The organism is Pseudoduganella sp. jia 12, assembly GCF_055502675.1.
This window is the reverse complement of the sequence record NZ_JBUXKP010000006.1, coordinates 397653-454400: the sequence shown is the minus strand read 5'-3', so window position 1 is coordinate 454400 and position 56748 is coordinate 397653. Positions and strand designations below refer to the sequence as shown.

Genomic DNA, 56748 nt, shown 5'->3' with positions numbered 1-56748 from the left:
GCCGCCGCCGCGAAGGAAGTGAAACAGCTGATCGAGGATTCGGTGGCCAAGGTCGATACCGGCACCGTCCTCGTCGGCGCGGCGGGTACCACGATGAAGGACGTGGTCGACGGCATCGCCCGCGTGTCGGCGATCATGCAGGACATCTCGAGCGTCACGCGGACGCAGAGCAGCGACATCGAATCGGTGGGCAAGGCCATCGGCCAGCTCGACGAGATGACCATGCGCAACGCCGCGCTGGTCGAGCAGGCCACCGTGGCCGCGCAGTCGCTGCGCCTGCAGGCCGACCACCTGGCCGGCGTCGTCGATACCTTCCAGCTCGAAGAGCCGGCAGCCGGGAAACGCGCACGACTTCCCGCTTGATACTTCGTGCCGGGCGTGGCGCCGCGACCACCGCGGTGACTTGTCGTTGTGCTATGGTGACAGGCGAAGCATAACGCGGGGAGGGATCTTGGGATCGCTTTCGTGGTTGATCGACCGGCCGGCCTCATTGCCGAAAACGGTGCCGAAAACGGTGCCTGGAACGGTATCGAAAACGGTATCGAAACCGGTACCGAAGCCACGGCGTCGACGCCGATGAACGCCGGGCTCATGGGTTCGAAGCTGCCGGTCTCGTGGCAAGCGGCAGCCCGGCGCGGCGTGCGCAGGGTGGCGCGCCTGCGCTCGCGCAGCAACGCCGCCATGCGCAGCCTGCGCGAAACCTTCACGCTGCCGGCGCCTTTCCCGAACGACATGGAGCATCGCTTCCTGGTCGACCATGGGCACCGCTTCGCGCCGTTCCGGCGTGCCGCCGCCCTCCTCGCCCTGCTGATCCTGCTGGCATTCGCCGTTTTCGATTACTTCCTTTCCCGGCAGGTGGACGGCTTTCCCCTCGCACAGGTGTGGCTGTGCCGTGCCGTCATCTGCGCCGTGCTGCTCCATTGCGTGCTGAAGTCGTTGACGGCCGCCTTCTGTAACGACCATGTGGCGCACGCCACCTTGCTGTCCGGCGTGGCGGTGGTCGTGGCCGGCGAATTGCTGATGATCGTGCTCGTTCCGCCGGCCATCGCCTTCAACGGCTACTTCGTCGCGCTGTGCATGGCCACGTTCTACCTGTTCGGTTTCCTCCATTTGCGCGCACGTCCGGTCATGCTGGCCGGCCTCGCCACGCTGGGCGCCACCATGGCCGCGCACGGGGCCCTGCTCGGCACCGAACGGGGCGGCCTGCTGCCCGAAGCCGGATACGGCATCCTGTTCCTGGCGAACATGGTGGCGATCGGGCTCGGCATGTCGATCAAGCTGGAGCGGAATGCGCGGCGCCAGTTCCAGCAGGAGTGCGAGCTGTCGCAGATGAACGCCCGGCTCGGCAGGAGGAATGCGCAGCTCGCCGACGAGAAGGAGGAAAACCACATCAAGGCGCAGGCACTGATACGGCTGAAGGATGAGCAGCGCACGCAAGCCCTGCAGGCCAGCCAGGAGACCGCCCGGTTCCTCGCCGCCGCCGCGCACGACCTGCGGCAGCCCATGTTCGGCCTGGGGCTGGCCCTCGAAGCCATGCAGCGCGCCCTCGACAGCGGCGACACCGGCGAGGCGAAGCGGCTGACGGCGCTGTCGATCCGCTCGGCGCGCACGATGGCGACGACCTTCAACGCGGTGCTCGACCTGTCGCGCCTCGAATCGGGTTTTGTCGCCCCCGATCTGTCCCATTTCGACATCAACGACCTGTTGCGCGAAGCCGTGGCCGAACTGGGGTCGTTCGCGCAGAGCCGCGGCGTGGCGCTGCACGCGCGCATGCCGGTGGCACCGTTCATCGTGGTCAGCGACCGGCAGATGTTGAGCCGCATCGTGCGCAACCTGGTCAGCAATGGCGTCAAGTATGCGCGCCACGACGGGGGCCGCAGCGCCTTCGTCCTGATCGGTGCGGTGCGGTTGCAGACACGGATCCGCGTCGACGTGGTGGACAACGGCATCGGCATCCCGGCGCAGCAATGGCACCGCGTGTTCGAACCGTTCGTCCAGCTCGACAATGCCGAGCGCGACCGCGAAAAAGGCCTGGGCCTGGGCCTGTCCATCGTCAGCGCCATGGTCGCGCTCCTGCCGGAACACCGGCTCGAGTTCAAATCCGCGGTGGGGCTCGGCACGCGCTTTTCGATCGACGTGCCGCGCAGTACCGAGATAGCGGGAGTCGAAGTGCCGCCAGCCGGCGAGCCGGCGGCGGACCTGCACGGCATGTATGTGCTGGTCGTCGAGGACGACTGCCTCGTCCGCACCGCCATGGAAGCGCTGCTGGGCCAGTGGGGCATGCTGGTGGACACGGCGGCGGGCATCGCCGAGGTGCGAACGCTCGCGGCCGGGCTCGAACGCATGCCCGACCTGATCATCACGGATTTCCGCCTGCCCGACGGGGCAACGGCCGCCGACGTGCTCGATATCCTGCTGCCGGCCTGCGGCGAAGGCGGCCGGTGCCCGCCGGTGCTGGCGGTGACCGGCGAGGTCGAGGCCGCGGTGGCAGGCCTTGCCGGCCGCACGGCTGCCGTGCTGTCCAAGCCCGTGCATCCGGAACGGCTGAAGGCCGCGATAGCGCAGGCGGCCGGCCAGGTGAAAATCAGCGAGGAGAGCGTCAGCCGCTGCGCGGAATGACGATGCCGCGGCGCGCCATTTCCACGATCAGCTCGGTGCGCCGGCGCACGCCGAATTTTTCCAGCAGCGCGCCGCTGTATTCCTTGATCGTGTTTTCCGTCAGGCCCATCTTGCGCGCGATCGACTTGTTCGACAGGCCCTGGCAGATATAGCCCAGCGTTTCGGCCAGCCTTGGCGACAGGGCCAGCCCTTCGAGGCTGGCGGCCGGGCGCGTCGTGGCGGGGCTGAATCCCCCCTTGCCCATCGCCGTGTGCGGCAGGTAGATCTGGCCGCGCAGGATGGTGTCGAGCGCCGAGCGGAACACGAGATTGCCTTCGTCGCTGCTCTTGGAAATGAAACCGCTGGCCCCGGCCTTGATGCACTCCATCACCGTGTCGCGGTCGTCCTGCCCCGACAGCATGACGGTATGCAGCGGCAGTTCGTGTTCGGCCACCCAGCGCAGCACTTCCATGCCCGAACGCCCCTTGCCGAGCTGGTAATCGAGGAACATCAAGTCATACGCTCCGCGGGCCAGCATGTCGACGCAGGTGTCCACGTCGCCGGCCTCGTCGACCGACAGCAGCGGATCGCACTGCACCAGCAGGGTCTTCAGCGCCTGCCGTGTCAGCGCCTGGTCTTCCACCAGCAGGGCATTGCGGAAAAATGCGGGTTCCATGTCTTCTGGTTCCGGTAGGGGAATATTCATCGTAGAGCAATGCCGTGAACGGCGGCACCCTGCGAAGTGGGGGCTACCTTTTCATGGCCACCTGTGGCGGGCTCCCCGCCCTGCCTCTACCGGGTAACGGGAGGCGCGACGCACCCGCACAATGATCCGGTTACCAAGCGCTCCGCCGGCGCCGGAATGGCGGCCTCTCCTGGAGGACCGAAATGAACACCACCTGCATGGCCGTGCCGGCTTTCTTCCATCACCCGCCCCGGTGCTGCGCGGCGCGGGCACGCCGCTGGGTGCTGGCGGCGGGCCTGCTGTCGGGTACCGGCGCTGCCGCGCATCCGTACGGGCCGTTTGGCCTGCCCATCTTCCTGCCACCGCCACCGCCGCCGGGCTTCCTGCGGCCGGCCCCCGTCTTCGTGCCGGCGCAGGCGCTTTCGCCGGCACGGCCCGTACGAAAGCCGCAAGCGCCGCCGCATCCATTCCGCCAGCCGGCGCGATCGACGGACGACAGCCTGTCGCACTGCACGGGGCAAGGCATGGCCGGCCAGGGCTGCCCCGGCAAGCTGCACGGCGAGCAACGCATCGCATCGGAATTCCGCACGGCGGGCACGGGGCCATGAACGGCCGCATGCAGGCTTCTACCGTCGTTCCGCCCACTCCCGCCGCAGCAAGCCATACATGACGGAATCGCAGATTTCGCCACCGACGATCCAGCGTTCGCGCAGCAAGCCTTCGCGCTGGAAACCGAGCCGCTCCAGCGCTCCCGTGGAAGCCGTGTTGCGCGGGTCGACGTCCGCTTCCAGCCGGTGCAGGTCGAGTTCCACGAAGGCGAATTCCAGCAGCGCCGCCAGCGCTTCGTTCATGTAGCCCTTGCCCCAGTGCGCGCGGTTGAGCGCGTAACCGACTTCGCCGCGCCGGTTCGGCCAGTGCAGCCGGCACAGGCCGCAATTGCCGATCTGCCGGCCCGTTTCGTTCAGCACGATCGCGAACCGGAACTCTTCGCGCGCCGCGAACGCCGCGGCATCCCTGGCGATCTGCTGCGCGGGCCGTTCGGGATCGGTCCATGCGGGCTCGCTGAAGTAGCGCATCACTTCGGGATCGCCGTGCAGGGCCAGCAGGTCGTCCTCGTCGCCGGGGCGCGGCGGGCGCAGTGTCAGGCGCGGGGTCTTCAGGGTGATGTGGTAGCTCATCCGGCAATCATAGCTGATGCCTGCCGCACCTTGCCCATCGTCACCGCGAAGGCGCCGTCCACCCTCCCCCCATCGCCCTGTACAGGTCCACGGAAGCTGCCAGCAGCCGCGCCCGCAACTGCAGCCGCGCCACGTCCGCCGCGTACAGGTTGCGCTGCGCATCGAGCTCCTCCAGGTAGGCGGCATAGCCGTTGGCATAGCGGTTGTGGGCGATGCGCAGCGTTTCGGCGGCGGTAGCGCGGCGCGCGTCGTTCTGTACCACCTGTTCGCGCAGCCGCGTGATCGCATCGAGGCCGTTTTCCGTTTCGGCGAATGCCTGCCGCACGGTGTTTTCATACGCGATCAACGCCTGGTTGCGCTGGGCGGCGGCCGAGTCGGTGGCGGCCTGCACGCGGCCACCGTCGAACAGCGGCGCCACCAGCGCGCCGGACAGGCGCCACAGCCGCGTGGGGCCGTGCAGCAGGTCGGACAGCTCGGTGGACTGGATGCCGCCGGCGGCCGTCAGGCGGAACGTGGGCAGCAGCTGGTCGCGCGTGGCGGCCAGTTGCGCGCTGGCGGCGGCGATGGCCTGTCCTGCGCGCGCGATGTCCGGCCGGCGGCGCAGCAGGTCGGAGGGCAACCCGGCCGGCACGGGCGGCGGCATCAGCTCGGCCAGCGGCTTGCCGCGCAGGATGGTGCCGCGCGCGCCGGGCGACTCGCCTGTCAGCAGCGACAGGGCGTTTTCCTGCTCGAAGATCTGCCGCTGCAGTTGCGGAACCTGTTCGGCCGCCGTGTCGTATTCGGCCTGTGCCTGCAGCCATTCGAGGCGCGAGCTGTAGCCCACCTCGAACTGGCGCCGTGCCAGGTCGCGCGAACGCGCGCGCAGTTGCAGGGTTGCCTGCGCCAGCTCCAGTTGCGCATCGAGGCCGCGCAGGTTCAGGTAGCCGGAAGCGGCATTGGCTGCGATCGACAGCGCCGCCGCATCGAGGCTGGCCTGTTCGCCGCGCAGCGTTGCGGCGGCGACTTCGGTGGCATTGGCAAGCCGGCCCCACACGTCGATCTCGTAGGCTGCCTGGAATTCGGCCTGGAACGCGTTGGCCACGTAGGGCTGGCCGGTCGCGGCGGACAGCGTGCGGGTACGGGTTGGCGAGGTGTCGAACGACAGCGTGGGCCGCTGCGCCGCCGCTGCGGCGCGCACGCGGGCACGGTAATCCTCGATCCGCTCGCGCGCCACGCGCAGGTCGCCGTTGTTCGCCAGCGCCTGCGTGACCAGCGCCGTCAGGGCCGGGTCGTCGAAGCCCTGCCACCACTGCGCATCGACCGGCAGCGTGGAAGCACCTTCCGGCAGCGGCGCACGCCACTGTGCCGGCACGTGCAGCCGGGATGCCGGCGGCTCCGCCACTTTCGCGGTGCAGCCGGCCAGCGCCGCCGCAATCACCAGCACCAGCACATGCCCCCGCGCGGGCATCGGCACCGCAGCCCTCATTGCCGCGCCTCCGCGTCGTTGAGCTCCGCCGAGGTGTCGATGCTGACGATGACGGACATGCCGGGCCGCAGCCGGTCGGCCAGCTTCTGGCCCGGATCGATGCGGATCCGCACCGGAATGCGCTGGGCGATCTTCACGTAGTTGCCGGTGGCGTTATCGGCGGGCAGCACGGAGAATTCGGAACCGGTTGCCGGCGAGATGCGCTCGACCTGGCCGGTCAGCAAGGCGCCGTCGAGCGCATCGACCTTGAAGGTGGCGCTCTGCCCCACCCGCACGCCATTCATCTGGGTTTCCTTCAGGTTGGCGATGACCCACATCTGCCGCGGCACCAGGGCCATCAGCTGCGCCCCGGAATTGACGAAGGCGCCGCGCCGCACGCCCACCTGGCCCAGCTGGCCGTCGGCCGGCGCGACGATGCGCGTGTTGTCCAGGTCCACCTTTGCCGCCTTCCGTGCCGCCTGCGCGTTGGCAACCGCCGCTTCCAGCGCGGCGCGGTTGACGGTGACCGATTGCGACTGCTGCCGCGAGATCTCGACATTGGCCTGTGCCTGCGCCACCGCTGCCTGGGCCTGGGCATGCGCGGCGCGCTGGGCATCGCGTTCGCGCTGCGACAGCGAACCATCCTGCACCAGCTGCTCGACGCGTTCCAGGTCGGCGCTGGCCCGCTTCGCCTGTGCGCGCGCGTTGGCCAGCGCCGCCTCTTGCAGCGCGATGGTGGCGGCGGCGCTGCGCCGCGACTGGCCCCAGTTTTCCAGCGCCGCCTTTTGCGCCGCCAGTTGCGCCTCGGCCTGCTCGTAGCGCTGCTCGTAGACCCGGCGGTCGATCTCCACGAGCAGGTCGCCCGCCTTCACGTACTGGAAATCCTGCACGTGCACCTGCGTGACATAGCCGGACAGCTGGGTGCCGATCACCGTCACCTGCCCGCGCACGAGCGCGTTCTCGGTCGACACGATCGGGCTGGTGAACGGCGGCAGCCGCCATGCGTACAGCACGACGAGCACGCCGATCAGCGCGATCAGCGAAAAGCCGACGGTCGCCAGCCAGCGGTGCGGCCGGTCGGGCTGGCCCGGTGCCGGGGCTGGCGCTGCTGCCGGTGCGGGTGCGGGTGCGGGTGCGGTGGCTGGGGGTGGAGTGGTGTCGTTTGCGCTCATTTCGATCCGGAGTTGTCGAGGGATACCTTGGCCATGCCCGTCTGGGCATCCTGGGCCTGCACGGCGGGGCGGCACGCGGTGCACGCCTGCCACAGGTAATGCAGCAGCATCCACGCCAGCGTGGCGATGGCGACGATGCTGATCAGCAGGAAGACATCGTTGTAGGCGAGGATATTGGCCTCGCGCGTGGCCGCCGCGCCGAGCGAAGCGACGCCCTGCGCGCTGCGCAGCGCCGGGTCGGCCAGCGTGCCGGCCAGCGCGGCGCCGCTGCCCTGCACGCGGCTGGCCACCAGCGGATCGATCAGCGTGAGGTGCTCGACCAGCTGGCTGGAATGGTATTTTTCACGCATCACCTGCACGGTGCCCACCAGCGCGGAACCCAGCAGGCCACCCAGGTTCTGCGTCATCGAGAACATCAGCGAAAAGCTGATCAGGTTGCTCGGCTGGGCGATGATCGCGCCGAAGCCGGACACGAACACCGGGCCGATGAAGAACACGCCGGCAAACGCCAGCAATGCCTGGCTGACGAACATCTGGTCCGGCCGCGTGAGGTTGGTGGCGTGCGAATCCATGTATGCGCCGATCGCCATCAGCAGCAGCGCGAACATCAGCGAGCCCTGGATGCGGCTGGGCGCGATCGTCAGCGCGCTGGCCACCATGCCGGCGATGCTGGCCACCAGCGTGACCAGCCACAAGTCGCGCATCTGGTCGTTCTGCAGGCCGAGCGCCTGCAGGAAGCCGACGGTGCCCGTGGCTTCCGACTGCACGATGCGGATCAGCAGCACGGACAGCGCGAGGCGCACCATGTTCGAGGTCGTCAGCCAGCGGATATTGAGCAGGGGCCGGGCGCGATTATGCTCGATCGCCACGGCCGCCGTGATCAGCACGATCGAACCGGCCAGGCACCAGCCCAGCCATGGCGCCTCGAACCACCACACGGTGCGCCCCAGGCCCAGCACGGCGCACAGCAGCGCCACGCCCGGCGCGAACAGGGCGAAGGTCACGGCGTCGAGCTTTTCAAATACCCGGATGCGGTCCCCGGGCGGCAGCTTCAGCAGCAGCACGCAGCCCAGCGATACCAGGCACATGCCCAGCTCGAACCAGTACAGGCCGCGCCATTCGGCGATTTCCAGCAGCTCGGTGGAAAACAGCCGCGCGATCGGCAGCGCCAGCTGCGAAAAGCCGATGCCCAGCACCACGCCCTTCAGCCTGTGCTGGGCCGGGAAACCCTGCAGCGTGTAGTACAGCCCCAGCGTGGTGAGCGCGGCGCCCGACATGCCGCTGACCGCGCGCACGGCGATCGCCGAGCCAAGGCCGTGCACGAACAGGTGGGCCAGCGTGGCCAGCGCATACAGCACGAGGAACAATTCGGTGAACAGCCGCAAGCCGAACTGCTGGCGGAACTTCACCAGCAGCAGGTTCATGGACACGCTGGCCATCACGTACACGGTGGGCAGCCACTGGATCTCGGCCGAATAGACGCCCAGCGAACCCTGCGCATACACGAGATTGACGGATACGAGCGCATTGCCCAGCCCACCCGTGAGGGCCACGATGAAGCCCACCAGCAGATAGGCGATGCGCCGGCGCGTGGAGTGCAGCGGCGACGACGGCGACCCCGGCAGCATCGGCCGCTCATGGGGCTTCCAGGTCTGGGGGGCGTAGACGTCCATGCAAATCGTAAAAAAGTTGCGGGAAAACCGGTGACAGACACCAATTTCCAGGAAAGATTTCCAAAAAACCGGTCGGTCGGCCGCAGCGGTCTGTCACCGGTTTTGACGAAACTCGGGGGCTCGACGGATGATAAAGCCCGGCTGCCGCGCGTGGCGCATGCAACCGGGCCGGGCACCACCTATGGCAGAGCTGTCGCCCTGCCGGGGTGGCGGATTGGCTTACACCACAGGCGGATCGCTCTCGCGCGCCCACACGCGGTGCTGCGCCAGCGCTTCCTTGAACGCGGCCAGCGCGGCGGTGGCGTCGACCGGCTGGGCGCCGATGATGCCCGGGTCCGGCGAGCCGTCGCGCAGCGTGGCGGGAACGCCGGCGCTGGCCAGCAGTTGCGCGCCGGCGTCCACCACCATGATCGGCTTGCAGTGGCGGTATTGCAACCGCACGAAATCCTGCGCGTTCGCGTCGGCCGCCAGCGTTTGCGCGGATTTTTCGCCGGCCGGCACCACCACGGCGTCGTAGATCACGGACGGCCCGGCTTCGAGCGAGATTTCGACATCCAGCGTGTCGCCATCGGCCCCGGTGACTTGCCCCAGGCGCGAAGCGACCACGCGCGGTACGGCGCCATCGGCCAGTAGCGATTCGTAGATGGCGCGCACGCCGGCCACTTCGACGCCGTCGGCAACGAGGATCGCGACACGGCGCGTGTGGATGCCCACCTGCCCCGGCCGCGCGAGCAGCGACAGCCCCGGCGACGTACGGTACGTGGGCAACGGCCGCGTGGTGGCCAGCGGCTGCGGATCCGGCACCGGCATGCCGAGGCCGGATGCCACCGCATTGGCCAGCGAGGCATCGACGTTGACCAGCATCGACAGCGTGCGCTCGCGGATCGCCGGTACGGTCACGCGCGTCAGCTCGAAGCGGAAGCCGCCGATGATGTGCGCGCGCTCGACCGGCGTCTGGCTCTGCCAGAACAGCGTGGCTTGCGAATAGTGGTCGGCGAACAGCTCGGGCTTGCCGCGCACCTTGTCTTCCACAAAGGTTTGCTGGGGGAAGCTCGTGAAGCCCATGCGGCCGCCCTGGAACGGGCAGCCGCCGCCCAGCGAATTCGGTTCATAGGACACGCGGCCACGGTTGATCGTCTGGCGGTGCATGCCGTCGCGCTGGTTGTTGTGGACTTGCGTGACCGGCGCGTTGATCGGGATCTCGTGGAAGTTCGGCCCGCCCAGGCGCGACAGCTGGGTATCCACATAGGAGTGGATGCGCCCGTGCAGCAGCGGGTCGTTCGTGAAGTCGATGCCGGGAATCACGTGGGCCGTGCAGAACGCCACCTGCTCGGTCTCGGCAAAGAAATTGTCCGGGTTACGGTTCAGCACCAGCTTGCCCACCGTGCGCAGCGGCACCAGTTCCTCGGGCACGATCTTGGTGGCATCGAGCACATCGAACTCGAAGCTGTCGGCCTGCTCTTCGGTGAACACCTGCAAGCCCAGTTCCCATTCCGGGAATTCGCCCGCTTCGATGGCTTCCCACAGGTCGCGGCGGTGGAAATCGGGATCCGCGCCGCTGATCTTCACTGCTTCGTCCCACACCAGCGAGTGCGTGCCCTGCAGCGGCGTCCAGTGGAACTTGACGAACACCGATTCTCCGGCCGCGTTCACCAGGCGGAACGTGTGCACGCCGAAGCCCTGCATCATGCGGTAGCTGCGCGGGATCGCGCGGTCGGACATGGCCCACATCAGCATGTGCATCGATTCGGGCATCAGCGACACGAAATCCCAGAACGTGTCGTGCGCGCTGGCCGCCTGCGGCATCGCATTGTGCGGTTCGGGTTTCAGCGCATGCACCAGGTCGGGGAACTTCATCGCATCCTGGATGAAGAACACGGGCATGTTATTGCCCACCAGGTCCCAGTTGCCCTCGTCCGTATAGAACTTGACCGCGAAGCCGCGCACGTCGCGCGCCGTGTCGGTGGAGCCCCGCTCGCCCGCCACGGTGGAGAAACGCACGAACACCGGCGTCTTCTTGCCGGCCTGCGCGAACGGCGCGGCGCGCGTGATATCCGACAGGTCCTCGTAGCTTTCGAAGTAGCCGTGCGCCGCCGAGCCGCGCGCATGCACGATGCGCTCGGGAATGCGCTCGTGGTCGAAGTGCGTGATCTTTTCGCGCAGGATGAAGTCTTCCATCAGCGTGGGCCCGCGCAGGCCCGCTTTCAGCGAATCCTGGTTGTTTGCCACCGGCACGCCCTGGTTCGTGGTCAGCATCTGCCCGTTCGAATCGGCGCGCACGCGATCCAGCGGTGCATTCGTGTTGTTCACGCCGATGGGCGGCTGGCCGTTGCCCGTCTTCGGCGACGGAATGTTCTCGGCGGCCGTGCTGGCGCTGGCGATGTCGGTCGATGGCTTGGCGACCTGGCCCTGCTGCGGCGTGCGTGCGGCGTCGCCGTATTCGCCCGGCTTGTTGGCGTTGTACGGCGTCTGCGCAGCCAGGTCCATGCCGCCAACCTGTTTTTCAAGGAGCACGTCGCCCTGTGGATTGTTGTTGCCCAGCGATTGCGGCGGCGCCGCAGTGGAAGGACCGGAAACAGTGGAGAGAATGGAACCGGCACCATCGACGCCGGAGGATTGACTGCTGGGTTTGGTGGTCATTGAGGTCCTTGAGATTATCGGAATGCTGCGCCCGGATGCCGCGTGCGGCAACGTCCAGGCGCAAAGGCGCCCGGCCGTGCGGGATGCACGGCCGGGCGCTGCCATCCGCAAGGGGCGGCGGACGGCGGGCCATCATTGCTGCAACGACTTGCAGCAGCGCGTGATCAATGGCGGCGCGAACCCAGCAGCTTCGATACGGCGTAGCCGGCGGCCAGGGCGACCAGCACGGACGTGCCCGGGCTCTTGCGCACATAGCTGCGGCCCGTTTCGGCCAGGCGGCCATAGGCCACGTTCAGGTCGGCGGCTTTCTGGCTCAGCTTTTCCGACACGGCGCTGGCCGTGCCCGATACTTTTTCCACGGTGTCGTGGGCCTTGCCGACCAGGCGGTCGGTGGTGGCGGGCACTTTCTCGGCCAGCTTCTCGACGGTGCTGTGCACCTTCTCGGCGGCGGCCGGTACCTTGTCGGCGATCCTGTCGACGGCGTTGTGCGCGGCGCTGGCGGCCTTGTCGGCGGCTGGCTGCACCTTGTCGGCGGCCTTGTCGATCGTGTTGTGGGCTTCGGTACGGTTGTTATTGCCGATTGGCGTCACGGTGCCGGTCGCATTGATGGTCGATTTTTCGTTGTCCATGATCGGTATCCTCTTGGTTGGTGTATGCAGGATCAACAATAGGCCGTTCGACACGAGCGCACAGTGCGGTGCATAACAAAGAGATAATGTCGAGAAGCGGCCCGGTGCGCCGCCCGCGCGCCCTTTATGGCATGCTGGCCCGGTTGAAGCATCGGAGGTGCGCCATGTTCCCAATCTCTTCAGTGACTGAACCGTCCGGCATGTCCACGCTGTTCGGCACGGGCGGCGTGGACGCGGCGCCCGCACGGCAGGATGTGCCGCCGAGCTCCGATGTGGATGTGTCCTCGCTCGGCCAGTTCATGGGCACGCTCGCGCTGTCGCAGAAGCGGCTGGGCGAACTGGCGGCCGCCAGCGGCGCGCGCATCACCGATACCGACCTGGAACAGCTGGGCACCGCCGCCGGCGAACTGGTGGAAGCCTTCAACATCGGCCGCGCCGCCGACACGCTGGCGCCGCCCTCCGGCGAAGCGCTGCCCGCCAGTGCGCTGGCCGGGCGCCTGGCGCAAACCTTCGCCGACCAGCGCGCCGGGCTGGCCCGGCTGGGAATCGACCTCGAGCCTTCGCTGCTGGGCGACGATGGCGACATGCTCGCCGTGGACAACCGCCGGCTGCTGGCCGCGTTCGAGGCCGACCGGCAAGGCACGCTGGACACGCTGGCGCGCGCCGCCGGCAGCTTCGACGAGGTGGCCAGCGCGCTGGCACAGGAACGGGATGCCATCGGCCCGGATGGCAATACGCTGCAGCCGCCACCCACGACCAACCTGCCGCCGAGCGAGATCAGCGACGCGGCGTTCCGCAATGCGCTGCGCGATACGGCCGTGCAGCCGAACCAGCAGAACCAGCAGAACGCCGTGCCCGATGCCGGCGCCCAGGACAACGACGCCGGACGCCAGCCCGAGGCGCCGCAGATCGCCGGCTCCGGCACGCCGGCGGCCATGCTGAACAACCAGGCCGCCGAGCTGACGGCCGCGCAGGCCAACAACAGCGCCAGCGGCGCGCTCGGCCCGGCCAACGCGCCGCAACAGGGCGCGCAGTTGACGGCCGGTGCGCAGCCAGCGGCCGCCGACCCGCTGCCGGCCAGTTTCCCGGCGCAGGCACCGGCGCCGCAGGCCGCCGCGCAGCAAGTGCCGCAACAGGCCTCGGCACAGCAGGCGCCTGCGCTGCAAACCACGGCGCCCCAAGCGCCACCCCAGCAGGTACCCGCTCAGCAAGTGCCAACGCAACAGGCACCCGCGCAGCAGATCCCGGCTCAGCAAGCCCTGACGCAACAAGTCCCGACGCAGCAGATCCCGACGCAGCAAATCCCTACGCAGCAGATCCCTAATTATGTGCCGCAGGCCTTCGCCAATCCGGTGCCGACGACGGCCGCCGAAACGGCTGCCGCCCGGCAGGCTGCGAGCGATGCGGTGCAGCCGCCGCCCACGCGCGTGACCGGCGCCACCGGCGAAGCGCAGGCCAACCCGGTGCAGACACCTCCCGCGGCCACCACGTCGCCCGACCAGGCCAACGCCGATGCGCTGGCCCGGCAGCTGGCCGCGGAACGCTTTGCCGCCGAGCGCGCGGCGGTGGCCGCGAATGCCGAGGCACGGCGCCAGGAAGTGGCGCGCGACGAAGCGGCCCGGCTCGACCGCGATCGCGCGGCGTTGACCCAGCAGGAACGGGCGGCGGCCGACCGGCTCGCGCTGGCCCGGCAAACGGCGAACGAGGCACTGGCCGACCAGCAGGACGTCGTCACGCAGGACCAGCGGCTGCAGGAATTGCGGGCCGCGGCGACGCGCCAGCTGACCACCACGCAGGAGGAAGACGTGGCCGCGCAGCGGCTGGCCGACCGCCTCGACGAAGCGCGCCAGGACACCCTTGCGCAAACGGACCGCCTGGCGCAGGACCGCCTGCTGGCGGCACGCCGCGCGGCGGCGCAGCAGACGCTGGCCATGCAGGACGACGCCTTGCTGGAGCAGCGCCTCGTGCAGGCACGCCAGGCCGCGACGCAGCAGGCCGCGATACAGCAGGCGGACGACGCCCGCCAGGCCGCCCAGTTGAGCGACGCCGAGAACGCGCGGCAGCGCGATGCGCTGCGGGTGCTGCAGGAACAGGGCTCGGAACGCGCGCAAGCCATCCTCGACCAGCAGCGCCTCGCGCTGCGTACCCAGCAGGCCGCGGCGGCGGCAGGCAGGGGCACGGCTGTCGGCGCCACGGCGCTGGCCGGCACGGCGAACGAGCAGGCCGTGGCCGGTGCCGCGGCCGATGCGCAGATCGCCGCCGATGCGGCAGCCACGGCCGATGGCGCCGCCATTGCGCAGGCTGCGGCGGATACGGCGGCGGCGGCGCAGGCTTCGCTGGGCACGCCGGCCATTCCCGCTGCCGGCACCACGGCCGGCGGCACGCCGTCGGCAACCGGCGCCCCGGCCGGTACGGCGCCGGGTACGCCGGGCGCCGATGCGGCAGGTGCGGCAGGTGCGGCAGGCACGGGGGCTGCCGGTGCGGCCGCGAACAACGCCGCGCGTGCGCCGAATGCGGCCGACCCGTCCACGGCCGCGGCGATCGCCGCGCAGTACCTGGCCGGCGGCATTGCGGGCGGCCCGAACACGGGTGCGGCGCCGGCGCCGCGCAACGAGATCAACCCGGCGGTGCGGCCGGTTACCCGGACGGGTACCGTCTCACCGACCTGAACGGAGCCATCGCATCGCTTGCTCCCGCCGCGAGAACGTGGATAATTCACGGGACTCGACTATAACGACGGGAGACGATCGAATGAAGACCAAACAACTGGCCGGCGCGCTTGCGCTGGCCACGATGACCGTCGGCGCCGCGGCGCAGGACACCGTGGTACGCATCGGCCACAGCGGGCCCCTGTCCGGCGCGCAAGCCTTTTCCGGCAAGGACAACGAAAACGGCGCGCGGCTGGCGATCGAGGAGCTGAACGCCAGCCCGATCACCATCGCCGGCAAGAAGGTGAAGTTCGAGCTGGTGTCGGAAGACGACCAGGGCGATCCGAAAGCCGGCGTCAACGTCGCGCAAAAGCTGGCCGATGGCGGCGTGCGCTACGTGGTCGGCCCGTACAACTCGGGCGTGGCGATCCCCGCTTCGCGCGTATATGCCAATGCCGGCGTGGTGGTAGCCAGTGTGGCCTCCAATCCGAAACTTACGCAGCAGGGCTATAAAAACCTGTTCCGGGTCAACGCCAGCGACACGCAGCTCGGTTCGCGGATGGCGGTGTACGCCGCGAAGGAACTGAAGCTGAAGACGGTGGCCGTGATCGACGACCGCACCGCGTTCGGCCAGGGCCTGGCCGAGGAATTCAAGAAAGCCGCGCGCGCCGCCGGCATGACGGTCGCCGGCCACGAATACACGACCGACAAGGCCGTGGACTTCACGTCCATCCTCACCAAGCTGCGCCCGAAGAACGTGGAAGCGATCTTCTTCGGCGGCTACGCGCCGCAGGGCGGCCCGATGGCGCGCCAGATCCGGCAACTGGGCATCAAGGCGAAGCTGCTGGGCGGCGACACGATCTGCACCGCCGAGATGGGCAAGCTGGGCGGCGATGCCGTCGGCGCCAACGTGCTGTGCTCGCAGGGCGGCGCCCTCCTCGACAAGGCCGCCAGCGGCCCGGGCTTCAAGGCGAAGTTCAAGAAGCGCTTCAACGCCGAGCCGGACGTGTATGCCGCCTCGTACTACGATGCCGTCAACCTGTTCGCGCAGGCGATGCAGAAGACGGGCTCCGTGGAACCCGCGAAAGTGAGCGCCGCCATCGCCGCCGGTTCGTACCAGGGCGTGGCCGGCACGTATGCGTTCGATGCCAGGGGCGACATGAAGGCGTCGCCGGTGACGATCTTCACGTTCAAGGGCGGGCAGCCGAGCGCGTTGACGAGTTATTGATCGCCCGCGATGTTCCATCCACGCCGCCGTTCCGGCGGTTCATCGCAACTCCCCGGCCGCATGGCCTGGATTTTCGTTATTCTTTTACTATCGGAACAACAGGAAAACCACCATGCGCAGCCATCTCCCCTTCATCCTGCTGGCGCTGGCGGGTGCCGCCCAGGCAGCCGATACGGTCTCCGTCGGCCATCGCGCCGTCCCGGATGCTGGCGAGGCGATCAGCAAGCCGATGGCATGGCGCTACGGCATGCTGCAGACGGCCCGGGAAGTGTTCGACGAACGCGCGGCGAAGCAGGCGCCCGGCGCCCTGTTGTCATTCAGGCTGCCGAAAATCGATGGGGGCGACAACCTGGTCGAACTGGTGGAGGCCGACAGGCGCACCGCATTGCCGATGACTACCCCGACGACGTTCACGTTCGCGCCCGATACCGCCGCGGCGGCGGATGCGCAGGTGGTCGTCAACCGCAACTTCCGGCCGGGTGAAGTCAACCATCCGAACGTGCGGGTGCGTTCGCCCGGCCTGCCCGACAACGTGCAGCGGATGGGCGACCTGCGCCTCGCATGCGCGGCGCAGATGGCGATGGCGAAAACAGAGGGGCTGAAGCTGCGCGCGGTGCTTGGCATGGCGGGCCTGTTCGGGCTGGACGTGTGCAACGAGCTCGAAGTCACCAGGGCCGACCCGCCGTCCGGGAAATACGATACGGTGACGATCGAGGATGGCGAACGGCGCCTTGTGCAGCAGCGCTCGCAGGCAAAGCTGCCGCTGCTGGGCGACAAGGGCTGGTCGGACGAGGCCCGCATCAGCTACACGCTGGATGGGCAGGCGATCCAGTAAGGCTTATTCCCCCGCGTAATACCGGGCCAGCTCCGCCACCTCCTGGTCCGACAAATTGCGCACCGCATTCCTCATCTGCGCATTCACGTCGTTGCGCCGCGTGCCGTCGCGGAAGGCCAGCAACTGCTGGTGCAGGTACGATTCGGGCAGCCCGTCGAGCCAGGGCGACGCCGGCTTTTTCACTTCGATCGCATGGCAGGAAGCGCAGGCGCCCACGTTGCGCATCGGGTCGCCGTTGCGCACGAGGCGCGGCGTATGCTGGTCGATCGGGTCGGACAGCCGTTCGCGCGGCAGGTAGGCGTAATAGGCGGCCAGGTCGCGCATGTCCTCGTCGGACAGCTCTTCGACGAGCGGGCGCATGATGGCGCTGGCGCGGTGGCCGGACTTGTAGTCGCGCAGCTGTTTATAGGTGGCAGCGGCGGGCTGGCCGGCGAGGTGCGGCGAGCCGGCGGGGCTCATGCCACGCGCGCCGTGGCACATCGTGCAGCGCATCGCCAGCGTGGCACCGCGGCCGATCGACGCGCTGTCGGCCGCGGCCATCATCTGCGCCGTCACGATCACATCGCTGGAGCGGCGTGCCGTTTCGTCCAGTGCAGGCGTGTAATACGGCGCCGGCACGCCGGCGGCGCGGCAGATCGATTCCCACATGCTGATCATCGCATCGCGTGCCTGCGCGCGCGGCACCCACACGAAGCCGACCAGCGCGGCAAGCAGCGCGATGACTACCAGCGCCAGCATGCTGCCGGTGAACCAACGATTTTTCAGGGAAAAGGAACGCTCGCTCATGGCTGGCTCCCGATCGGCACTGCCGGCACGGACGTCTGCGGCAGGGACATCAGCTGCATGATCGGATAGCCGTAATTGACGACCGACAGCCCGATCATCAGTGCCAGCCAGATCGCGTAGCCGTTCAGCGCGGCCGGCGTGCGTTCGGCGTGCACTGCCTGGCTGAACGTGAATTCAGGCAGCGCCACGAGCGATGCACGGTGGCCCCTGGCCAGCACCAGCAGGAACAGCAGGCCGGACACCACCAGCAGCAGGCCGCCGATGAACGTGATGATCACGGTGATCGCCTGCGGCGCGATGTGCGGATCGCTGTAGTCGAAGTAGGCCATGCGGCGCGGCATGCCGAGGATGCCCACCACGTGCCATGGGAATGTGAGCACGATCATGCCGACGAACCACAGCCACAGCTGCCAGCGCATCGCCCGGCCGTTCTTCAGTTCGCGGCCCGTGAGGTGCGGCCACAGGTCGTAGGCCAGCGCGAAGTACATGATCACGATGGCGCCGCCGAAGATCAGGTGGAAGTGCCCGGTGATCCACTGCGTGTTGTGGATGGCGAAGTCGAGCTGGTAGCTCATGTTGATCAGTCCCCCTGCCCCGCCGAAGCCCAGCATGATGAACGAGAACGCCACCGCCAGCATCATGGGGTTATGCCACGGCAGGCGCTTGACCCAGCCGACCGCGCCCGTGCCGCCTCGCAGGCGGCCGGCGATTTCCACCGAGGCGGTGATCGTGAAGATCGTCAGCAGCGTGGGCACCGACACGAGCCCTGTAAACACGGCGTGCAGGAACTTCACGCCGGAGCCCACCTGCGGATCCTGGAACAGGTGATGCACGCCGATCGGCATGGAGAACACGAGGAACAGGATGAACGACAGGCGCGCCATCGTGTCGCTGTACAGCCTGCCGCCGATCGCGCGCGGCACCAGCGTGTAGAACGCGATGTAGGCCGGTATCAGCCAGAAATAGACGATCGCGTGCAGCGTCCAGGAGAAGAATACCCGCGCCAGCCCGGCATCGATCGTATGCTTGAACCCGAGTGCCACCGGCAGGATCTGGAACAGGATCTCGATCGCCGCGCCGAGCGATGTCCAGGCCCACAGGTAGGCGCCGGCCACGTTCGCGAACATGGGCAGCGGCACCACGCCGCCGGGGTGCGCCCTGCGCCATGCATGCAGGTTCACCGACATGAGCGCCACCCAGATCCACGAGCCGACCACCACCAGCACCACGCCGATATAGTAGAAAGGGTTGCCGATCAAGGGCGGATAGAACGTGTACAGCACCGACGCGAGGCCCATCGACACGGGGACCATGGCCGTGACGGTGCCGATGACGACGAGGGCGAAACCGGCCCACGCCCAGCGCTTGCCGATCAGGGATTGTTTCAACGACAGCTCGACGATCGCATAGCCGAATCCCATCGCCACCAGGGTGGGAAACACATAGCCCATCGCCGAGCCGTGCGCGGTCACGGAGCGGTAGTACAGCTCCGGGTTGCCGATCCAGTCGCGCAGCGGACTGCGGATGTACATCTGCCATTCGCCCAGCATCAGCGCGACGAAGAACGCGATGAAGGCGATCCAGAAGTGCCACAGCACGAGGCGCCTGGTTTCACTGCCGAACCCTTTACCTGACACAGCTGGCCCTCCCGTTCTTCATCGCGCGATCGAACTCGCCCGCCTCCACTACCTTCACGCGCGCCCACATCGCCGCGTGGCCGATACCGCAGAATTCGTGACACGGCATTACGAAGTCGCCGGTGCGGTGGAAGTTCGCACTGAAGTTCGAGATGTAGCCGGGCGCCAGCATCACGTTCACATTGGTCTCGCTGATCGAGAAGCCGTGCACCACGTCGGAACTGGTGCCGCGGATCAGTACCGGCGTATCCTTCGGCACCAGCACGCACTGCGGCGTGAACGCATACTGGCTGGCCAGCAGGCGCACGGTGACCGAGCCGTTTGCCTCGCGTGCCGAACCCAGGTTGGCTTCGACGAATTCGCCGGACAGGTGCAGCGTGGCCGGGTCGATGGTTTCCATGCGCTGCGCCGGCATCGTGATCCAGTGCAGGCTCATGTAGCCCATCATCACGGTCAGGAACACGATGATGGCGCCGACGATCCACGCCCAGCGCGTTTCGGCCCGGCTGGCAGCGGCATGCGCATCCGGAGTGTGGACATCTTGCGCGGCCATCTCAGGCCCCTCCGCGCGCGACGAATACCAGCAGGTAGAACGCGAGCCAGATCGCCAGCACGATGGCGACCGCCGTGCCGGCCACGGCGAAGGCGCCGCGCGGGCCCTGCGCCACGATCGCCTCCACGCGCTGCTGCCGTTCGCTCTCCGGGGTATCCGATGGTTCGACGATCATGCTCACTCCTACTCGATGACGGCGGAACGCAGCGCGTTGACATCGCGGGTGCCGACAGCACCGGCCCGGTTGCCCCACGCGTTGCGGATATAGGTGACGACGGCGGCGACTTCGCCATCGGACAGCTCGTGCGCGAACGGCGGCATCCCGTATGGCATCGGATTCTTCTTCGTGCCGGGCGGGTAGCCGCCGTTCAGCACCATGCGCACCGGGTTCACGGCCGACGTCATGATGATCGACTGGTTGTTCGCCAGCGGCGGATAATGCGGCAACTTGCCCTTGCCTTCGGCGCCGTGGCAGCTGGCACACTTGCCGGCATAGATGCGGCGGCCCTCGGAAAACATCTGGTTCACGTCCGCCCGCAGCGGCGCGTTCGCGGGTGCAGGGCGTGGCGGTTCGTCGCTGGGCAGGCTTTTCAGGTAGACCGCCATCGCGCGGATATCGTCGTCCGTCATGTGCTGCAGGCTGTTGTAGGTGACTTCAGCCATCGGGCCATACACCGTGCCGCGATTCGACACGCCCGCCTGCAGCAGGTCCATGATGTCCTTCAGTTCCCAGTTGCCCAGGCCCGCTTCCTTGTTCGACGTGAGCGATGGCGCATACCAGTTCTGCATCGGGATCAGGCCGCCGCGAAAGGCTTCCTGCTGCGACGAGCCGCCCAGCGCGTTGATCGGCGTGTGGCACATGGCACAGTGGCCCAGTCCTTCCACCAGGTAGGCCCCGCGGTTCCACTCGGCGGATTTGCCGCGGTCCGGCTGGTATTCGCCCTGCTTGAAGTAGAGCGTGCGCCAGCCGAGCAGCAGGCTGCGGTTGTTGTAGGGGAAGCGCAGGTCGTGCTCGCGCGTGGCCAGCCGCACCGGCGGCACGGAACGCAGGTAGGCGAAGATCGCATCGCAGTCGGCGCGCGTGACCTTCGTGTAGCTGGCGAACGGCATGGCCGGATACAGCAGCTTGCCGTCGCGGCCGCGGCCCGTGTGCATCATCTGGTAGAACTCTTCGGCCGTCCATCGGCCGATGCCCGTTTCCGGATCGGGCGTGATGTTCGGCGCGAACAGCGTGCCGAACGGCGTGGGCATGGGCCGGTTGCCGGAAAAGATCTTCGCACCGGGCACCGTGTGGCAAGCGATGCAGTCGCCCGCCTGCGCCAGGTATTTGCCGCGCGCGAGCAGTGCGGCCTGCGCAGGCTGGGTGGCCGGCGCCCGCTGCATGGCGGGCGCGCGCGATTGCGCGGCCAGCTGCGGCACCGCAAGCAGGCCGCCCAGCAGCAGCACCGGGGGCAGGATGAAGGCAAGAGGCGTCAGTCGCATGGCGGTTCTCCTAGCGGTGGCTGCCGCAAGCCATCGGCAGGGTCACCTTCGCCGCCTTGGCGGGCCGCACGCCCGGGTCGACCGGCAGCGAGGCCAGCCAGGCCGACACGGCCGCCACTTCGGGTTCCGTGAGGCTCGATGCGATGACCTGCATGCAGTCGGGCCCGATCGCGGTGCGCAGGCCGTAGCGCCATGCGCCAAGCTGCGCGCTCACGTAATCGGCGCGCAGGCCAAGGAGCCCGGGTATGCCGGGCTCGCGCCCCGCCAGCCCGGCGCCGTGGCACGTTGTGCAGGCCGGCAGCTTGCGCGCGGGGATACCCATGTTGACGATGCGCTGCCCATCCATCAGCTGCTGCGCGGGCCGGTTGACGGCCGGCTGTTGCAGCGGCGGCGGATCCTGTTCGGCGAAATACTCCGCCATCTTCATCAGGTAGGGATCGGGCAGGTACGCCAGCATGTAATTCATGGGCAGGTACTTGCGCCGGGCATCGCGAAAGGCCACGAGCTGGTTGTACAGGTAGCCGGCGGGCTTGCCGGCGAGGCGGGGAAAATAGACATTCTCGACGCCCCTGCCCTGGACACCGTGGCAGCCGATGCAGGCACGCACGCGCTCTTCCATCGTGTCGGGCAGGCGGTCGGCATCCGCCTGTGCATGCGCGCTCGCAGTGTGCAGCGCAAACAGCAGCAGCGTGGCGGCGGCATGCGCCGGCCATGACACTGTCGATCGGATACTGTCCACGACAACGACCTCCTCCCTGCTGGCAGCAGCCGAAGCCGCTATTTGAGCTGGCGGAACAAGTTATCGATAAGGTAACACAGGGACCGGCAGCCCACGCCGGAAACGACGCTGCGGCGCCACACCCTGCGTCAGCCGGCTGCGCGGGCCGCCACGTGCAGGCCGGGACGGCCGTAGAACTCCAGCGCCTTGACGGTGTTGCGGCCGTCATGCTTGGCCGCGTACAGCAGCTGGTCGGCCAGTTCGATCACGGCCTCCTGCGGGAAGCGCGTGGCGACACTGGCGAAGTTGACGGAGGTGACGCCGAAGCTCGCCGTCACGCCCACCGTCTTGCCGGGAGAGATGTCGGTGACCGCGACGGACAGCGCCGCGCGCATGCGCTCGGCCAGGTGCACGGCGCCGGGCAGGTCGGTTTCCGGCAGCACCAACAGGAATTCCTCGCCGCCGAACCGGATCAGGCTGTCGACGTTTTCGCGGATCATGCCGCGCAGGAGCGCGGCGAATTCCACGAGCACCCGGTCGCCCGCCGCATGGCCATACGTATCGTTGACGGACTTGAAGTAATCGATGTCGCAGGCGATCACGGCCAGGCTGAGGCGGAAGCGGCGCGCGCGCGACAGCTCCATGTTCAGCAGTTCCTGCTGCAGGTAGCGGCGGTTGTGGCAACCGGTGAGCGGATCGCGCTCGGAGAGGTTCTTCAATACGGACTGCACGCGGAACTCCTCGCGCCGGATCAGGCTGTAGCGGCGCGCGGCGATGTAGCCGAAGCAGTTCGCCAGCGACAGCAGCATCACCATCGTCAGCTGTTCCTTGCCGGTCAGCCCCCCGACCAGCAGCGCCATCACGATGAACACGAGCGTGGAAATGACCCCGATGGCCAGCGCATACAGGAGGCGGTTCGGGATGTACAGGTACACCACCAGCACCATCAGCCCCATCGACATCGAATGCCAGGGCAGCTCGTCGGGCCGCGCCAGCACGATCGGCGCAAAGGCCAGCATGCCGACGATCTCGGTGATGCTCGCAGTCAGGTAGACGCGGCCGACGGAATGGGGATGCAGGTGGTTCGTGACGCAGCTGGCAACGGCCACCACGGCCACGGCAATGCGGCAGCCGAACAGTGCCAGCGCGACAGGCGTGAGGCCGAGCGCCAGGATGTCGGTGATCGCGAAGACGAGGTAAACGGCGGCGCAGAACAGCAGCGTGGTACGCAGCTGTATCTTCGTCTGCGGCAGCAGGTGATGGCTGAAATGCGCTTCGATCGTCCTGTCGGTGAATTCCGCCGACAAACGGGAGATCGCGAACGCCGCGTCATGGACCGGGGGGGACACGTCTCCTCCTGAAACTGATGGGCCTGCTATGCAGGGAAACGGGGGCTATTGTAAACGTATCCCTACGGGAATTTCTCACTAATAGTCACTAACTTGCAGGATATTTGTAACGAATTTACATCGCCATCATTGCGATATAGCCAACGTAAGGGAATGTCCCACGGGATTTGCATTATAGCAAATCTCATGCTTTTAAGAAAACCTTGAGCGCCGTTGTCATGGCTACCTCAGCCATGACAGCGGCAGTCTGGCTTGCTGCCAGGCCTCGGGTATGGGCAGGTTCGGACGATCAGCAACCGGTATCGATGACGGTAACCGTTGCAGGAGTCAGCACACTGTTGGCCAAGACAGCCTCGGCATACGTTGCCCTGCAGCGTGCCGCCGCGGGCGCGCCTTTCGGCGATACGTGCAGGTCGCGCCCATTCACCGTGATGGTCCAGTCATCGGCGGACAGGCCTGCCGCGGTGGCAGTCGTGGCAGCCGACGACGGATACCCGTTGACCATTGCCACGCTCGTGCCTTCCATGTCGATGGGGCCATTCGTGGAACTGTTAACCAGATATTTGCCATGGGCCATGGTGCTGACCGCCACCAGCGTTCCGCGTGCCGCGGCGACGGTGGCTTTGCGGGCATCGCTACCCATGTCGGCAAACTTCGGCAGCGCGGTGGCTGCCAGGATGCCGAGGATGACGATGACGACGATCAGTTCGATCAGCGTGAAGCCGCCCTGGGAGCGGGCGGTGCGGGACTGCAACTTGTTCATGATGTTTGGTCGACGGACGAAGGACAAAAGAAGAGGCGCGGCCGATTACCCGGCGGACCAGGCCCACCGCAGATTGGCAACCGACATACTCATTGGCGCATTCTTTACCAATAGTATCATAACTTTCCTTATGGAAACTTATATATGCCTATCGACGTGCAACATCTTCGATTGATCGCTGTCTCGAACCAGGCGTGCCGCATCGGCGCAATGACCGGAATGCGCTTCTTACCGCCGACTCAGGCCTGCGATGGCATCCAGACGAACTCCCAGATATGGCCGTCCAGGTCTTCGAACGCATGGCTGTACATGAAGCCGTGGTCCTGCGGCGGACGTGGCGCCCGGCCACCGGCAGCAATGGCTTTCGCCACGATACCATCGACCTCTTCGCGACTTTCGCAGCTCAGGCAGATCAGCACCCCGGTCGCTTCCTTCGCCTGCGCGATGGGTTTGTCGATGAAGGTCTTGAAGAAGGCATTGGTCAGCAGCATCGCGTGGATGCTGCCCTCGGCGATGACCATGCAGGCGCCGCTTTCGTTGGTGAACTGCGGGTTGAAGCTGTAGCCCACGGCCTGGAAAAAATCCTTGGACTTGTCGAGGTCGGCGACTGGCAGGTTGACGAAGATTTGCTTGTTCATGACATCCTCTCGGTAAGCTGGGTGGCGTTACGGGTTCATCACTCTTACGACGAACGATAACCCGCGAAATCGACAGCTGACCGAAAAAATTCTGGTCGTCGTGCCTATGCCACCATGACCGGTTTTCGACACGCGCTTGCTAGCAAAAGGAAGTACCCGTGACTTTCGACTTGCCAATGACTTCGCAGGTGGAGTAGCCGGCTTCGACATAACCGATTCCACCTCTTACGACACGTCCATCCGGAAACGTGCCCTCTATCCGATAGCCGCTTTCGCCAGCAATGTAGAACGTCGCATCGGTGGACTCCCCTTGATTCAGCCCGGGCAACGTAACGGTCGTCACCTTGCCGCGCGCTTCATGGATCACCACGACTTTCGCCAGGCGCTCGCCGCTATCGTTTCGGATCGAGACGTGCACGGTCGGCTCGAACCAGTCCATCAAGCCTGCTGCCAGAGCGCCTGCCGCAAAGCATATCCCCGCAAACAGCACGCTCCCGATACCCATCAATATGGCTGTCATGTATTTCATCGTGGTCTTTTTAGTTGTGGTCAATGCGGTGGAAAGGTGCATGGACTACTGGCGAGGCCGAATGGGGAACTGTGGCCTCGATAACGTCAAGGTAGTGCGACAACGGCGCTGGCCAGGAATCCACGGTTCGTCCTGCTGAGGGCCACATGATCATGTGGTCCGCCAAAAAACAAAAGGGTTACACGCATAATCGTGTAACCCTCTGTTTTTACTACTGAATTTTGGTGCCGCTGACCGGAATCGAACTGGTGACCTTCGCATTACGAATGCGCTGCTCTACCGACTGAGCTACAGCGGCTAAACCTGTACTGCGGTCTAACCTTGCCTTTCGCACATGATGCGCTGCGAAAGAGGCCACATTATAGCAACAGGTTTTACAGTTGACTAGGGTCTCTTTTCGAAAATCTTACGCGGTGCCTTCATGGTGGTAGCCCGTGACCACGGCCACCTCGTCGCGTGATCCCAGGAACACGGGAACGCGCTGGTGCAGCGTGTGCGGCTGGATGTCGAGGATGCGGTGCTTGCCGTCGGTGGCCATGCCGCCGGCCTGCTCGACGATCATGGCCATCGGGTTCGCTTCATACATCAGGCGCAGCTTGCCCGGCTTGCTCGGGTCGCGCACGTCCGCCGGGTACATGAAGATGCCGCCGCGGTTCAGGATGCGGTGCACGTCCGCCACCATCGAGGCGATCCAGCGCATGTTGAAGTCGGTGCCGCGCGGGCCCGTGCTGCCGGCAAGGAGTTCGCCGATGTAGCGCTGCACGGGCGGCTGCCAGTGGCGCTGGTTCGACATGTTGATCGCGAATTCCTTTGTCGTCGCGGGGATCTGCATGTTGCGCTGCGTGAGCACCCACGAACCCATCTCGCGGTCGAGCGTGAAGCAGTTCACGCCGTTGCCGGTGGTCAGCACCAGCATCGTTTGCGGGCCGTAGACCGCGTAGCCGGCGGCGACCTGCTTGCTGCCCGGTTGCAGGAAGTCCGTTTCGGTCGGCGTGGCCATGCCTTCCGGCGCCTTGATCACCGAGAAGATGGTGCCGATCGACACGTTGACATCGATGTTCGACGAGCCGTCCAGCGGGTCGAACACCAGCATGTATTCGCCCTTCGGATAGCGGTTCGGGATCAGGTGGATCGTCTCCATTTCTTCGGACGCCATCGCGGCCAGGTGGCCGCCCCACTCGTTCGCTTCCAGCAGGATCTCGTTGGAAATCACGTCGAGCTTCTTCTGCACTTCGCCCTGCACGTTCTCGCTCTCGAGCGCGCCCAGCACGTCGCCGAGGGCGCCCTTGCCCACCGAGTGGGCGATCGTCTTGCAGGCGCGCGAGACCACTTCGATCAGCAGGCGCAGTTCGGCCGGGATGTTGTGGTGCTGGCGCTGTTCCTCGACGAGGTGTTGGGTGAGGCTGATACGTTTCATGGATACCCTTGTTTTTTAAATAAATCTTTTAGTTGGCCAGTGCTTTGGACACGACTTCCATCACGTCGTTCGACAGCTTCGGTTCGCCGGCCACCCGCTCCAGCGCGCGGCGCATGTGCGCCTGCAGCTCCGGTGCATAGCGGCGCCAGCGGTCCATGCTGCGCGCGAAGCGCGCCGCCACCTGCGGGTTCAGCGCATCGAGCTTCACCACGTGCTCGGCCCAGAACTCGTAGCCGCTGCCATCCTTCGCGTGGAACTGCGCCGGGTTGTTGTTGGCAAAGCTGAACAGCAGGCTACGCGCGCGGTTCGGGGTGCGCAGCGTGAAGGCCGGATGCCCCATCAGTTCGCGCACGCGCGCCACGTTCGTGGTCGGTGCGCTGGCCTGCATGGCGAACCATTTGTCGACCACCAGCGCCTCGCCCTTGAACTGGTCGTAGAACGCCCGCAGCGGTTCATCGGCATCCGCGCCGCTGTGAATCAGCGCCGTCAGCGCCGATGCGCGGTCCGTCATATTGGTGGCTTCCTCGAACTGGCGGCGCGCCAGGTCGATCGTGAAGGCGTCCGGCGCGGCCAGCAGGTAGGCCAGCGCCAGGTTCTTCAGGCCGCGCTTGCCGGCCGAGACGGCATCGGGGCTGTAGTCGCCCGGGGTCTGGTTGGCGGCAATGGCGTTCAGCAGCTCGCTGCGCAGCATGACGGCGATCGTGCGGCGCATGAACTGGCGCGCGTGGTGGATCGCCTGCGGATCGACCACTTCCATCTGGTCCGCGATCACGGATTCGGATGGCAGGATCAGCGCCTGCTCGCGGAACGCCGCTTCCAGCGTGTTATCGAGCAGCAGCGCGCGCTGGGCGGAAACGAACGTGTAGTCCAGGTCGAGCAGCTCGCCCGCCTGCACGGCGGCGGTCAGCTTGAGCAGCCGTGTCATCGCCAGGCGCTGGCCCGCTTCCCAGCGGTTCACCGGGTCGCTGTCGTGGCGGAACAGGTGCAGCAGTTCGTCATCGGTGTACGGATATTCCAGGATCACCGGCGCGGAGAAATCGCGCAGCAGCGACGGGGTCGGCGCCTCGGCAATGCCGTCGAACGCGAATGACTGCTCCGCTTCGGTGAGTTCCAGCACCACGGTGGTATCGCCGTTCGGGTTCAGCGGCAGGTCGCGGCCGCTGGCGGCCAGCAGGCCCACGGCGACCGGGATGTGGAACGGCAGCTTTTCCGGCTGGCCCGGCGTTGGCGGGCAATGCTGCGACAGCGTGAGCACGTAGCGGTGCGCACCGGCATCGTATTCGCCGCGCGCGGTCACGACCGGCGTGCCGGCCTGGCTGTACCAGCGCTCGAACTGCGTGAGGTCGCGGCCGCTGGCCGAGGCCATCGCCGCGCGGAAATCGTCGCACGTGACGGCCTGTTCGTCGTGCCGCGCGAAGTACAGGTCCATGCCCTTGCGGAAGCCTTCGCGGCCCAGCAGGGTCTGGTACATGCGTACCACTTCGGCGCCCTTCTCGTACACGGTGACCGTGTAAAAATTATTGATCTCCACGAACGAGTCGGGGCGCACCGGGTGCGCCATGGGGCCCGCATCTTCCGGGTACTGCGCCTGGCGCAGCGTGCGCACCTGGTCGATGCGCGTGACGGCGCGGCCGCTGTCGGTGCCGATCATGTCGGCCGAGAATTCCTGGTCGCGGAACACGGTCAGGCCTTCCTTCAGCGACAGCTGGAACCAGTCGCGGCACGTGACCCGGTTGCCGGTCCAGTTGTGGAAGTATTCGTGGCCCACGACGGCTTCGATGCCCGCATAGTCGACGTCCGTGGCGGTGGCCGGATTGGCCAGCACGAACTTGGTGTTGAAGATGTTCAGGCCCTTGTTTTCCATCGCGCCCATGTTGAAGTCGCCCACGGCAACGATCATGAAGCGGTCCAGATCCAGCTCCAGGCCCCACCGTTCCTCATCCCAGCGGATCGAGTTCTTCAGCGACTGCATCGCATAGTCTGTCTTGTCGAGATTGCCTTCCTCGACCCACACCTGCAGCAGCGCATCGCGGCCGTCGGCCAGCTTGAACGTTTCCTCCTGGCAGACCAGCTTTGCCGCGACCAGCGCGAACAGGTAGGAGGGTTTCTTGAACGGGTCTTCCCATTTCGCGTAATGGCGGCCGTCGTCGAGATCGCCCGCTTCGACGAGGTTGCCGTTCGACAGCAGCACCGGATACTTTTCCTTGTCGGCGCGCAGCATCACGGTGAAGACGGCCATCACGTCCGGCCGGTCCGGGAAATAGGTGATGCGGCGGAAGCCTTCCGCTTCGCATTGCGTGTAGAAACTGCCATTCGACACGTACAACCCAGATAGCGTCGTATTTTTTTCCGGTGCGCAGGTGGTTTCGATTTCCAGTACAGCGTTCAACGGCGCCTTCTTGATAGTCAGCGTGGTCGTCCCCAGTATGTACTGACCTGGGTTGAGCTCGGTACCGTTCAGCCTCAGCGCCACCAGTTCGATCTCTTCACCATGCAGCACGATGTCGCGGCTCTTGCTTTCCGGATTGTGCCGGAGCGTGATGCGGTTGGCGACGATCGTGCGGGCCGGGTCGAGATCGAAACCCAGTTCCACGGTCTCGACGAGGTAGCTGGGCGGCGTGTAGTCCTTGCGGTAAATCGTCTGCGGGCTGTCGGTTCTCATGGGGCCTGTACCTTCGTTGCGGACAAAAGGTTATTTTACCAACAGCGGCGCTTTTGTTTCGCGATTCATCGGCGAATGCGGCTCGAACGTTTCAGCTTTCCGCGCTCCAGTAACATTCTGTAATAATCGAGTAGTGCAAGCGGACCAGTCATACACTGACCATGGGGAAATATCTTTTTCTGGGAGTAGATCATGAAATCCTTCGCCATCCTGGTCGCGGCAGCCAGCCTGCTGCTCGGCGGGTGCGCAACCACCATCCGCAGCGACGTCACGGTATTCCATCAGTGGCCGGCGGAACTGCAGGACAAATCCTATGTGTTCGACACTCCCGCGCCGAGCGAGGACACCCTGGAATATCGCAGCTACCAGGGCCTGGTGGCGAATGAACTGTCGAAGTTCGGCTTTACCCGGGCCGACGCGCCCGACCAGGCGAAGCTGCGCGTGGACATGGCGTTCTCCACCATCGACCGGCCGACCCGCGTGCTGCAGGCCTACGATCCGTTCTGGGCCGGCGGCGGTCCCTATTGGGGGATGTACGGCGGGGGCAGGTACGGTGGCTGGCCGCACCGCGGTTTCTATCCTTCGCGGTACCGCTACCGGTACTGGGCGTTCCGCCCCTATTACGATCCATGGATGTACGGGCCGACCGAGTACCGCGAAGTCATCCGGCACAACTACGAGCGCAAGCTGAATGTGTCGATCGCCGACAATACCGGCAAGAAGCTGTATGACGTGACGGTGCAGAACACCAGCCGGCGGCAGTCGACGCCTTCGGTCATGCCGCTGCTCGTGCAGAGCGCGTTTACCGGGTTCCCGGGCGAGAACGGCAAGGCGAAGCAGGTCGATCTGGAGTTGCAGTAACATTTCCCGGAAAATGGGGACGGAAGGAATCTGGCCTGCAAGCCAGCATCGCTACGCCGGCAAGGAGCGATGCTCCTTGAAACCCCGGCAACGCCCCAATTTTCTTGGAAACATTGCCTGGAAAATGGGTACGGACGGAATGCTGAATCGCAAGCCAGCATCGCTATCCGGCAAGGAGCGATGCTTTTTCAAACCCAGCTCCGCCCCCCATTTTTGGGAAACATTGCCTGAAAAATGGGGTACGTCCCCATTTTCCAGGCAATGTTTCGCGTCGGCTTACGTAAACATCGCCTCGCTGGCAAAGGTGATCAGTACCACCAGCACCAGCGCCACCAGCAGTCCGATCAGCAGGCGCCCGAATTTCGGGTTGCCGTCGTCTTCTTCGTTCGGATTGCTCATGTCAGTGCGGAATGAGGATGGACGAGCCCGTGGTCTTGCGTGACTCCAGGTCGATGTGGGCCTGCGCCACGTCGGGCAGGTGGTAGCGCTGGTGGATGGCGATCTTCACTTCGCCGCTGGCCACCACGCCGAACAGCGAACGGGCAGTGGCTTCCAGGTCTTCGCGCTTGGCCGTGTAATGCATCATCGTGGGCCGGGTCAGGAACAGCGAGCCGCGCGATTGCAGTTCGCTGGGCGCGAACGCCGGCACCGGGCCGGAGGCGTTGCCGAAGCTGACCATCAATCCCAGGGGCGCCAGGCAGTCGAGCGAGCCGTGGAAGGTATCCTGGCCGATCGAATCGTAGACCACCGACACGCCCTCGCCGTTCGTCAGTTCCTTCACTTTCTCGACGAAGTTCTCGCGCTTGTAGTTGATCACGTGCGCGGCGCCGTGCTCGATGGCCAGCGCCGCCTTTTCGTCGGAGCCGACGGTGCCGATCAGGTTCACGCCCAGCACTTTCGCCCACTGGCATGCGATCAGGCCAACACCGCCGGCGGCCGCATGCCACAGGATCGTGTCGCCCGGTTTCAGGCGCGCGGTGCGGTGCAGCAGGTATTGCGCCGTCATCCCCTGCAGCATCATGGCCGCCGCCGTGTCGAAGGCGATATGGTCGGGCAGCACCACCAGCAGGCTGGCCGGCAGGTTGCGCACCTGCGCATAGGCGCCGGTCGGGCGGCCCGCGTAGGCCACGCGGTCGCCCACTTTCACGTGCGTGACACCCTCGCCCACCGCTTCCACCGTGCCGGCGCCCTCCATGCCCAGGCCGTTCGGCAGCGGCTGTGGATACAGGCCGGTACGGAAATACACGTCGATGAAATTGACGCCGATCGCCGCGTGCTTCACGGTGGCTTCGCCGGGGCCGGGCGCGCCGACTTGCACGTCCACGTACTCCATCACTTCCGGGCCGCCGGTGCGGCTCATCCTGATTGCCTTGCCTTCGATTGCCTTGCTCATCACGCCTCCTCGTTCGATGCGGCCATGGCCGCCTGCAGTTGCGACAGCACCAGGTGCGCCGTCGCCACGTTGGTAGCGCATGCCACGTCGTGCACGTCGCAGGCGCGCACCAGCGCATTGATGTCCGGTTCATGGGGTTGCGGCGTCATCGGATCGCGCAGGAAGATCACGGCGTCGATCCGGTCTTCCACCAGCAGTGCGCCGATCTGCAGGTCGCCGCCCAGCGGGCCGGAATGCTTGCGGTCGACGACAAGCCCCAGTTCGCCGACCAGGCGGCCACCGGTCGTACCGGTGGCCGTCAGCGTGCAGCGGCGCAGGAAGTCCGCGTATTCGCCGGCCAGGGCGATCATGTCGTCTTTTTTCTTGTCGTGGGCGATCAGGGCAATCCGGGGAGCGTTCATCTCAGGTTCCATTCTTGGGTTTGGCCACACTGGCCGAGTTTGCTTTCGACAAAAGGTAAATCCCGGACAGCACCAGCGCGGTGCCGGCCAGTTGCCAGCTCGTGACGGGCTCGGCAAGGATGACGGCGCCGAGGAACAGCGTGGAGACGGGGCCGATCATGCCGGCCTGCGAGGTGGCACCGGCGCCGATGCGCTGCACCGCCGTCATCGTCATGAACACCGGTGCCACCGTGCACAGCAGGCCGTTCATCAGCGACAGGCCATAGACGGGCAGCGGCTGGATCAGCCCCGCAGCGGGCCGCAGCAGGAAATACTGGCCGATGCAGGCGGCGCTGGACACGCACATCGCATAGGCCACCAGCCGCAGCGCCCCGAGTCGCTTGACCATTTCACCGGACAGCAGCAGATAGGCCGCATACGCGGCGGCGGCCCCCATCACGAGCGAGGAACCGAGCAGCACGTTCGGGCCGCCGCCTTGCAGGTCCTGCACGAACACGAACAGGATGCCGGCATACGAGACCACCAGCGCCAGCCACTGCCGCCAGCCGATGTGCTGGCGCAGCCAGGTGGCCGAGATGAGCAGGACGAACGTGGGCGTCAGGAACAGGATCAGGCGCTCCAGGCCCACGGTGATGTATTGCAGGCCGAGGAAATCGAGAAAGCTGGACAGGTAATAGCCGACCAGCCCCAGCCCCACGATGCGCCAGCGGTCGCCGTTGGACAGCGGTGCGGCGCCGCGCATCTTCCACAGCGCCACGGCGGCAAAGACGGGCAGCGAAAACAGCATGCGGAATGCGATCAGCGTGACGGCGTCGATGTGATAGCGGTACAACAACTTGGCGATAACGGCCTTGGCCGAGAACAGCACGGCACCGCCGATGGCCAGCGCCAGCCCGCCCAGATAGGACGCGGATGGGGTCGTTATGGTTTTGTCCATCAGGGCATTGTACGGGCAAACCGCCCCCGTTGCCGGCCCCTGCCTCGGCCCGCCTGACCGTACCACTTCGCGCACGAATGCAACCCAACCATCGACAACTCAGCTTTTTCCTAGTAACCTTGATAAAGAATTAATGTTATCTTGACAAGGAAATTATCATGGCAGACTCACCAACCTTCCAGGCCGGCACAGCCGCGAACGACACGCTGACCGGCACCGCCGCCACCGACCACCTCTTCGGCCAGGGCGGCGCGGACACCCTGATCGGCGGCGCGGGCGACGACAACCTGAACAGCGGCGAATATGCCGATACCAGCTCCCCGCTGGGCTACTGGTTCGACTTCATCGGCGACCGCCTCGATGGCGGCGACGGTAACGACCTGCTGGTCGGCGGCTCCGGCAGCGACTTCCTGATCGGCGGCGCCGGCACCAACAGGATCGAAGGCGGCGGCGGCTACGATACGGCGATTTACGCTGGCGCCAAGGACGAATACACGCTGGCAATGCAGAACGGTTCGCCGGCTGGGGTCAGGTCGATCTCCGGCACGGCGGTCTCGGACACGCTGGCTTCGGTTGAACGCCTGAGCTTTTCGGATGTGTCCGTTGCCTACGACTTTGAAGGCAATGCCGGCAAGGTATATCGCTTGTACCAGGCAGCACTGAACCGCGAGCCGGACGACATCGGGCTCGGCTGGTGGATGCTCAAGGCCGACCGGGGCCAGTCGATGGAAAGCATCGCGAATGGCTTCATGAGCAGTCCGGAATGGGTGGAGATGTACGGCGCCGACAAGAGCGACGAAGCGTTCGTCAAGAACCTGTACCGCAATGCACTGGGCCGCGAAGCGGAAGACGCGGGCCTCGTCCACTGGGTCAACCACCTGGATAACGGCATGAGCCGCGCAAATGTCCTGATCTCGTTTGCGGAAAGCGCGGAAAATCGCGAAAACATCGATATCGTCGGAAGTATCAAGGGCGGTATCGAATACCAGCTGTACACCACGCTTTAACCCACGCTCCAGTCATCAGGTGCAGGCCCGGGCGGCGCGATCGGCAGGGGGCGGTATGCTAGAATACCGCCCTCGATTGCATACCGTCTAAGGAAGACCGAACATGGCTGGACACAGCAAATGGGCCAATATCAAGCACAAAAAGGCTGCAACGGACGCGAAACGCGGCAAAATCTGGACACGCCTCATCAAGGAAATCACCGTTGCCGCCCGTATGGGTGGCGGTGACATCAACTCGAATCCACGCCTGCGCCTTGCGATCGACAAGGCGGCGGACGCCAACATGCCCAAGGATAACGTGCAACGCGCGATCACGCGCGGCACCGGCGGCGAAGATGGCGCAAGCTACGAGGAAGTACGCTACGAAGGCTATGGCATCGGCGGCGCGGCGATCATCGTCGATTGCATGACCGACAACCGTGTGCGCACGGTGGCCGAAGTGCGCCATGCATTTTCCAAATTCGGCGGTAACATGGGCACGGAAAATTCCGTGTCGTTCCTGTTCAAGCACTGTGGCCAGTTCCTGTTCGCCCCCGGCACCGACGAAGCGACACTGATGGATGCCGCGCTCGAAGCAGGCGCCGAGGACGTGGTCGCCGACGAGGAAGGCGGTTTCGAAGTGCTGTGCGCGCCGAACGATTTCGCCGCCGTCAAGGAAACGCTCGAGGGCGCCGGCTTCAAGGCCGAAGTGGCCGAAATCGTGATGAAGCCCGCCACGGAAACCGTGTTCACGGGCGACGACGCCGTGAAGATGCAGAAACTGCTGGACGCGCTGGAAAACCTGGACGATACCCAGGAGGTTTATACCAACGCCGTGATCGAAGAGTGATCGCGGGCCGGCAGGCGCCGGCGAAGAATCAGGACTCGATGCAGCAGCGGCCCGCGGGCCGCTGTTTCAGTCTCCGAGGTTCTTTCCTCATGCGCAGTTCGTGCACCTGGATGTGTATCATCCTTGAAACACGGACGCATGCGGAAACAGCTTCCCAAAAAACCAACCGAAGATCCTTATGAAAATCCTGGTAGTCGGCTCCGGCGGCCGCGAGCATGCGCTGGCTTGGAAATTGGCGCAATCGGAACGGGTGCAGATCGTCTACGTCGCTCCCGGCAACGGCGGCACGGCCCGCGATCCGCGCCTGCAGAACCTGCCGATCACGGACCTGAACACGCTGGCCGAGTTCGTGATCCGCGAACACATCGCGCTGACCGTGGTGGGACCGGAAACCCCGCTGGCCGGCGGCATCGTCAACCTGTTCCGTGCGCGCGGCCTGAAGGTCTTCGGCCCCACGAAGGAAGCGGCGCAGCTGGAATCGTCGAAGGATTTCGCCAAGGCGTTCATGAAGCGGCACGGCATTCCCACCGCCGAGTACGAAACCTTCAGCGACGCGGCCCAGGCCCATGCCTACATCGACGCCAAGGGTGCGCCGATCGTGATCAAGGCCGACGGCCTGGCCGCCGGCAAGGGCGTGGTCGTGGCGATGACGCTGGAAGAAGCGCACCAGGCAGTCGAGCACATGCTCTCCGATAACCGCTTCGGCGACGCCGGCGCGCGTATCGTCATCGAGGAATTCCTGGCCGGCGAGGAAGCCTCGTTCATCGTGATGTGCGACGGCAAGAACGTGCTGCCGCTGGCCACCAGCCAGGATCACAAGCGCCTGCTCGACAACGACCAGGGCCCGAACACGGGCGGCATGGGCGCCTATTCGCCGGCGCCGATCGTGACGCCGGCCATGCATGCGCGCGTGATGCGCGAGATCATCAATCCCACGATCGCGGGCATGTCGAAGGACGGCATTCCGTTCTCCGGCTTCCTGTACGCGGGCCTGATGATCGACGCGGCCGGCAACCCGAAGACACTGGAATTCAACTGCCGCATGGGCGACCCGGAAACGCAGCCGATCATGGCGCGCCTGAAGACCGACCTGGTGACGGTGATGGAACATGCGGTGAACGGCACGCTGGATACCGTGGGCCTGGAATGGGACCGCCGCACCGCCGTGGGCGTCGTGCTGGCCGCGGCCGGCTATCCGGACGATCCGGTGAAGGGCGACGTCATCGACGGCATTCCGGCGGAAACGCCGGAATCGGTCACGTTCCACGCAGGTACCGCCGAGATCGATGGCCAGCTGGTCACCTCGGGCGGGCGCGTGCTGTGCGTGGTGGGCCTGGGCGACTCGATCAAGCTGGCGCAGAAGCAGGCCTATGAAACGGTCGGCCAGATCCGCTTCGACGGCATGCAATGCCGCCGCGACATCGGCTGGCGCGGCCTGAAGCATTGAGCCCGGAGAATCAAGCACAATGACGACGCCGAATCCCGAAGCCGTCAAGGCCTGGCTGGTCGACCTGCAGGAGCGCATCGTTGCCGCGCTCGAGGAAGCCGACGGCACCCCGTTCCTGCGCGACGCGTGGCAGCGGCCCGAAGGCGGCGGCGGCATTTCGCGCCTCGTCGAGGAAGGCAATGTGCTGGAACGCGGTGGCTGCAATTTCTCGCACGTGATGGGCGCGAAGCTGCCGCCTTCGGCCGCGGCGCACCGCCCCGGCATCGGCGGGCGCGCATGGGAAGCGATGGGCGTTTCGCTGGTGCTCCACCCGCGTAACCCCTACGCGCCCACGGTGCACATGAACGTGCGCTTCTTCTCCACGTCGACCGAGGATGGCACGCCGGTCTGGTGGTTCGGCGGCGGCATGGACCTGACGCCCTACTACGGCTTTGATGCGGACGTGCGCCACTTCCACCGCAGCTGCCGCGAGATGCTGGCGCCGTTCGGCGACGAGCTGCACCCGCGCTTCAAGCAATGGTGCGACGAGTACTTCTACCTGAAGCACCGCCAGGAAGCGCGCGGCGTGGGCGGCATCTTCTTCGACGATTTCAACGAGCGCGATTTCGACACCAGCTTCGCCATGGTGCAAAGCGTGGGCGACGGCTTCATCGGCGCCTACCTGCCGATCCTGCAGAACCGCAAGGACACGCCCTATGGCGAACGCGAACGCGATTTCCAGGCGTACCGGCGCGGCCGCTACGTGGAATTCAACCTCGTGTTCGACCGCGGCACGCTGTTCGGCCTGCAGTCGGGCGGGCGCACCGAGGCGATCCTGATGTCGATGCCGCCCATCGTCAAATGGCGCTACGACTGGCATCCGGCGGATGGCACGCCGGAAGCGGCGCTGTACACCGATTTCCTGCCGCACCGCGACTGGCTCGCGTGACGAGTTCGCCATCTTCCGCCTGCGTGCTGCTGCTGGGCGGCAGCTTCGATCCGATCCACAACGGCCACGTGGCGCTCGGCGCCACGTTCGTGCGCCTGCTGGGCGCCAGCGAACTGCGCGTCATCCCCACCGTGCCGTGGCAGAAGAGCAGCCTGGTGGCAACGCCGGAACAGCGCGCGGACATGGCCGCGCTGGCCTTCGCGGACATGCCCTGCCGCGTGGTGATCGACCGCCAGGAAATCGAGCGGGGCCGCCCCACCTACACGGTCGAGACGCTGCGGGCATTGCGCGCGGAACTGGGGCCAAATGCATCGCTGTGCTTCCTGATGGGCGCCGACCAGCTGCAGCGGCTGGACACGTGGCACGACTGGTACGAGCTGTTCGCACTGGCGCACCTGTGCGTGGCGGCACGACCCGGCTTCCTGCTCGACGGGCCTGACATCCCGGCCGCCGTGGCGGCCGAGTTCCGGGGCCGCCTCGTGGCGCCGGAGCAACTGTGCAGCAAGCCAGCCGGACAAACCTGTATTGCACCGGACCTGGCGGTGGACATCTCATCCACCCGCATCCGGCAGGCGCTGGCGGCGGGAAACTACCAGCACGATAGCGGCTCGCCGATTCCCGCACCGGTGCTAGACTATATTGAACAACATAATCTTTATAAGAAGTAAAACTGAATGGATATCAAAAAACTGCAAGCCCTCGTCGTCGACGCCCTGGAAGACGTCAAGGGCCAGGACATCGTCCTGTTCGACACCACCGGTCTGACAAGCCTGTTCGACCGCATCTGCATCGCCTCCGGTACCTCGAACCGCCAGACGCGCGCCCTGGCCGCTTCGGTGCGTGACAAGGTGAAGGAAGCCGGCGGCGACGTCATCGGTGTCGAAGGCGAAGACACCGGCGAATGGGTGCTGGTCGACCTGGGCGACATGATCGTCCACATCATGCAGGCACCGATCCGCGCCTACTACCGCCTGGAAGAGATCTGGGGCGAGAAGCCCGTGAAGCTGGGCGCCGCGAAACGCAAGACGTCGGCCGAGGGCAAGGCGGCCGAAGCGCTTGAGGCCGCACCGAAGAAAAAGGCCGGCCACCTGGCGGCCAACAAGGTTGCCAAGGAAGCCGAACCGGTCATCGAGAAGAAGGCACCGGCCGCGCGCAAGCCCGGCACGGCACGCGTTACCGCCGCCGCCGGCGCTGTCGCCAAGAAGGCCGCCGCGAAGAAAGCGGCACCGGCTGTCACCGCACCGGAAGGCAAGAAAGTGAAAGTGGCGGCACCGAAGACGGCCGTGGCATCGGCCAAGGCGGCGAAGGAAGCCAAGGCCAAGGACCCGAAGGCGCCCGCCAAGACCGTGATCAAGCGGATCAAGAAGCCCGCCGCGGAAGAGTAAGGGTAGCGTCGCATGCAGCTGATCATCGCTGCCGTCGGGCACAAGATGCCCGCGTGGATCGAAACCGGCTTTGCCGAATACGTGAAGCGGATGCCGCCCGAGCTGCGCATCGTGCTGAAGGAAATCAAGCCCGTCGAGCGGTCCGGCAGCAAGACCGCCGCCACCGCGATGGCGCTCGAGCGCGAGCGCATCGAGGCCGCGCTGCCGAAATCGGTGCGCATCATCGCGCTCGACGAACGCGGCAAGGATCTCACCAGCGTCGGGCTGTCGCAGCAGCTCGAGCTGTGGCAGCAGGATGGCCGCGACACGGCTTTCCTGATCGGTGGCGCGGACGGCCTCGATCCCGGCCTGAAGGCGAAGGCCGAAGGGCTGATCCGGATCTCGAGCATGACGCTGCCGCATGGCGTGGTGCGGGTGATGCTGGCCGAGCAGCTCTACCGCGCGTGGACGATCACGCAGAACCACCCCTACCACAGGGTGTAGCCCCGGCGCCGCCAGGACGCCACATCGATAAAATAACAAGATGAAACTGGTCGAACGAAAAATCTACCTGGCCTCCAAAAGCCCGCGGCGCCGCGAACTGCTGCGCCAGATCGGCGTCGATTTCGAATTGATGCTGCTGCGCAGCGACGGGCCGCGCGGGCCGGACGTGACGGAAGAAGTGCTGGCGGACGAACCCGCCGAAACCTACGTGCGCCGCGTGGCGAACGAAAAGGCCGACGTCGCGCTCGACCTGTGCCGCCGGCGCCACCTGAAACCCCGCCCCGTGCTGACGGCCGACACCACGGTGGCGATCGATGGCGCCATCCTGGGCAAGCCGGCCGGCAAGGACGAGGCGGAAGCGATGCTGCGCCAGCTGTCGGGCCGCACGCACCAGGTGCTGACGACCGTGGCGGTGCGTACCCACGATTTTTCGGACAGCTTCACACAGGTGTCGCAGGTGCGCTTTGCAACGCTGAAGCCCGCCGACATCGCCGCCTACTGCGCCACCGCCGAGCCTTACGACAAGGCCGGCGGCTATGGCATCCAGGGCCTGGCCGCGATGTTCATCGAGCACATCGAAGGCAGCCATTCCGGCATAATGGGCCTGCCGCTGTTCGAAACGGCCGACCTGCTGCGCCGTGCCGGCCTGAGGCTGCCATGAGCGAAGATATCCTCATCAACATCACGCCGCAGGAAACGCGCGTGGCCCTGGTATTGCAGGGCGCCGTGCAGGAACTGCACATCGAGCGCACGCTCACGCGCGGCCTGGCAGGCAACGTCTACTCCGGCAAGGTGGTGCGCGTGCTGCCCGGCATGCAGTCGGCCTTCATCGACATCGGCCTGGAACGCGCCGCGTTCCTGCACGTGGCCGATATCTGGGAAGCCCGCCCGCACGACGGCACCAACGCCACGCCCACACCGATCGAAAAGCTGCTGTTCGACGGCCAGGTGCTGACCGTGCAGGTCATCAAGGACCCCATCGGCACGAAGGGCGCGCGCCTGTCGACGCAGATCTCGATCGCCGGCCGCATGCTCGTGTACCTGCCGCAGGATTCGCACATCGGCATTTCGCAGAAGATCGAGAAGGAGTCCGAGCGCGAGGCGCTGCGCACGCGCATGCAGGGCCTGCTGCCGAAGGAGGAAAAAGGCGGCTACATCGTGCGCACGCAGGCCGAGGATGCCGGCGACGGCGACCTGGCCGCCGATATCGAATACCTGCGCAAGACGTGGGCCACGATCACGCACGGCGCCCGCACGCGCCCGCCCACTTCGCTGCTGCACCAGGACCTGTCGCTGGCGCAGCGCGTGCTGCGCGACTTCGTGCACGACGAAACGGCCACGATCCAGGTCGACTCGCGCGAGAACTTCCTCGGCCTCACCGAGTTCGGCAAGACCTACACGCCCAGCGTGCTGCCGCGCATGCACCATTACACGGGCGAGCGCCCGCTGTTCGACCTGTATGGCGTGGAAGAGGAAATCCAGCGCGCGCTGGGCCGACGCGTGGACCTGAAATCGGGCGGCTACCTGATCGTCGACCAGACCGAGGCGATGACGACGATCGACGTCAACACGGGCGGCTTCGTGGGCGGGCGCAATTTCGCCGACACGATCTTCAAGACGAACCTGGAAGCGGCGCATGCGATCGCGCGCCAGCTGCGCCTGCGCAACCTGGGCGGCATCATCATCCTCGATTTCATCGACATGGAAAACGCCGAGCACCGCAATGCCGTGCTCTCGGAACTGAAGAAGGCACTGGCGCGAGACCGCACCAAGGTGTCCGTCAGCAGCTTCTCGGCACTGGGCCTGGTGGAAATGACGAGGAAGCGCACCCGCGAATCGCTGGCCCACATCCTGTGCGAGCCCTGCCCTGCCTGCAGCGGCAAGGGGCAGGTGAAAACGTCGCGCACGATCTGCTATGAAATCCTGCGCGAACTGCTGCGCGAAGCCAAGCAGTTCAACCCGCGCGAATTCCGCATCCTCGCTTCGCAGGAAGTCGTCGACATGTTCCTGGAAGAGGAATCGCAGCACCTGGCCATGCTGGGCGATTTCGTCGGCAAGAAGATTTCGCTGCAGGTGGAGACTTCGTATCACCAGGAGCAGTATGACGTTATTTTGATGTGATCGGTCCGGCCGGATGGCGCACCTGTGCAGGGAGCACCATCCGCATGCCGTGTCCCGCCGAGGCTGCACACGCACATCCTTCGTCGTGGACAAGACTGGGCAAGACACCGCAGCAGTGTAGTTCAGTCATGCTGTCGCTGCTATCATGTTTGTATCGACAACATTACCTGCACGACATGCCACTGGAATTTGAAGCCAACGCTGCCGGAACCGGTGCATTCGGCTACACGGAAGAGCGCTACGGCCCCCTGCTGGGCCAGTTCAACGACATTCTCGACCAGCATGAAACCGGCTGCCTGGACGACACGATCTATGTGGCGGTGCTGCAAGACCTGCTGGCACAGGCGCCCGATTTCATCGATGCCCATACCCAGCTTGCCTTCCACTGGCTTCGACTGGCCAATCCGGAAAAGGCACTCGATGTCGCGCTGCAGGGCCTCGCCCTGGCCAACCGCGCCATTCCCGCAGGCTATGCCGGGCGGATCGAGTGGGTCGATATCGACAACCGCGCCTACCTGCGGCTGACGCACGCGGCCGTGCTCGGCTACGTGCGCCTGCGCCGCCACGAGGATGCCGCGGCATTGTGCGAGCAGATGCTGCTGCGCAATCCGAACGACAACCAGGGCGTGCGCTACCTGCTGGGTTCGGAAGCCCTGCGTGCCGGCCAGCACGATCGTGCAATCGAGATTTTCGCGGCGCACGCGAATATCTTCTCGCCGTACTGGTATGACCTGGCGCTGGCCCACCTGCAATGCGGCCGTTTCGTGGCCGCCGCCACGGCGTTGCGCCATGGCTTTGCCGCCAATCCCTACATCGCCGAAATATTGGGCGGCAATCCCGCGCCCGCGCCGTTCGTGCTCTGGCACCCGGACGATACGACGCTGCCCGATGCCGCCCGGGAGTATGTGGCGATGTACGGCCAATCGTGGAGTGAGCGCCCCGATGGCAAGCCGTTCGTGCGCTGGCTGTTCAACCACCCGGAAGTGATGATCGAACGCGCATCGTTCATGGCCTGCCGGGAAGCGCTGCTGTGGGAAAACGACCAAGTCATTCGCGGTGAGATTCTGGCTCGCCTGGAAGAACTGGCCGACCGCATCGACGACAGCCTGTCCGCCGCGATCGTCGTGCAGCGGCAAGCGCTGGGCAGGCAGCTTGTCTGGCCGTGGCAACTGCAGCTCGATATCCTGCCCTGACCACACACCGTGACGGGGCGAAGCCATGCGGCCAATGAAGTGCCGGCTACGTCTCCCGCAAATTCGCATGGCGCATCACCCGATTGCGCCCCGTCGCCTTGGCCGCATACAGTGCCCGGTCGGCCTGTTCGACCAGCAGGGCCGCGTGGTCGACACCGCGGCGCGGCACGATGGCGGCGGCGCCGCCGCTGATCGTCACGAAGCCCAGCGGGCTGCCCGCATGGGGCAGGCGCAGCGCCGCCACGGCGTCGCGCATCCGCTCGGCCACCGCTTCGGTACCGGCAGCATCCGTGTGCGGCAGCAATACCGCCAGTTCCTCGCCGCCGTAGCGCGCGGCCAGGTCGCCGGCGCGCTTCGGCGTCTGCTGGCGGATCGCCCGTGCCACGGCGCGCAGGCAATCGTCGCCGGCACTGTGGCCGTAGCGGTCGTTGTAGGCCTTGAAATGGTCGACATCGATCATCGCCAGGCCCAGCGGCGCGCCCTGCCGCATTGCGCGGCTGAACTCGTTGCCGAGTGAAACGTCGAACTGGCGGCGGTTCGCCAGGCCCGTCAGGCCATCCTGCAGCGCCAGCTTTTCCAGCGTGACATTCAGCGACGCCAGCACGTCGCGTGCTTCGCGCAGCTCCTGTTCGGCCTGCAGCCGCTGGCGCATCTGCCGCACCAGCCGCTGCCCGAACAGCGCCAGCAGGCCGGCCAGCAGCAGCACGCCCGCCGTGCGCACCAGCGTGTCGCGCCACCAGTGCGCCAGCACCTCGTCCTTCGACAGCGCGGCTGTGACGAACAGCGGGTAGTGCTGCAGCGGCCGGTAGCTGTTCAGCCGCAACTGGCCGTCCTGCGTCGAACGGAATTCGCCGGCGCCGGCGCGGGCCACGCGCATGTACGCGTCGTACAGCGGCGTGCGGACAATGCTGATGCCGACGCTCTCCGACTTGAACGGCCGGCGCACCAGCATCGTGCCGTCATCGGCCAGCAGCGCCACGGCACCATTGTGGCCAATGTCGAAGCTGGCGTAGAAGCGGCGGAAGTACTCGATATCGATGGTGGCGAGCACCACGCCGCCGAAGCTGCCGTCGGGCTTGTCGATGCGGCGCGACAGGGGAATCACCCAGCGACCCGTCGACCGGCTGGCGACGGGCTTGCCGATGCGCGCGCCTGCATCCTTGTGCTGGCGGTGATACTGGAAATATTCGCGGTCGGCGTTGCTGGCCTCGCGATCCAGCCGGGGCCGCGAATTGACGATCCAGCGCCCGTCTTCATCGTAGAAGAACAGGCCGTTCAGCTGCGGCAGCGTGCGCACTTGCAAGACCATCAGCCGGTGCAGGCGCTGCAGCTGGGCGGGGCCGGTGCCATCGACCTCGATGCGCTCCTCCAGGTCGGCGAGGCTGGTATCGGCGGCGCGCAGCGTGTCGTCGGCCTGGCCGGCCATCGCCCGCGCCAGGTTGGTGGCATTGCGCTCGGTCTGCTCCAGCAATACCTTGCGGGCCAGCCAGCTGCGATTGAAGTCCAGCGCCACCAGCGCCACGCAGACCAGCGTGACGAACAGCGTGGTCCAGAACGTGACCGGCAGGCGCTTCATCGCCTTCCGCCCTGCTCTCAGGCCGCGGCGGGGGCCGGCAGCATCGGTTGCAGGGTATGCCAGACGGCGCCGGCGTCGAGCTTGCGCATGCAGTCGTGGTGGCCCAGCGGGCACTCGCGCTGCCGGCATGGCGAGCAGTCGAGGCGCAGCGACAGCGCCGCGGCCACGCTCGAGAACGGCGGCGCGTGGTCCGGATCCGTGGGGCCGTAGATAGCCACCACAGGGCGGTCCAGGCTCGAAGCCACGTGCAGCAGCCCCGAATCGTTGCTGACGACGGCGGCGGCATGGCCGATCAGCGCGACCGCTTCGGCCAGGCTCGTCTGGCCGGCGATGTTGAGCACGGATGCCGCGGCAGGCGTGCCGGCAACGGCCGCCACGATCTCGTCGCACACGGCGCGGTCCTTGGGCGAACCCAGCAATGCCACCTGGGCCGTGGGCCGGCTCGCCACGATGGCTTGCGCCAGTGCGGCGAAGTGTTCCGGCGGCCAGCGCTTGGCCGAGCCGAACTCGGCGCCCGGCGCGAACACCACCAGCATGCGCTCCGGTGCCAGGCCGGCCGTGGCGCAGGCGCCCGCCACCTGCTCCGGCGTTACCTGCAGCGCCGGCTTCGGTGCGGGCACCAGCGGCGCATCCGGCGCATTGGCCAGCGCCGCATAGAACGGCACCATCGGGCGCGGCGGCACGTCGTCGTGGTGCATCACGTTGATCAGGCCATACCGGCTCTCGCCCTTGTAGCCCACACGGCGGCGGATGCCGGCCAGCCAGGGAATCAGCGCATATTTCAGCGTGTTCGGCAGCACATAGGCCTCGGCATAGCCGCGCGCCTTCAACAGGCGCGCATAGCGCCAGCGTTCGCGCAGTTGCAGCGGGCCATGGCGGAACGGCGTCTGCAGCACTTCATCGACTTCGCGCATCTGGCGCCACACGGGCGCCACGGCCGGGGGTGCCAGCACATCGATCGGGCGGCCCGGGTGCAGCGCGCGCAGCCGTTGGAGCAGCGGCTGCGCCATGACGGCATCGCCGATCCAGTTGGGCGAGATCACCAGGATGCGTGGGGAGTTGGGCGACATCACGTTCCTTCGCGGGCGTTCAGGCACAGGCCCATGAGCATGAACAGCATCAGCGCATAGAACATCGCGCCGCGCACGGACCAGAAGATCACTTCCGTGAGGCCGAAACTGAAGTAGCTCAGCACGAGCAGCAGGCCGGCCAGCGCCGTGGCAACCAGCCCGTGCGGCGCCGACTTGTGCGAATGCAGCATGCGCAGGAAGAACAGGAACGGCAGCAGCAGCGTGCCGAACCAGCATAACAGGCCCGGCACGCCGCCGAACACGAGCGCCTGCAGGATATCGTTGTGGAAATGCTCGGCTTCCAGCACGAACGGCTGCAGCGTTCCGGCGGCGACCAGTTCCCCGAGCTCGGCCTTGATCTGTTCCTGGCTGCTCGGCAGCCATGGATGGCGCGCGGCCAGCAGCACGGCGCCCTTCCACAATTCCAGCCGCACACCCACGTTCGTGAAGGCGCTGCCGCCGGTGAAATAGGTTTCCACATCGTTCACGCCCTGGTCCAGGCGCTCGCTCATGCCGGTCTGCGGCACGAAATAGGCGCCCATCATCAGCACCGCCACCAGCGCGGCCGCCCCCTTGGCGAACTTGCCGCGCAGGAAATGGCCATACTTGAGGAACAGCAGCGCCGCGAACACGATCGCCACGAAGCCGCCGCGCGTGCCGGTGGCCAGCATGCCAACGAGGCCGGCAACGACGCCCAGCGCCGGCCAGAAGCGCTGCCGGCCGCGAAAATCGAGCACGCCGGCCAGGCACATGAGGCCCATGCACAGCACGATGTCGCCAAACGTGATCGCGTTCATCAGGCCGCCCGGCCGGTCGATGTGCAGCACCCAGCGCTGGTAGCCGACCACGCAGGCGCCGGCGACCGTGCCGCCGATCAGGCCCCACCACAATGCCTTGCGGCTGGGGCGGCAAGCGACCACGGCAATAAGCGCAGTGACGGCGAGCAGCATCCGGACGGGCTTTTCCCAGCTGCGCAGGTGGATATCGGGATGCAGCAGCACGGCAATCGCGGCAAACAGGCAGACGGCGCCAAAAGCTGTCAAAACACCGCGGATATCGTTAAGATGTCGCCGGAACTCCGGCAGGCCCTGCCTGTGGCACCAGATTGCCGCCAACAGGAAGCCAAAGCTGCACAGGCCCACGCCGGCATTGGTGATCAGCGTCAGGAAGGGCAGGAGGAAGACCAGGCAGGCAACGGTAAATGCGGTGACAGCGGAAACGGTGGAAACAGCGGCTACAGGGGCAACGTCGTCGGCTTGCCTGGCAATATTTTTATTCATCAATGTTCTTGTGGGGCGCGCCGACTACATGCAACCAGCGTCAAAAATTTCTGTCATTGTCACGACCTATAATCGCCCGGATGCGCTGGCGGCCGTGATCGAAGCCTGCTTTGCACAGGATGACCCGCATTTCGAAATCATTATCGCTGATGACGGCTCCACGAACAACACACGGGACTGCGTGGACGCGCTGCGCCCGCGCTCCCCGGTGCCGCTGCGGCACGTCTGGCAGCCGGACGAAGGCTTTCGCGCGGCACGCGCGCGCAACCTGGGCACACTGGCGGCCAGTGGCGACTATATCGTGTTCCTGGATGGCGACTGCATCCCCGCGAAGAATTTCGTGACGCAGCACCGCAAGCTGGCAAAGCCCGGCTTCATCGTTTCCGGCAGCCGCGTGCTGCTCTCCGAACAGTATACCCGCACGCTGCTCGATGCACGCATCGACCTGCAACGGCTTGGCGCGATCGAACGCCTGAAACTCAGGCTGGCCGGCCATTTCAACAAATTCCTGCAAACGGTGCTGGTGCTGCCGGACGTGGGCCGCGAGCGGCGCAAGTTCAGCTGGCGGCGTATCAAGAGCTGCAACCTGGCCGTGTGGCGCGCCGACCTGGATCGCGTCAACGGCTTCGACCAGAGTTTCACCGGCTGGGGCCATGAGGATTCCGACCTCGTGGTACGGCTGTTCAATGCGGGCGTGCTGCGCAAGGATGGCGCGTTTGCCACTGAGGTCTATCACCTGTGGCACCACGAAAACCGGCGCGACCAGGAAACGTCGAACCGCAAGGTGGTGCTGCAGCGTGCCGCGGATGGCACCACGCGGGCCACGACCGGCCTGCGCGAGCTGGCCGCCCTGGCCTGAAGGGAGAGGCGGGCCTGGGGAACTGGCGGTCTTCCACCCCCGGAGTACAATCGGCCCGGTATTGGCGGCATGTGCGGTACCGAACTGAGCTTGAGTGCGGGTACTGCCAAGCTGGCGACTTGAACGATGCAATACGCAACCAGCACCAAGCAACCAGTATTGAGCAACCACAAGGAGGAACCGCGATGCGCCTGGATATCTACCGACGACCCGAACACGATGGCATTTTTTCCTATCTGGCAGTGCCGGAAGGAAAGCCGATCCCACAGGAAGCGATCAATACCGACTGGGAACCGGAAGCCAAGGCACTGGAAGTCGACGATGACGCCGACACCCTGCCCGAGTTCCACATCGAGCACCTGCCCGAGCAGATCGGCACCAAGGGCTACGCGATCACTGGCCTGAAAGATATGTAAAGCCGAATCCGGCTCGCCGGATGCACGTGCGCCCGCTGTGCTGGCGCAACAGGAGGCCTGTCGCCCCGATCGGGGCGTTCCGCGGTGGTTATAACGGGGTTACAATTGCCAAGTTGGTAACTCCCGTTGTTCAACCCACCGCGACAGGGCCCGCCGTGATCCATTTCTTCCCCACCTACACGAAAGACGGCACGCGTTCGCCGTTCGCTCTTGGCTTGCAGGAACTCGGCGTCGACTACCGGCTGTTCGCGGACGACGTGCGTTTTCGCTACCACTCCCGGCTGAAACTGCTGCTGGTCGGCTGGCCGAAGCTGGCCTGGTTCGCACTGCGCGCCGGTATCCGTTCGCTGATCACGAGCCGCACGCACCCCGAGGCCGTGGTGCTGGGATCGGACATCGAAGTGCTGATCTTCGCCCCCTTGCGCGCCCTGTTCTCGCGCCGCACGCAGATCGTGCTGCTGGGCTTCATCCTCACGCCGCGCAAGCATCCGCTGCTGAACCGGCTGCGGCTGGCCTACTTCCGCTTCGTGATGCGCTTCGTGGACAAGGTGATCTGCCATTCGAAGAAGGAACGCGAGCGCTACCGGGAACTGTTCGCCAATGGCCGCACCGAGGTGTTCTACATTCCGCACGGTACCCACATCTACGGCCGCGAGGAGTTGCCGGCAGCATCGAACTCGCCGTACATCCTGACGGCCGGCCGCTCCGGCCGCGATTACGGCACGCTGTTCGCGGCGATGGCCGGCCTGCCGATCGACCTGCACGTGGTGTGCGACAACGACCAGCCCCTTGCCGGGCTCGCCATTCCGCCGAACGTGAAGGTGCTGCGCAACTGCTACGACGGCGATTACGTCGAGCAGCTCAAGAACGCGCGATTCGTGGTGGTGCCGCTGGGCGTGGCCGATATTTCCGCCGGCCAGATGGTGCTGCTGCAGGCGATGGCCTTCAACAAGGCCACCGTGATCACGCGCACGCTGACGGTCGAGGATTATGTCAGCGACGGCAACGAGGCCCTGCTGGTACCGCAGGGCGACGCCGGCGCGATGCGCACGGCCATCGCGCGCCTGCTGGACGACGCGCCCTACGCGGCGGAAATGGCCGACCGGGCGCTCGATGCGTTCGACAGCCGGTTCGACATGAAGGCGTTCGTGCGCAATCTGGTGGCCGCGGTGCGCGCGCCGCGGGCCAGCCAGGCCTGATCAGCGGCCAGACTGAACAGGAAATCCCTCTCGAGCAGGCAACTCGACGATGGAGACAAATCCAAATTCATTTCCCAGAAAACAGGGTCCGTCCCTATTTTTTAGGTCCGTCCCTGTTTTTCGGGTTCGTCCCTGTTCTCAGTATTCGACCGCCACTTCCCTTGCTCCCAGCACCTGTTCCAGCGCCAGCGTCAGTTCGTCCGATGGCGCCACGCGCCAGTCGTCGCCCAGTTGCAGCGTGCAGTCGATGCCCTGCGGCCGGATGCGCATCTGCACCGGCAAGCCATAATCGTCGCGGTGCGGCGCCAGCACCTCCTGCAGTTTCGCCGGCGGCACGGCCGCGGGCAGCAGCCAGCCCATCTGCCGGCCGAACTGCAGGCGCGCGGAGACAATGTCATACACCTTCTCGGCCGAGATGCGCAGGCCCCCCGTGAAGCGGTCTTCCGACACCTTGCCGGTCACGGCCAGGAACTCGTCTTCCTTGAACGCCTTCTTGTTGGCCTCGAAGATCTCGTTGTAGACGGTGACTTCGACCACGGCGCTCTTGTCGTCCAGCGACACGATGAGGATCTTGCCGCGCTGTGTCATCTGCGTGCGGATGCCGGTGATCACGCCGCACATCATGCGTGGTTCGCGCGACGGTTCCAGTTCGGCGAGCTTGGTGCGGGCAAAGCGCCGGGCCTCGGCCGCATACGAATCGAACATGTGGCCGGACAAATAAAAGCCCAGCGCGATCTTTTCCTCGGCCAGCTTCTGGCGGTCGGTCCACGCGGTGGCCTGCACGTATTCCGGTGGCGCGACCAGGTCGCTGTCGTCGCCACCGAACAGGCTGACCTGGTTGGCGGCCTTCAGTTCCTGCTCGGCGCATTCCATGGCGAACCCCACCGAGGCAAACAGCACGGAGCGCTCCACCCCAAGCGAGTCGAACGCGCCGGAACGGATCAGGGCTTCGATCGTGCGGCGGTTGATCTGGCGCTTGTCCACGCGCTTGCAGAAGTCGAACAGGCTCTTGAACGGTCCATCGGCTTCGCGCGCGGCGATGATCGCCTCGATGGCATTCTGGCCGGCGCCCTTCACGCCGCCCAGGCCATAGCGGATCGCCGTGACCTTCTTGCCGGTGACGGAACGCGGCTGGCCATCCGGGCGGAAGCGGTAGGCCGACAGGTTCACGTCCGGCGGCAGGATCGTCAGGCCGCACACCTCGATCGAATCCTCGACGAGGATCTTGACCTTTTCCGTGTCGTCCATCGTCAGCGACATGTTGGCCGCCATGAACGCGGCCGTATGGTGCTGCTTCAGGTACGCGGTGTGATACGACAGCAGCGCGTAGGCGGCGGCGTGCGACTTGTTGAAGCCGTAGCCCGCGAACTTCTCCATCAGGTCGAAGATCTCGTCGGCCTTCTCGGTGGTCAGCCCCCGTTCGCCGGCACCCTTGCGGAAGATCTCGCGGTGCTCGGCCATCTCCTCGGCCTTCTTCTTGCCCATCGCGCGGCGCAGCATGTCCGCGCCGCCCAGCGAGTAGCCGCCGATGATCTGCGCCATCTGCATCACCTGCTCCTGGTAGACCATGATGCCGTAGGTCTCGGACAGGATGCCTTCCGTGCGCGGGTCCGGATAGTCGAATTTCTCGCCGTGTTTCCGTTTGCAGAAATCGGGGATCAGGTCCATCGGGCCCGGGCGGTACAGCGCCACCAGCGCGATGATGTCCTCGAAGCGGTCGGGGCGCGCATCCTTGAGCATGCCCTGCATGCCGCGCGACTCCAGCTGGAACACGGCCACCGTCTTGGCCTTGGTCAGCAGGTCATAGGAACCGCGGTCGTCCAGCGGCAGCGACTCCAGGTTGAAGTCCTTGTCGGCCGGATCCAGCTCGCGGATGTAGTTCACGGCGCGGTCGAGGATCGTCAGCGTGGTCAGGCCCAGGAAGTCGAACTTCACCAGGCCCACGGCTTCCACGTCATCCTTGTCGTACTGCGAGACCACGCCCGTGTCGCCGGACTGCGTGTACAGCGGGCAGAAATCGGTCAGCTTGCCCGGCGCGATCAGCACGCCGCCGGCGTGCATGCCGATGCCGCGCGTGATGCCTTCGACCTGCTGCGCCAGGTCCAGCAGCTGCTTCACCTCCTCCTCGTTCTCGAGGCGCTCCTTGAGCAGCGGTTCCTCCTCGATCGCCTCGGCGATCGTCACCGGCTTGCCCGGCTTGAACGGGATCAGCTTGGAGATGCCGTCGCAGAAGTTGTAGCCGAAGTCCAGCACGCGGCCCACGTCGCGGATCGCGCCTTTCGCCGCCATGGTGCCGAAGGTGGCGATCTGCGATACGGCGTCGCGGCCATACAGGTCCTTCACGTGCTGGATCACCAGTTCGCGCTTTTCCTGGCAAAAGTCGATGTCGAAGTCGGGCATCGATACCCGTTCCGGGTTCAGGAAGCGCTCGAACAGCAGGTTGTACTTGAGCGGATCGAGGTCGGTGATCTTCAGCGCATAGGCCACCAGGGAGCCCGCGCCCGAGCCCCGGCCCGGACCGATCGGCACGCCGTTGTTCTTGCCCCACTGGATGAACTCCGCCACGATCAGGAAGTAACCGGGGAACTTCATGTTGATGATCGTGTTGTTCTCGAACGCCAGCCGCTCCTCGTAGCGCGGGCGCATCTTCTCGCGGTACACCGGGTCCGGGAACAACTGCACCAGGCGCTCTTCCAGGCCCTTCTTCGTTTCGGCGACGAGGAATTCGTCGATCGTCATGCCCGGCGTGGGGAAGTTCGGCAACTGCGGCTTGCCCAGCGTGAGCGTGACGTTGCAGCGTTTGGCGATTTCCACGGAGTTGGCCAGCGCGGCCGGCAAGTCTTCGAACAGGATCGCCATTTCTTCCTGCGTCAGGAAGCGCATCTGCTCGTTGAAGCGCTTCGGCCGTTTCGCGTTGGCGATCATTTCGCCTTCGGCGATACAGATACGGGCTTCGTGCGCGATGAATTCATGCTCGGACATGAACTGCACCGGGTGCGTGGCCACCACCGGCAGGTGCAGCCTGGCGGCCAGCGCCACGGACTGGCGCACCTGGGCCTCCTGGTTCGGCTGGCCGGCACGCTGGATCTCGATATAGAAATGTCCGGGGAAGATGGCCGACCATTTACGGGCGTGCTTCTCGGCCAGCTCCAGGTTGCCGTTGTCGATCGCGCAGCCGATATCGCCGAACTGCGCGCCGGACAGCGCGATCAGGCCATTGGCGCCGCTCTCCCCGGGCATCACGTCATACGACTGGTCCTTCAGCGCTTCGAGCCACTCGGTGCGCAGCTCGGCGCGGCCCTTGTACTGGTTCGTCAGCCATGCCATGGACAGCAGTTCGCACAGCTGCAGGTAGCCCACGCGGTTCTTCGCCAGCAGCAGCAGGCGGCACGGTTTTTCGCGGTTGTCGTCGTTGGTGATCCACACGTCGCAGCCGATCACGGGCTTGACGCCCTTGCCGCGCGCGGTCTTGTAGAACTTGACCATGCCGAACAGGTTCGACAGGTCGGTGATGGCCAGCGCGCCCTGCTTGTCCTTCATGGCGGCCTTGACCAGGTCGTCGATGCGCACCAGGCCGTCGACGATCGAGTATTCCGAGTGCACCCGCAGGTGGACGAAATCCGGGCCTGGCGGCGTGGCGGGTTCGTCGGGGAGGATGACGGATTGGTCGAGGATGCTGGTGCTCATGAGGCTCACGGAATGGGACGGCGGAAGGTGCTATTTTACAGGGGGCGCGGACATGGCGATAGCGGGCGCCGGCCTTCGCGCAGCATCGCCATGAAAGAATACAGGCCCGAAGCCGGGCCTGCCGTCAGAACGAGAAGCCGGCGGTATTGCGGCGCAGGTCGGCCTCGACCATCATCTGGCACAGCTCTTCCAGCGTGGTCTTCGGCTCCCAGCCCAGTGCCGTTTTCGCCTTGGTGGCGTCGCCGATCAGCAGTTCCACCTCGGCCGGCCGGTAGAATTTCGGGCTGATGCGCACCAGCGTCTTGCCGGTCTGCGCATCGTGGCCCGTTTCGGTTTCGCCGCTGCCCTGCCATTCGATCGCGATGTCGACGGCCTTGAACGCCATCGTCACGAAATCGCGCACGGTCTCGGTGCGGTTCGTCGCCAGCACGTAGGTATCGGGCTGGTCGGCCTGCAGGATGCGCCACATGCCTTCCACGTATTCCTTGGCGAAGCCCCAGTCGCGCTTGGCGTCCAGGTTGCCCAGCTCGAGCACTTCCAGCTTGCCCAGCTTGATCTTGGCGACCGAATCGGTGATCTTGCGGGTGACGAATTCGCGGCCGCGCAGCGGCGACTCATGGTTGAACAGGATGCCGGACGAACCGAAGATGCCATACGACTCGCGGTAGTTGACGGTCATCCAGTGCGCGTACAGCTTGGCCACGCCATACGGGCTGCGCGGGTAGAACGGCGTGTCTTCCTTTTGCGGGATCGCCTGCACCTTGCCGAACATTTCCGACGTGGACGCCTGGTAGAAGCGGATCTTCGGATCGACGATGCGGATCGCCTCGAGCAGGTTGACGGCGCCGATGCCGGTGATCTCGGCCGTCGTTACCGGCTGTTCGAACGACACGCCGACGAAGCTCTGCGCCGCCAGGTTATAGATCTCGTGGAACTGGCCCTTCTGCAGCAGGCGGATCGACGACGACAGGTCGGTCAGGTCGTGTTCGACCAGGTGCAGGTTCGGGTGATCCTGGATGCCCAGTTCCTCGATGCGCCAGAAATTGACGGAACTGGTGCGGCGGAACGTGCCGGTGACTTCGTAACCCTTCTCGAGCAGCAGTTGCGCCAGGTAGGCGCCATCCTGACCAGAGATGCCTGTAACCAGGGCGCGTTTCGTGTTTTTCATGAAGATTCTGGATTCAAGGGAGCGAATGGAAAGCCGAAAATTATAGCGGATATGCCAACGTACGGAACATGCCGGACAGGCGGCAGGACACCCGGCTACCTTCCTGCACGCTGCTGGCCTGCAAGCCTCAGGCCTGCTGTCATGTTTTCATTTCACAACTGAAGATAACTGTCGGAAAATTTTACAGTTCAGTTCCCACGCAGCGCAGCCGGCTCAACCATAGCATTGATTTTTCTCAATATTTTACAGCTGGCATCATGCTTGCTTAAGTGTTGGTAACCAACCAACAGGAGCAGTCGTGCGAACCATCCTCAAGAATATTTTCATCACCGGTGGCTTGCTGCTGGGCTTGCAGACGGCGGCACAGGCCGGCCCGCTCCTCGTTGTGTCCAATGGCATCCTCATGGGCGCGCAGGGCGTGGAATACGATGGTCACCAATATAACGTGTCGTTCTCCGACAGCCGCCCCACGACGGGCAATATGGCGTTCAGCAGCTTCACGCAAAGCTGGGGCGCCGCAGAGTCGCTTTATAACGTGTTCCAGGGCGTGTACGACACGAACCCGGCCCGCACGAACGGCTGCTCGAATTCGATCAGCTGCCTGGTGGTCACCGCCTACGACATCAGCTGGCTCGGCGTGACCGGCGTGGGGTATACCAATACGATCAGCAGCTACATCGACCCGGTCGTTCCGTTCTTGGTGGTGGGCAATGCGGCGAACCAGTCGGGCGTCACTTATGCGCACTGGTCGCGGCAACCGGAACGGCAGGTCGTGCCCGAGCCGTCCACCCTGCTGCTGTCGGGTCTTGGCCTGGCCGCGCTGGCGGTGCATCGCAAGCGTCGCGCCGGCACGAACGCATAACGGCGCCCAGGCAACCCGGTGCGTCATGTAGCCCGGGTTTCGGCATCCGGCCGCCGATCCTTTGCTCCAACCGGTTCCTGCGCGAGAGTCGCATCGCTCGCGGCGCCATAACGGCGCCGCATACGCAGGAACGGTTCCTCGATCGCGCTGAAGCTCAGCGCCGCCACCGCCCAGGTGATGGCATAAACACCGCCCCCCAGCAGCAGCGCATCGGCCAGCGTATTCCCGGTGATGTGCGGCAGCCCCACCTGCTTGCCCACCAGATGGATGACGGCGGCATGCAGCAGGTAGAACGAAAAACTCACTTTGCCGCCATGGCACAGCGCTGCTTCCAGCCAGCGCGGCAGTCCGTGCCGCATCGATACCCACGCAACGATGAGGAACGCCCACACGGCGCTCTCCTGGAGCGACCAGGTAATCCAGAACGCCGAACGCTGCGCCGGATCGAAGGGTGCCACGCCAGCCTGCAGTGCGCTGTTGCCCACCGCCAGCAGCAATGCCACGGGCGCCAGCCAGGCGGCATGCCGCACCAGGAAGCGCTCGCAGCGCGGATAGAATACGGCGGCAAGCATGCCAACCAGGAACTGGTCGAAACGGCCGACGAAAGTGCTGAAATACATCAGCGTGCTGCGTTCGTTCTCCGCAAACACGAACAGCTTGAACAGGGCCATCAGCGCCAGCAGCTTGAACAGGTAGCGCGCGCCCTGTTCGAGCGTGAAGCGGGCCAGGAAGGGGAACATCAGGTAGAACATGAATTCCAGCGAGATGCACCATGCCGCGCCCGTTACCACGCTGCCGGAAGTGGGCGAGTTGCCCAGGTTGGTGGCAAGGATATAGAGCAGATCCTGCGGCTGGAAGCGGTCGCGCCCGATCGAGATGGCGAGCAGGAAGATCACCAGGAACAGCGGGAAGATGCGCAGCAGGCGGTTGCGCAGGAAATCGCGGTACACGATCTGCCCCTGCCGCTGTGCGATCCGCATGAACAGGAAGCCGGACAACGTGAAAAACAGGCCCACCCCGGTATGCCCCTCGGTGACGATGCCCCACCAGGGGCCCGCCAGCCGGGTGCCGCCGGAGACAGCATATTCGTTACTGAAGTGGAACAGGAAGACGATCAGTGCGGCCAGCCAGCGCAGCTGGTCGATGCGCGGGTCGTAGCCGATATTGAGTGATTTCATGCAGATCGGGCCGGCTTACGTGGCGCGGCCGTGCTTTATAATGACGGCCTTCAACTGTACGCAATTATCATGTCCAACGCTACACCCTACGTAAACATCGCGGCTTACAAATTCATCACGTTTGACGATACGGAAACGCAGCGTCCGCGCTACCAGGAGATCTGCGCGCGGCTTTCCCTGAAGGGCACGATCCTGCTGACGCCGGAAGGCATCAATATGTTCCTTTCAGGGACCCGCGAAAACATCGACGAATACCTTGCCTGGCTGCGCGCCGATGCGCGCTTTGCCGATATCGAGGTCAAGGAAAGCCTGTCGACTGAACAGTCGCACAAGCGCATGCTGGTCAAGCTCAAGAGCGAGATCATCACCATGCGCATGCCGCTCATCAAGCCGGAGCTGGGCCGCGCCCCCGCCGTGGATGCGCAAACGCTGAAGCGCTGGCTGGACCAGGGCCACGACGACGCTGGCAAGCCGGTGGTGATGGTGGATACCCGCAACGATTTCGAAGTCGACGTGGGCACGTTCGACAATACGGTGGATTATCGCATCGCCAAGTTCACGGAGTTCCCGGAACTGATCGAGAAGCACAAGGCCGATTTCGACGGCAAGACCGTGGTCACGTTCTGCACCGGCGGCATCCGCTGCGAGAAGGCGGCGATCCACATGCAGAATATCGGCTACGACAACGTGTACCAGCTCGAGGGCGGCATCCTCAAGTATTTCGAGGAAGTGGGCGGCGCGCATTACACCGGCGACTGCTTCGTGTTCGACTACCGCACCGCGCTCAATCCGCAGCTGCAACCTTCCGAGACCGTGCAGTGTTTTGCCTGCCGCGCCGTGGTCACGCCGCGCCAGCAGCTGGCGCCGGAATACGTGTACGGCGAATCCTGCCCGCACTGCGCCAAGCAGCCCGCGTGACGGCGGCGCCCGTGGAGCGCTACCTCTTCGCCAACCAGCTGCGCGGCATCGCCGCGATGCTGGTGGTGATGGCACACTATTTCGGCGTATTCTTCGGCGCCCAGCCGATGGTCGCACGCATGACGGCGTCGCCCGACCTGGGCCTGGTGCCGGCGCCATGGGTGCGCATGTTCGAGCTGCCCTACCAGGGCCCGTCCGGCGTGGCGATCTTCTTCCTGATCAGCGGCTTCGTGATTCCCTTCAGCCTGCGGCGCACGTCGCGCACCGGCTTCCTCGTCAACCGCTT

52 protein-coding genes and 1 tRNA gene (2 of these 53 running past the window's edge) are annotated in these 56748 nt (G+C 65.6%); 23 read left to right on the top strand and 30 right to left on the bottom strand.

Annotation, left to right across the window (positions count from 1 at the left end):
* Window positions 1-363, top strand: the 3' portion of a protein-coding gene (locus ACY65G_RS16295; protein WP_464998357.1) for a methyl-accepting chemotaxis protein. The gene continues 1221 nt to the left of window position 1, outside the view; 363 of the gene's 1584 nt are visible here — the last part of the coding sequence; its start codon lies beyond the left edge, outside the window; the stop codon is at window positions 361-363.
* A 102-nt stretch (window positions 364-465) separates the two neighbouring features.
* Window positions 466-2619, top strand: a complete 2154-nt coding sequence (locus ACY65G_RS16290) for a sensor histidine kinase (RefSeq protein WP_464998356.1) — start codon at window positions 466-468, stop codon at window positions 2617-2619.
* On the opposite strand, the gene ACY65G_RS16285 is transcribed toward ACY65G_RS16290, so the two are convergent.
* Window positions 2600-3274 (bottom strand): response regulator, encoded by a 675-nt coding sequence (locus ACY65G_RS16285; RefSeq protein WP_464998355.1) that lies wholly within the window; start codon window positions 3272-3274, stop codon window positions 2600-2602. The two genes, ACY65G_RS16290 and ACY65G_RS16285, sit on opposite strands and share 20 nt — an antisense overlap.
* 212 nt (window positions 3275-3486) lie before the next feature.
* Between ACY65G_RS16285 and ACY65G_RS16280 the strand changes: the two genes are divergently transcribed.
* Window positions 3487-3891, top strand: coding sequence for a hypothetical protein (locus ACY65G_RS16280; RefSeq protein WP_464998354.1), 405 nt, complete (start codon window positions 3487-3489; stop codon window positions 3889-3891).
* Between the two features lie 18 nt (window positions 3892-3909).
* Here ACY65G_RS16280 and ACY65G_RS16275 read toward each other — a convergent pair whose 3' ends face one another.
* From ACY65G_RS16275 to ACY65G_RS16250, 6 genes are all read right to left on the bottom strand, one after another.
* A complete protein-coding gene (locus ACY65G_RS16275; protein ID WP_464998353.1) occupies window positions 3910-4461 on the bottom strand; it encodes a GNAT family N-acetyltransferase in 552 nt (183 codons plus the stop codon).
* Between the two features lie 40 nt (window positions 4462-4501).
* Window positions 4502-5926, bottom strand: a complete 1425-nt coding sequence (locus ACY65G_RS16270) for an efflux transporter outer membrane subunit (RefSeq protein ID WP_464998352.1) — start codon at window positions 5924-5926, stop codon at window positions 4502-4504.
* Window positions 5923-7077 carry an HlyD family secretion protein gene (locus ACY65G_RS16265; protein WP_464998351.1) on the bottom strand — a complete coding sequence of 385 codons (1155 nt, stop codon included), beginning with the start codon at window positions 7075-7077 and terminating at the stop codon, window positions 5923-5925. The genes ACY65G_RS16270 and ACY65G_RS16265 overlap by 4 nt, the downstream gene beginning before the upstream one ends.
* Entirely contained in the window at window positions 7074-8750 is a 1677-nt protein-coding gene (locus ACY65G_RS16260; RefSeq protein WP_464998350.1) for an MFS transporter, read from the bottom strand. Before ACY65G_RS16260 ends, ACY65G_RS16265 begins: the two co-directional genes overlap by 4 nt.
* Before the next feature lie 219 nt (window positions 8751-8969).
* A complete protein-coding gene (locus ACY65G_RS16255; RefSeq protein ID WP_464998349.1) occupies window positions 8970-11390 on the bottom strand; it encodes a catalase in 2421 nt (806 codons plus the stop codon).
* A 164-nt stretch (window positions 11391-11554) separates the two neighbouring features.
* On the bottom strand, window positions 11555-12019 hold the full coding sequence (locus tag ACY65G_RS16250) for a hypothetical protein (protein WP_464998348.1): 465 nt from the start codon (window positions 12017-12019) through the stop codon (window positions 11555-11557).
* Between the two features lie 164 nt (window positions 12020-12183).
* On the opposite strand from ACY65G_RS16250, the gene ACY65G_RS16245 reads away from it, so the two are divergent.
* The 3 genes from ACY65G_RS16245 (at window position 12184) to ACY65G_RS16235 (ending at window position 16730) form a co-directional block, all read left to right on the top strand.
* A complete protein-coding gene (locus ACY65G_RS16245) occupies window positions 12184-14688 on the top strand; it encodes a hypothetical protein (RefSeq protein ID WP_464998347.1) in 2505 nt (834 codons plus the stop codon).
* A gap of 82 nt (window positions 14689-14770) precedes the next feature.
* Entirely contained in the window at window positions 14771-15895 is a 1125-nt protein-coding gene (locus tag ACY65G_RS16240) for a branched-chain amino acid ABC transporter substrate-binding protein (protein WP_464998346.1), read from the top strand.
* Between the two features lie 112 nt (window positions 15896-16007).
* Window positions 16008-16730 carry a hypothetical protein gene (locus ACY65G_RS16235; RefSeq protein ID WP_464998345.1) on the top strand — a complete coding sequence of 241 codons (723 nt, stop codon included), beginning with the start codon at window positions 16008-16010 and terminating at the stop codon, window positions 16728-16730.
* Window positions 16731-16733: 3 nt separating this feature from the next.
* Here the strand turns inward: ACY65G_RS16235 and ACY65G_RS16230 are convergent, their stop codons facing one another.
* From ACY65G_RS16230 to pepN, 13 genes are all read right to left on the bottom strand, one after another.
* The gene (locus ACY65G_RS16230) at window positions 16734-17516 is read right to left on the bottom strand and encodes a c-type cytochrome (RefSeq protein WP_464998344.1); all 783 of its coding nucleotides are present in this window, start codon (window positions 17514-17516) and stop codon (window positions 16734-16736) included.
* Window positions 17513-19114 carry a cbb3-type cytochrome c oxidase subunit I gene (locus tag ACY65G_RS16225; protein ID WP_464998343.1) on the bottom strand — a complete coding sequence of 534 codons (1602 nt, stop codon included), beginning with the start codon at window positions 19112-19114 and terminating at the stop codon, window positions 17513-17515. The genes ACY65G_RS16230 and ACY65G_RS16225 overlap by 4 nt, the downstream gene beginning before the upstream one ends.
* Window positions 19115-19142: 28 nt before the next feature.
* Window positions 19143-19706: a cupredoxin domain-containing protein gene (locus ACY65G_RS16220; RefSeq protein ID WP_464998342.1), complete on the bottom strand. Its 564-nt coding sequence runs from the start codon at window positions 19704-19706 to the stop codon at window positions 19143-19145.
* A 1-nt stretch (window position 19707) separates the two neighbouring features.
* On the bottom strand, window positions 19708-19881 hold the full coding sequence (locus ACY65G_RS16215) for a hypothetical protein (protein WP_464998341.1): 174 nt from the start codon (window positions 19879-19881) through the stop codon (window positions 19708-19710).
* Between the two features lie 8 nt (window positions 19882-19889).
* Complete coding sequence (locus tag ACY65G_RS16210) at window positions 19890-21089, bottom strand: c-type cytochrome (protein WP_464998385.1); 1200 nt, start codon at window positions 21087-21089, stop codon at window positions 19890-19892.
* A 109-nt stretch (window positions 21090-21198) separates the two neighbouring features.
* Entirely contained in the window at window positions 21199-21807 is a 609-nt protein-coding gene (locus tag ACY65G_RS16205; RefSeq protein ID WP_464998384.1) for a c-type cytochrome, read from the bottom strand.
* 248 nt (window positions 21808-22055) lie between these two features.
* Window positions 22056-23255 carry a GGDEF domain-containing protein gene (locus ACY65G_RS16200; protein ID WP_464998340.1) on the bottom strand — a complete coding sequence of 400 codons (1200 nt, stop codon included), beginning with the start codon at window positions 23253-23255 and terminating at the stop codon, window positions 22056-22058.
* 289 nt (window positions 23256-23544) lie between these two features.
* Entirely contained in the window at window positions 23545-24018 is a 474-nt protein-coding gene (locus ACY65G_RS16195; RefSeq protein ID WP_464998339.1) for a type II secretion system protein, read from the bottom strand.
* A 239-nt stretch (window positions 24019-24257) separates the two neighbouring features.
* A complete protein-coding gene (locus ACY65G_RS16190; RefSeq protein WP_464998338.1) occupies window positions 24258-24656 on the bottom strand; it encodes a VOC family protein in 399 nt (132 codons plus the stop codon).
* A gap of 139 nt (window positions 24657-24795) precedes the next feature.
* Window positions 24796-25227, bottom strand: a complete 432-nt coding sequence (locus tag ACY65G_RS16185) for a hypothetical protein (protein WP_464998337.1) — start codon at window positions 25225-25227, stop codon at window positions 24796-24798.
* Between the two features lie 180 nt (window positions 25228-25407).
* Window positions 25408-25483: transfer RNA gene (locus ACY65G_RS16180), tRNA-Thr, on the bottom strand.
* A gap of 108 nt (window positions 25484-25591) precedes the next feature.
* Window positions 25592-26602 carry a class 1 fructose-bisphosphatase gene (locus ACY65G_RS16175; RefSeq protein WP_130187758.1) on the bottom strand — a complete coding sequence of 337 codons (1011 nt, stop codon included), beginning with the start codon at window positions 26600-26602 and terminating at the stop codon, window positions 25592-25594.
* A 28-nt stretch (window positions 26603-26630) separates the two neighbouring features.
* Window positions 26631-29264 carry an aminopeptidase N gene (gene pepN / locus ACY65G_RS16170; protein ID WP_464998336.1) on the bottom strand — a complete coding sequence of 878 codons (2634 nt, stop codon included), beginning with the start codon at window positions 29262-29264 and terminating at the stop codon, window positions 26631-26633.
* A 192-nt stretch (window positions 29265-29456) separates the two neighbouring features.
* Here pepN and ACY65G_RS16165 point away from each other — a divergent pair, with 192 nt between their 5' ends.
* The gene (locus ACY65G_RS16165) at window positions 29457-30125 is read left to right on the top strand and encodes a DUF4136 domain-containing protein (protein WP_464998335.1); all 669 of its coding nucleotides are present in this window, start codon (window positions 29457-29459) and stop codon (window positions 30123-30125) included.
* Window positions 30126-30401: 276 nt separating this feature from the next.
* Here the strand turns inward: ACY65G_RS16165 and ACY65G_RS16160 are convergent, their stop codons facing one another.
* Genes ACY65G_RS16160 through ACY65G_RS16145 form a run of 4 tightly spaced genes read right to left on the bottom strand, consistent with a single transcriptional unit; the run spans window position 30402 to window position 32856 of the window.
* A complete protein-coding gene (locus ACY65G_RS16160; RefSeq protein ID WP_464998334.1) occupies window positions 30402-30524 on the bottom strand; it encodes a hypothetical protein in 123 nt (40 codons plus the stop codon).
* 1 nt (window position 30525) lies between these two features.
* The gene (locus ACY65G_RS16155; RefSeq protein ID WP_464998333.1) at window positions 30526-31518 is read right to left on the bottom strand and encodes a quinone oxidoreductase family protein; all 993 of its coding nucleotides are present in this window, start codon (window positions 31516-31518) and stop codon (window positions 30526-30528) included.
* The gene (locus tag ACY65G_RS16150) at window positions 31518-31919 is read right to left on the bottom strand and encodes a methylglyoxal synthase (RefSeq protein WP_464998332.1); all 402 of its coding nucleotides are present in this window, start codon (window positions 31917-31919) and stop codon (window positions 31518-31520) included. Before ACY65G_RS16150 ends, ACY65G_RS16155 begins: the two co-directional genes overlap by 1 nt.
* Before the next feature lies 1 nt (window position 31920).
* Window positions 31921-32856 carry a DMT family transporter gene (locus ACY65G_RS16145; protein WP_464998331.1) on the bottom strand — a complete coding sequence of 312 codons (936 nt, stop codon included), beginning with the start codon at window positions 32854-32856 and terminating at the stop codon, window positions 31921-31923.
* A gap of 158 nt (window positions 32857-33014) precedes the next feature.
* On the opposite strand from ACY65G_RS16145, the gene ACY65G_RS16140 reads away from it, so the two are divergent.
* The 10 genes from ACY65G_RS16140 to ACY65G_RS16095 all read left to right on the top strand — a co-directional run bounded on the left by ACY65G_RS16140 (window position 33015) and on the right by ACY65G_RS16095 (window position 42249).
* Window positions 33015-33863, top strand: a complete 849-nt coding sequence (locus ACY65G_RS16140) for a DUF4214 domain-containing protein (RefSeq protein WP_464998330.1) — start codon at window positions 33015-33017, stop codon at window positions 33861-33863.
* Between the two features lie 103 nt (window positions 33864-33966).
* Window positions 33967-34692: a YebC/PmpR family DNA-binding transcriptional regulator gene (locus ACY65G_RS16135; RefSeq protein WP_464998329.1), complete on the top strand. Its 726-nt coding sequence runs from the start codon at window positions 33967-33969 to the stop codon at window positions 34690-34692.
* Window positions 34693-34870: 178 nt separating this feature from the next.
* Complete coding sequence (gene purD, locus ACY65G_RS16130; protein ID WP_464998328.1) at window positions 34871-36139, top strand: phosphoribosylamine--glycine ligase; 1269 nt, start codon at window positions 34871-34873, stop codon at window positions 36137-36139.
* A gap of 19 nt (window positions 36140-36158) precedes the next feature.
* Entirely contained in the window at window positions 36159-37067 is a 909-nt protein-coding gene (gene hemF / locus ACY65G_RS16125) for an oxygen-dependent coproporphyrinogen oxidase (RefSeq protein ID WP_464998327.1), read from the top strand.
* Entirely contained in the window at window positions 37064-37735 is a 672-nt protein-coding gene (locus tag ACY65G_RS16120) for a nicotinate-nucleotide adenylyltransferase (RefSeq protein ID WP_464998326.1), read from the top strand. Before hemF ends, ACY65G_RS16120 begins: the two co-directional genes overlap by 4 nt.
* A gap of 6 nt (window positions 37736-37741) precedes the next feature.
* Entirely contained in the window at window positions 37742-38452 is a 711-nt protein-coding gene (gene rsfS, locus ACY65G_RS16115) for a ribosome silencing factor (RefSeq protein WP_464998325.1), read from the top strand.
* Between the two features lie 12 nt (window positions 38453-38464).
* A complete protein-coding gene (gene rlmH / locus ACY65G_RS16110; RefSeq protein WP_134384931.1) occupies window positions 38465-38935 on the top strand; it encodes a 23S rRNA (pseudouridine(1915)-N(3))-methyltransferase RlmH in 471 nt (156 codons plus the stop codon).
* A gap of 40 nt (window positions 38936-38975) precedes the next feature.
* Window positions 38976-39596, top strand: a complete 621-nt coding sequence (locus tag ACY65G_RS16105; protein ID WP_464998324.1) for a Maf family protein — start codon at window positions 38976-38978, stop codon at window positions 39594-39596.
* Entirely contained in the window at window positions 39593-41056 is a 1464-nt protein-coding gene (gene rng, locus ACY65G_RS16100) for a ribonuclease G (RefSeq protein ID WP_464998323.1), read from the top strand. Before ACY65G_RS16105 ends, rng begins: the two co-directional genes overlap by 4 nt.
* Before the next feature lie 176 nt (window positions 41057-41232).
* On the top strand, window positions 41233-42249 hold the full coding sequence (locus ACY65G_RS16095) for a hypothetical protein (RefSeq protein WP_464998322.1): 1017 nt from the start codon (window positions 41233-41235) through the stop codon (window positions 42247-42249).
* 46 nt (window positions 42250-42295) lie between these two features.
* Here the strand turns inward: ACY65G_RS16095 and ACY65G_RS16090 are convergent, their stop codons facing one another.
* Genes ACY65G_RS16090 through ACY65G_RS16080 form a run of 3 tightly spaced genes read right to left on the bottom strand, consistent with a single transcriptional unit; the run spans window position 42296 to window position 46175 of the window.
* On the bottom strand, window positions 42296-43825 hold the full coding sequence (locus tag ACY65G_RS16090; RefSeq protein WP_464998321.1) for a GGDEF domain-containing protein: 1530 nt from the start codon (window positions 43823-43825) through the stop codon (window positions 42296-42298).
* Window positions 43826-43842: 17 nt separating this feature from the next.
* A complete protein-coding gene (gene waaF / locus ACY65G_RS16085) occupies window positions 43843-44895 on the bottom strand; it encodes a lipopolysaccharide heptosyltransferase II (protein WP_464998320.1) in 1053 nt (350 codons plus the stop codon).
* Window positions 44895-46175, bottom strand: a complete 1281-nt coding sequence (locus tag ACY65G_RS16080) for an O-antigen ligase family protein (RefSeq protein WP_464998319.1) — start codon at window positions 46173-46175, stop codon at window positions 44895-44897. The genes waaF and ACY65G_RS16080 overlap by 1 nt, the downstream gene beginning before the upstream one ends.
* A gap of 28 nt (window positions 46176-46203) precedes the next feature.
* On the opposite strand from ACY65G_RS16080, the gene ACY65G_RS16075 reads away from it, so the two are divergent.
* The 3 genes from ACY65G_RS16075 (at window position 46204) to ACY65G_RS16065 (ending at window position 48649) form a co-directional block, all read left to right on the top strand.
* The gene (locus ACY65G_RS16075) at window positions 46204-47034 is read left to right on the top strand and encodes a glycosyltransferase family 2 protein (RefSeq protein WP_464998318.1); all 831 of its coding nucleotides are present in this window, start codon (window positions 46204-46206) and stop codon (window positions 47032-47034) included.
* Window positions 47035-47219: 185 nt separating this feature from the next.
* Entirely contained in the window at window positions 47220-47450 is a 231-nt protein-coding gene (locus ACY65G_RS16070; RefSeq protein ID WP_130187740.1) for a DUF6139 family protein, read from the top strand.
* A gap of 155 nt (window positions 47451-47605) precedes the next feature.
* Window positions 47606-48649: a glycosyltransferase family 4 protein gene (locus ACY65G_RS16065; protein ID WP_464998317.1), complete on the top strand. Its 1044-nt coding sequence runs from the start codon at window positions 47606-47608 to the stop codon at window positions 48647-48649.
* Between the two features lie 138 nt (window positions 48650-48787).
* Here the strand turns inward: ACY65G_RS16065 and dnaE are convergent, their stop codons facing one another.
* A complete protein-coding gene (dnaE, locus tag ACY65G_RS16060; protein WP_464998316.1) occupies window positions 48788-52336 on the bottom strand; it encodes a DNA polymerase III subunit alpha in 3549 nt (1182 codons plus the stop codon).
* A gap of 124 nt (window positions 52337-52460) precedes the next feature.
* Window positions 52461-53504: a GDP-mannose 4,6-dehydratase gene (gene gmd / locus ACY65G_RS16055; RefSeq protein ID WP_464998315.1), complete on the bottom strand. Its 1044-nt coding sequence runs from the start codon at window positions 53502-53504 to the stop codon at window positions 52461-52463.
* 298 nt (window positions 53505-53802) lie between these two features.
* On the opposite strand from gmd, the gene ACY65G_RS16050 reads away from it, so the two are divergent.
* Window positions 53803-54366, top strand: a complete 564-nt coding sequence (locus tag ACY65G_RS16050; RefSeq protein WP_464998314.1) for a PEP-CTERM sorting domain-containing protein — start codon at window positions 53803-53805, stop codon at window positions 54364-54366.
* 23 nt (window positions 54367-54389) lie between these two features.
* Here ACY65G_RS16050 and ACY65G_RS16045 read toward each other — a convergent pair whose 3' ends face one another.
* Window positions 54390-55544: an acyltransferase family protein gene (locus tag ACY65G_RS16045; protein ID WP_464998313.1), complete on the bottom strand. Its 1155-nt coding sequence runs from the start codon at window positions 55542-55544 to the stop codon at window positions 54390-54392.
* A gap of 69 nt (window positions 55545-55613) precedes the next feature.
* Between ACY65G_RS16045 and ACY65G_RS16040 the strand changes: the two genes are divergently transcribed.
* Window positions 55614-56462, top strand: a complete 849-nt coding sequence (locus ACY65G_RS16040; protein WP_464998312.1) for a sulfurtransferase — start codon at window positions 55614-55616, stop codon at window positions 56460-56462.
* A protein-coding gene (locus tag ACY65G_RS16035) for an acyltransferase family protein (protein WP_464998311.1) crosses the window boundary here: on the top strand, window positions 56459-56748 show its 5' end (the start). 823 nt of this gene lie beyond the right edge of the window; 290 of the gene's 1113 nt are visible here — the first part of the coding sequence; it begins with the start codon at window positions 56459-56461; its stop codon lies off the right edge, out of view. The genes ACY65G_RS16040 and ACY65G_RS16035 overlap by 4 nt, the downstream gene beginning before the upstream one ends.

Excerpts from the sequence above, each read along its gene's own strand:
- ACY65G_RS16285 (WP_464998355.1), bottom strand. The coding sequence starts at position 3,274 with ATGGAACCCGCATTTTTCCGCAATGCCCTGCTGGTGGAAGACCAGGCG.
- ACY65G_RS16280 (WP_464998354.1), top strand. The coding sequence starts at position 3,487 with ATGAACACCACCTGCATGGCCGTGCCGGCTTTCTTCCATCACCCGCCC.
- ACY65G_RS16275 (WP_464998353.1), bottom strand. The coding sequence starts at position 4,461 with ATGAGCTACCACATCACCCTGAAGACCCCGCGCCTGACACTGCGCCCG.
- ACY65G_RS16270 (WP_464998352.1), bottom strand. The coding sequence starts at position 5,926 with ATGAGGGCTGCGGTGCCGATGCCCGCGCGGGGGCATGTGCTGGTGCTG.
- ACY65G_RS16265 (WP_464998351.1), bottom strand. The coding sequence starts at position 7,077 with ATGAGCGCAAACGACACCACTCCACCCCCAGCCACCGCACCCGCACCC.
- ACY65G_RS16260 (WP_464998350.1), bottom strand. The coding sequence starts at position 8,750 with ATGGACGTCTACGCCCCCCAGACCTGGAAGCCCCATGAGCGGCCGATG.
- ACY65G_RS16255 (WP_464998349.1), bottom strand. The coding sequence starts at position 11,390 with ATGACCACCAAACCCAGCAGTCAATCCTCCGGCGTCGATGGTGCCGGT.
- ACY65G_RS16250 (WP_464998348.1), bottom strand. The coding sequence starts at position 12,019 with ATGGACAACGAAAAATCGACCATCAATGCGACCGGCACCGTGACGCCA.
- ACY65G_RS16245 (WP_464998347.1), top strand. The coding sequence starts at position 12,184 with ATGTTCCCAATCTCTTCAGTGACTGAACCGTCCGGCATGTCCACGCTG.
- ACY65G_RS16240 (WP_464998346.1), top strand. The coding sequence starts at position 14,771 with ATGAAGACCAAACAACTGGCCGGCGCGCTTGCGCTGGCCACGATGACC.
- ACY65G_RS16235 (WP_464998345.1), top strand. The coding sequence starts at position 16,008 with ATGCGCAGCCATCTCCCCTTCATCCTGCTGGCGCTGGCGGGTGCCGCC.
- ACY65G_RS16230 (WP_464998344.1), bottom strand. The coding sequence starts at position 17,516 with ATGAGCGAGCGTTCCTTTTCCCTGAAAAATCGTTGGTTCACCGGCAGC.
- ACY65G_RS16220 (WP_464998342.1), bottom strand. The coding sequence starts at position 19,706 with ATGGCCGCGCAAGATGTCCACACTCCGGATGCGCATGCCGCTGCCAGC.
- ACY65G_RS16215 (WP_464998341.1), bottom strand. The coding sequence starts at position 19,881 with ATGATCGTCGAACCATCGGATACCCCGGAGAGCGAACGGCAGCAGCGC.
- ACY65G_RS16210 (WP_464998385.1), bottom strand. The coding sequence starts at position 21,089 with ATGCAGCGGGCGCCGGCCACCCAGCCTGCGCAGGCCGCACTGCTCGCG.
- ACY65G_RS16205 (WP_464998384.1), bottom strand. The coding sequence starts at position 21,807 with ATGGAAGAGCGCGTGCGTGCCTGCATCGGCTGCCACGGTGTCCAGGGC.
- ACY65G_RS16195 (WP_464998339.1), bottom strand. The coding sequence starts at position 24,018 with ATGAACAAGTTGCAGTCCCGCACCGCCCGCTCCCAGGGCGGCTTCACG.
- ACY65G_RS16190 (WP_464998338.1), bottom strand. The coding sequence starts at position 24,656 with ATGAACAAGCAAATCTTCGTCAACCTGCCAGTCGCCGACCTCGACAAG.
- ACY65G_RS16185 (WP_464998337.1), bottom strand. The coding sequence starts at position 25,227 with ATGCACCTTTCCACCGCATTGACCACAACTAAAAAGACCACGATGAAA.
- ACY65G_RS16175 (WP_130187758.1), bottom strand. The coding sequence starts at position 26,602 with ATGAAACGTATCAGCCTCACCCAACACCTCGTCGAGGAACAGCGCCAG.
- pepN (WP_464998336.1), bottom strand. The coding sequence starts at position 29,264 with ATGAGAACCGACAGCCCGCAGACGATTTACCGCAAGGACTACACGCCG.
- ACY65G_RS16165 (WP_464998335.1), top strand. The coding sequence starts at position 29,457 with ATGAAATCCTTCGCCATCCTGGTCGCGGCAGCCAGCCTGCTGCTCGGC.
- ACY65G_RS16160 (WP_464998334.1), bottom strand. The coding sequence starts at position 30,524 with ATGAGCAATCCGAACGAAGAAGACGACGGCAACCCGAAATTCGGGCGC.
- ACY65G_RS16155 (WP_464998333.1), bottom strand. The coding sequence starts at position 31,518 with ATGAGCAAGGCAATCGAAGGCAAGGCAATCAGGATGAGCCGCACCGGC.
- ACY65G_RS16150 (WP_464998332.1), bottom strand. The coding sequence starts at position 31,919 with ATGAACGCTCCCCGGATTGCCCTGATCGCCCACGACAAGAAAAAAGAC.
- ACY65G_RS16145 (WP_464998331.1), bottom strand. The coding sequence starts at position 32,856 with ATGGACAAAACCATAACGACCCCATCCGCGTCCTATCTGGGCGGGCTG.
- ACY65G_RS16140 (WP_464998330.1), top strand. The coding sequence starts at position 33,015 with ATGGCAGACTCACCAACCTTCCAGGCCGGCACAGCCGCGAACGACACG.
- ACY65G_RS16135 (WP_464998329.1), top strand. The coding sequence starts at position 33,967 with ATGGCTGGACACAGCAAATGGGCCAATATCAAGCACAAAAAGGCTGCA.
- purD (WP_464998328.1), top strand. The coding sequence starts at position 34,871 with ATGAAAATCCTGGTAGTCGGCTCCGGCGGCCGCGAGCATGCGCTGGCT.
- hemF (WP_464998327.1), top strand. The coding sequence starts at position 36,159 with ATGACGACGCCGAATCCCGAAGCCGTCAAGGCCTGGCTGGTCGACCTG.
- rsfS (WP_464998325.1), top strand. The coding sequence starts at position 37,742 with ATGGATATCAAAAAACTGCAAGCCCTCGTCGTCGACGCCCTGGAAGAC.
- rlmH (WP_134384931.1), top strand. The coding sequence starts at position 38,465 with ATGCAGCTGATCATCGCTGCCGTCGGGCACAAGATGCCCGCGTGGATC.
- ACY65G_RS16105 (WP_464998324.1), top strand. The coding sequence starts at position 38,976 with ATGAAACTGGTCGAACGAAAAATCTACCTGGCCTCCAAAAGCCCGCGG.
- rng (WP_464998323.1), top strand. The coding sequence starts at position 39,593 with ATGAGCGAAGATATCCTCATCAACATCACGCCGCAGGAAACGCGCGTG.
- ACY65G_RS16095 (WP_464998322.1), top strand. The coding sequence starts at position 41,233 with ATGCCACTGGAATTTGAAGCCAACGCTGCCGGAACCGGTGCATTCGGC.
- ACY65G_RS16090 (WP_464998321.1), bottom strand. The coding sequence starts at position 43,825 with ATGAAGCGCCTGCCGGTCACGTTCTGGACCACGCTGTTCGTCACGCTG.
- waaF (WP_464998320.1), bottom strand. The coding sequence starts at position 44,895 with ATGTCGCCCAACTCCCCACGCATCCTGGTGATCTCGCCCAACTGGATC.
- ACY65G_RS16080 (WP_464998319.1), bottom strand. The coding sequence starts at position 46,175 with ATGAATAAAAATATTGCCAGGCAAGCCGACGACGTTGCCCCTGTAGCC.
- ACY65G_RS16075 (WP_464998318.1), top strand. The coding sequence starts at position 46,204 with ATGCAACCAGCGTCAAAAATTTCTGTCATTGTCACGACCTATAATCGC.
- ACY65G_RS16070 (WP_130187740.1), top strand. The coding sequence starts at position 47,220 with ATGCGCCTGGATATCTACCGACGACCCGAACACGATGGCATTTTTTCC.
- dnaE (WP_464998316.1), bottom strand. The coding sequence starts at position 52,336 with ATGAGCACCAGCATCCTCGACCAATCCGTCATCCTCCCCGACGAACCC.
- gmd (WP_464998315.1), bottom strand. The coding sequence starts at position 53,504 with ATGAAAAACACGAAACGCGCCCTGGTTACAGGCATCTCTGGTCAGGAT.
- ACY65G_RS16045 (WP_464998313.1), bottom strand. The coding sequence starts at position 55,544 with ATGAAATCACTCAATATCGGCTACGACCCGCGCATCGACCAGCTGCGC.
- ACY65G_RS16040 (WP_464998312.1), top strand. The coding sequence starts at position 55,614 with ATGTCCAACGCTACACCCTACGTAAACATCGCGGCTTACAAATTCATC.